We start from the raw sequence: 57,671 nt of genomic DNA, 5'->3' as shown, positions 1-57,671 counted from the left end.
TCCCGCGATGCGCCGGGCGCCCCGAGCGGTGGTGGTCAACGTGGCCGGTCCCGGCGCCGAACTGAGCGTGGTCCGCTGGGACGACCTGGAACTACGCCGGGACTACCACGGCGGCGCCGCCCTGGGGCAGGGAGGCAAACTCAACGACCTGCTCGGCGTCGCGTTCACCGACCAGCACGGCCCGGCCGGCCCCCGTTACGTGCTCATCCATCCCGGTGTCACCGCGACTGGCTTCTCCGGCACCTACGACACCGCCACGCTGCCGCACATCCGCGCGATGCAGCAGAACGCCAAGCCGGTCTCGGCCGTGCTGCCACCGATTCTCGCCGCCCTGGACGATCCGCCGGCCGATCCGCTGAGCGCCTTCGTGGAAGGCGCCCGGCTCCGCGTCGACACCGCCGGATTCGACAACCGGGCCGCGCGGCGCCTGGACGAGCTGACCCGGCAGCGGCTGGCCTCCCTGCACCTCGATCTTCACCAGGATGTGGGCGACTCCTGAACCACCGGCCAAAACCTTGCGAACTCCTGACGGTACGACCCTCCGGCTGGTCGGTGTGACCCTGAGGGCTCAAGGAGTCACACCGACCGAGCCGCCAGTTTGGAGCCCTTCGATGACCTCGGTTCAGCCCTCTCTGCGCCCCGTCTTGTCCGTGAGCCGGAAGCAGCCGGCATCGCGTGCACGGAAAGGTCAGTCGAACCAGTTGAACAGCAGGTCACCAAGTCGGCCCGGACGGTGGTAGGCGACGTCCCGGCGTTCCTCGTCGGTCAGGATCTGCAGGTACCGGTCTTCGAACGGTGCCTCCAGCTCCGCCGTGGTGGCGACCCGCAACCCCACTCGACGATAGATCTCCCCGCCGGGGACCTCGGCGAACAGCAGGGTGACCAGGTGGCGATCTGGCGGTTGGGCCGCAGCGACCACGGCGGCCGCGGAGTTGAGAAGAATGCACAACGGCCTGCCGTCACCGAGTCGCACACCGATCCGGTAGTAGTTTCGGCCGACTGTTGGTTCCTCGACCGAGGTGGTGACCGCGCCACCGGCTCCTCTGATGCTCTCGTGCACCGAGGCCAGCCACGTGGCACGCGCCGCCGAGTCACGGCACGGCATGGTCACCCCGGCTCGTAGCAGATCGATGTGGGGCACGCGGGACATTATCCGGTCATCCGGTCCGCAGTCGTCAGCGCCCACCAGGCACTCAGGCCGGCAGCTTCCCGCACGGCGTCGGTGGGAGCCGAGGCGTCCGGGTTCTCAAAGTACGTGCGCGGGGTGTAGCCGAGGTAGGCGACGCCGGTACCTGGACCAGCCGGACGGTAGGTGAGCGTTGCGCTGTCGCTGTCGTGGATATCGACGAGCAACCACGGCGTATTTCCGGCGCACGCGACCCCGACCGCGGCACCTGCCCACGATAGGTTGATCATCGTGACAGCCCTCAGCGCTCTGTGGTCCTTCGTCCTCGTCGTCGGCCTGCTCACCATGACTCCCGGGATGGACACCGCCCTCATCCTGCGCACCGCGGCCCTCGGAGAAACCCGCCGTGCCTGGGGAGTCGTTCTCGGCATCCAAACGGGAACCCTGGCCTGGGGTGCGCTCACCTCCGCTGGCGTCACCGCGTTGCTGACGGCTTCGCACCTGGCGTTCGAGGTGCTGCGGTGGGCTGGCGCCTGCTATCTGATCTGGATCGGGCTGAGCATGCTGTGGGCCACCCGCCAGCGTGGCGCAGACACATCGAGCCCACTGATGGACGAACCCGCGACGGCCGGCAACGACTTCCTCCCGGGGTGGCGTCGCGGCGCACTGACCAACCTGCTGAACCCGAAGATGGGCGTGTTCTACGTCGCGCTCCTACCGCAGTTCATCCCCTCCGGCGCTTCCCCGTTCGCCTTCGGTGTGTTCCTGACCTGCGTGCACATCCTTCTGGGTACCGCCTGGTCGGCGGTGCTGGTCGTCCTGGCCCGTCGGCTGCGCACGGTGTTGCGACGTCCCACGGCTCGCCGGTTGTTGGACCGCGTCACCGGGACGGTGATCACCGGCTTCGGGATCCGGCTCGCCACCAGCAGCCACTGACCTCGCCGACCCTGCGGCTGCGACGACTACGCTGCGAACGTGATCAAGGGACTGCTGCTGGACTTCTACGGCACGGTGGTCGAAGACGACGACGCGATCATGCAGGCGATAGCTGACCAGGTAGCCGCTGGTGCCTCGACATCCGTCTCCGGAGGCGACGTCCTGGATGCCTGGGCGCGGCAGTACGAGGCAGTCGCCGCCGGCCCGCAGTTCCGGACGCTTCGAGACTGCGCGATGCGCAGCCTGGCCACGGTGCTGACTGAGGTGGGCTGCGCCGGTGACCCGGCCGAACTGTGCCGGGCGCAGCTCACGTACTGGCGGTCGCCGCCGTTGCGTCCAGGCACCCGGGAGTTCCTCGCCCGGGTCACGGTGCCCATCTGCGTGGTGTCCGACGTCGACCGCGCCGACCTGGACGCGGCAATGGCGCACCACGGCCTGACCTTCACCGCCGTGGTGACCAGCGAGGACGTCCGCTCCTACAAACCGGACCGGAGGATGTTCGCCCGAGCGCTCGCGGCCCTGGACCTGGGTGCGGACGAGGTGCTGCACGTGGGTGACTCGCTCAGCGCCGACGTGCGCGGGGCGCACGCGGCCGGCATCCCGGCGGCGTGGATCAACCACCGCGGGCACGCCCCGCCGGACGACAGGACCGTCGAATACGAGCTGACGGACCTGACCGGCCTGATCGGAATCATCCACTAGTCACGTCCTCGGCCGATGCGTCGACGACGACGTCGGTGGCGGCGGTGCGCGCAACGTAGGTAGCGGGCCGACACAGTATGGGCAGCGGCTACCGATGTCACCACGGGCGGCGGAGACCAGGGTGGGCGTATGGCCTTTACGCCGTCGTTCGCCCTCACCCGGGCCGAAGACCAACTCGTGTTGCAGGTATCGGTCAGCAACCTGCAGCCGCAGCTTCGCCCCGGCCCACCGACCGGTTACGACCTGAAGCTGGTCGCCGGCGCCGCCCAGGGGCACCTGTGGGTGCGGTTCCCCCCGCAGCAACTCCTGGAGAACGCCGCCCGGGGCGCCAGCCCGCGGCTGGTGCAGACCAAGCCGATCTTCACACCACCCAGCGACGTGGTGCTCGTGGTGCGCCCGTCGGACGGCCCGATCGACCTGTCCGTCGCCGGTATCCTGGCCGCGATCTCCCGGCTGGAGATCGTCCCCGGTGAACAGGGCGGAACGGTCGATCCGCTCGACGCCCGGCCACCCCGGACGGCCACCTCGGCGTACCACCTGGTCGCGGACACGATGGCCAGGCACCTCGGCCGGCCCGGAGACCCGGCCCTGGCGGAGGACCGGCGCCAGGACCGCGCGGCCCGCCGGGCCGCCGTCGGCCCACCACGATCCAGCGGTACGTCCAGCGCCCGCGCAGTCGACGCCGCGGTGGTGGCCGCCCCGCCGCCGGGCTTTCCGCAGACGTCGCAGTTCCGCCTGCCCTACCTGCTCAACCTTCAGTCTCCCGGTGGCCACGTCCGGCTGCGCCACGCCGCCGCGGCCCGGGTGAACGCCGGCCGCACCGCCCTGTGGAGCACCCGGCTGGAGGTCACCTCGGTGGACTTCTCGGCCAGCGCCGAAGTGCCACTGGCGGCGCGTTTCACCCACACCCCGCAGAGCGGTGCACCGCAGCCGGGGTGGGCCGACGACGTCAACGACGCGCGGCTCAAGAACACTCTCCGGGCCGACCTGTGCGTCGAGATCTCCGAGCAGTCGCGCACCGTCGCGCCGGCCACCGTGCGGCGGCTCGCACTGAGCAGCCTCGGCGGCTGGCTCAGCGTGCGGGGTGACTGGCCCGACCCGCCGCCGGGCTCCACGCCCGAGCAGATCGCCGCCACTGTCGCGCAGTGGCGCCACGACACGTCGATGGGCCGCGACCAGGCGCAACGGATCGTCGTGGTGGGCCAGCTCTACCCGTTCGGCCACCGGGCGATCTTCACCGAGGAGACGGTTCGGCGCTTCGAGAGCGGCAACACCCGGGTGGCCGCGCTGCGCACCGCGGCGACCATCCTGGTCACCGATCCGCAGATGCCGTTCGAGTCGCCCGCCACGTCAGTGGTCGAAATGGGCGGCGATGCTCATCGACGCTGGCCGTTCACCCGCGTCGATGTCGTCACCACGGTGACCCCGCCGCTGGAGGCCGTCCAGCCGCCCGGTGGGATGACCGGCTCACGGGTGCTGCAACTGGACGCCACCACACCGTTCGCCTATCAACTGGTCGGCTACGACCACGACGGCAGCCCGGTGCCGTTCGCGCTGCCGCTGCTCTTCGTGCCCGACACCGCCTCCGATGCGCAGGCCCGGGCGTTGTGGGACACCCTCGGCGGCGGAGAACAGGTGGCCGAGAACGTCTTCCGGACCATCCAGGCCGGTGGGCAGCCGCTGGCGGTCGCCCCGATGCCGGAGCCCCCACCAGCGGCGACCCGGTCGGCGGCGGGGTCGGCGGCCGGCCTGGAGGTGCCCACCCCGGAGCAGGCCACCACGGTGCTCACCCGCAAGGTCGACCTGGCGCTGGACGCCGCCACCGGGCTGCCGGTCGCCCAACAGATCATCGGGCGCATCGCCGCGCTGGACCGCTACGCGCCGGGGGCGAAAGAGGCGGTGTTGCAGTACGCCGCGCCGTACACTCAGGCGCTCTTCGACGGGGCGAACGCCCAGGGACAGGTCTTCCTGAAGCTGGTCGGCGAATCGCCGGCGGTCGGCCTGGCGCAGCAGGCCACCGGCGGGCTGGCCGCCCTCAGCCTGAACACCTCGGCGATCTCCCGGCAGTTCGGGGCGCTGGCGGGCGCGAACCTGACCACCCTGGCCGCCGGGGCGATGGACGTGTTGTTCCTCAAGGACGCCGACAAGCTGCTGGGTCTGGCCAGGATCAAGGATCTGCTGCCCATCGACGAGGGCATCGTCCGGGAGCTGGGCAAGGCCTACAAGATGGTCAGCGACCTGGTCGACGGCGTCGCCTCGCAGGTGTTGACCTGGGACACCAAGCTCTTCGGCAACAAGCCGCAGGCCCGCTTCCACCAGGGCTTCGTGGTGTTGCGGCCACTGCGGGAGAACCCCGGTGACGCCAACCAGGCCAACCTGCGGATCACCCAGACCACCGAGGTGGACACCGCCCGGCTGGAGACCCGGTCCACAAGCGAGTGCCTAGTCCAGCAGGTGGAGTTGCAGATCCACTCCACCACCACGCCCGCCTTCGACACCGTGCCGCTGCTCAGCGTGCCGATCCGGAGCATCCGGTTCACCAGCAGGGACGCCGGCAAGCCCGACGTCGACATCAAGCTGGGCGCGCTGCGCTACGGCCAGGTGCTCGCCTTCATCGCCACCCTGGCCGAGTTGGTCGACCAGGAGGGCTTCTCCGACCCGCCGGCGCTGACCGTGACCCCGACCGGGGTGCGGTCCGGCTTCAGCTTCCCGGTGCCGTCGCTGGCGATCGGCGTCTTCGCGCTGGAGAACATCGCCATCTCCGCCGGCGCGGAACTGAACTTCACCGGCGACCCGTACCCGCTCTCCTTCGATCTCGGCTTCTCCACCCCGGACAACCCGTTCCGGCTGACCATCGCCGCGCTCGGCGGGGGTGGGCACCTCGCCATCGGCGTGGCCACCACCGGTCTGATCAAGCTGGTCGGCGCCCTGGAGTTCGGCGCCTCGCTCTCGGTCGACCTGTTCGTGGCGCGCGGGTCGGTGGAGGCGATGGGCGGTGTGCTCTTCGACATCGACGCCAGCAAGGACATCGCCCGGATCGGCGGCTACTTCCGCATCCGCGGAGAGGTCGAGGTCCTGAGCATCATCAGCGTCTCGATCACCCTGACCCTCACCCTCGACTACGACCTCAACTCCAACGAGCTGTTCGGCTACGCCGAGATCGCCGTGGAGATCAAGGTGCTGTTCTTCAGTGAGTCGGTGGTGGTGCCGATGGAGCGCCGCTTCGCCGGCCCCAGCGCCGATCCGACCTTCGCCCAGCTGATGGCGCCGACCGGGCGGCCCGGACCGCGCCCGTGGGACACCTACTGCGCCGCGTTCGCACAGGAGTAGACGATGACGTACAGCGTGCTCTGGACCGTGCTGCCGGCCGGCTTCGCCGACGGCAAGGCGCAGCTCAGCCTGGTCGCCGCCCCGCGCGGCAAGGGCATCACCACGATCGACGGTACGCCGCTGGCGGACTGGCCGGCGGTGGTCAACGCCCTCGGGCCACTCTTCCTGGCCGACACCGGTGACGGTGAGCCGCAGCCGCTGATCCGGCGCGGCGACCCGGCGTCGTCGTCGCTGTGGACGGCGCTCTTCGGCCCGGCCACCAGGGTGCGCACGCAGGCTGGCGGCCGCCGTGCGTTGGGATCCGCCCGACCAGGGCCGGCCTTCGCCGCCACCGCCACGGCCCTGGAGCAGATGTACGCCAGCGTCAACGGCACCAACCCCACCGACTCGCTGAGCGCCGACCATGTCGTGCGCCGGGCGATCGCCGCACTGGCCACCGTGGACGGTGATCCCCGGGTGGCGCGGGCGATGGGCCTGGAGGCCGGCGCCGCCCTGCTCGCCCCCGCGGCGACGTCGAGCACGGCGCTGGCCACCGCCGTGCGGCGGCTGCGCCAGGAGGGCCACGACGATCTGGCGATGGCGCTGCCGATCGCCGCCTACGCCAGGTGGCTACGCCGCGCCGGCGGCACCCGCAGGGCACCCGGCCCGGACGGGCGGGCCGCCAGTGGGCCGCTGGCCGGGGTCAACTCGGTCACCCAGGCCGACTTCCACCAGGTCTGCACCCTGCTGATGGCGCACCCCGCACTCTCCGTACCGCTGGGTCTGCGCGTTGACCTCGAGATGGCGGCGTTCGACGGCGCGCGCACCGTCCGGGTGGTGGACGCGGCCGGTCAGCCGCTGAACGGCCCGGTGCCCCGCTCCCAGCCGTTCAGCGCGGTGGTCAGCGACCTGGCCGCCCGCCGGTTCACCATGGCCACCGAGCCGGACGCCCGCGCCGAGATCGTCGGCGGGGTGCTCAACGTGCGGAACCCGGCCACCACCTACGTGCTGACAAGTGTGGACGTGGCCAGCCTGAGCGGTCAGCTGGCGGCGGCGTCGACCGCGTCGGCGCGCTCCGGCGAGCCGCTGCCGGCCCGGCTGCCGGTGCGCCGCGACGTCGGTCTGACCCTTGGCCAGCAGGCCCGCGCCGAGGCGGTGGTCAGCCACGCCACCAGCCGCACCGACGCGATCGCCTCGGCTGGCGTGCAGGCCCCGGCGGTGCTGTTCGCCGACGACGTGACCACCGGCTACCGGGTGGACGTGGCCACCGACGGCGGGGCGTTCCGGTCGCTCATGCGCCGCCGGGTGCGCTACACGGTGGGTGCCCTGACCGTCGACGCCGACGACGAGGGCCGCACCGAAGCGGTGGTCGCCGCCCAGCAGGACGACGAGTTCGGCGCGGCCCGGCTCATCGTCGGCGAGGAGATCGCCGGGTGGGACGGCTGGGGCCTGTCGGTCGGCAAACCGGGGCCGAAGGTGGGCGGCGACGGCCGCAACAGCCCGGAGGTGGAGGAGATCGACAGCGTCCTCGCGCCCGGCTATCCGCTGCGCGCGGACATCACCACCGCGCCGGGCACGCTACCGCGGCTGCGCTACGGACGCAGTTACCAGCTCCGCGCCCGGGCGGTGGACATCGCCGGCACCGCGATCGACCCGGACGTCTGCGATCCCACCCAGGTGCTGCCCGCGGTGCGTTACCTCCGCCACGAGGCGGCCGGCTCACCCACTCTGGTGCCGACCAGGCGCTTCACCGAGGGCGAGTCGCTGCTGCGGCTGGTGGTGCGCAGCGACGGCCAGGGCACCCTGCTGGGCACCTGCGAGCGGCACGTCGCCGCACCGGACGGCCCGCAGATGCTGGCCGAGCGGCACGGCATGTTCGACGCGGCCTTCGGCCCGCAGGCCGCCCCGGCGGTCCGCGAGCGGATGTTCGCCATCGCCCGTCGGGAGGAGGGTTCGTTCCTCGACCCGATGGTGCCCGGCCCGAGCGGTGCGATGGTGCCCCAACCGGGCCTGCAGCTGGTCACCAGCGACCCGACCAGGCAGGTCAAGGGCACTCTGCCGGTGCCGCGCGGTCGGGCGCTGCCCAACGGCGCCTACGTGGTGATCGACGCGCCGGCCGCCCTGCTGCCCTACCTGCCGGACCCGGCCGTCGCGGGCGTGGCCATCGGCGGCGTGCCGGGTGCGTCGCCCGTGGTGAGCACGGGGTACGGGGGCAGCTGGCCGGATCTGCCGCCGGCGAAGCTGGTGGTCCGTCCGATGGCGGCCGGCGCCAGCGCGGTGCAGGTCTCGGTGAAGCAGTCCGGTGGCCGATCGGTGCTGACCGTCGAGGTCCCGCCGGGCGTGGAGCAGACCTTCGAGCTGTCCAGCACGCTGCACCCCGACCGGCTGGATCACCTCGCCGTCGGTGCCGCCGACCCGCAGGACGTCCTGGACGGTCAGGTTCTGGGTCTGTCCTCCCGGCAACCGGTCACCGTGGTGCACGCGGTGCAGAAACCACTGGTGGCGCCGGCTCTGGTCGGACCGCCCACGGTCACCGCGACCGGCGTGACCGGGCAGGTCACCGTCACCGCGCAGGTGCAGGCGCACCGACCGACCACCGGCCGGGTGCACCTGGTGGCGTCCTGGCTCGAAGCGGTGGACGCCGGCACCGGCAGCGTCGAGCCGCAGCCGCGTACCGCCACGCTCGCCCCTGTCGACCTGGAGCTCGCCGGTGGACCGGCGGCGCTGACCGCGTCGCAGTTCTTCGGCGACACCCGGCACCGGGCGGTCACCTACCGACCGGTCGGATCCACCCGGTTCCGGGAGTACTTCCCGGCGGTGCCGGACGGTGATCAGAGCCAACTGCGCGAGGGCACCGAGATGTTGGTGCACGTGCCCAACCGGGCCGTGCCACCACCACCGGACGTGCACTCGGTGGTGCCGTCGTTCCGCTTCACCAGGGGCATGGAGTTCGGCGAGTGGACCAGTACCCGGGAGACGATGGGCGTGCGGGTGTGGCTCAACCGCCGCTGGAACCGCACCGGTGAGGGCGAGATGCTCGGCGTGGTGCTCTTCGCCGGCGCGGCCGACGGGGACGTCGAGGAGGGTCGGGCACTTTCCGGCCTGGTCACCCGCTGGGGCAGCGACCCGATCGAGGAGATCGGCCTCGGCGACCAGCAGCACTTCGTCGCCGGCGACTTCGACTCACCGGGTCAGGTCACGAGCACCGTCACCCTGCTGGACCCGGCCGCGAGCGGCCGGCAGGTCACCGTGATCGGGCACCCGGTGCACTTCGACGCCGAGCGTGACCTGTGGTTCGCCGACATCGACGTGGACGTCGACCTCGCGGTGTGGCCGTTCCTGCGGCTGGGACTGGTGCGCTTCCAGCCGCACTCACTGCCCGGCCGCGCGGTGTCCCGGGTGGTCACCACCGACCTGGTCCAACTGCCCCCGCACCGACAGATCAAGGTGAAGAAGTTCGGGACCACCGGAGTGCGGGTCAACGTCTTCGGCAAGCCCGCAGCCGCCAGCGAGTTCACGATGCGCCACGAGCGCCGGATGCCCGACCCCTTCCTGGCCAGCTCCGACATCGGCTCCGACGTTGGCGTCCGGGCGCAGGAGGGCACCACCGGCACGCCCGGTGACGGCTGGCGGGTCACCGCCCTGCCCGCCCCGGCCGGGGGCATCGCCGCGATGCGCCTGGAGTGGGTGGCCGTCGGGGCACCACCGGATCAGCTCATGCGCGAGCTGCGCGCCGGCCGGGTCGTGGTGCAGGAGCGCCAGCGCGGCTGGGCGGTCACCGGTCCGGGCGAAGCCCTCCGGACGGTCTACACCGAGATCTTCGACCGCGCGGTGATCGACCCCAACCCGCCAGCCACCACCGCCGCGACCGAGGAGAGCTGAGCACAGTGGACGTCTTCCGACTGCACATCCGTGACGAGGTTCGCATCGATCAGGCGCTCGTCGACGGTCTGCCGCAGTCGACCATCATCGGTGGTCGGCCACTGATCTTCATCGGCCGCCGGGTGGTGCTGCTCGGCGCGGTGATCCGCGGCTCTCGCGATGTCGTCATCGTCGGTGACGAGGTGGTCGGCGGCGGCCCGGCCGGTACGCCATCGCTGGCGATGGAGGTGCCCGGCACCCCGGAGCAGGGTGAGGAGGGTATGTCCGGCCGCCAGCTGGTGATCTACGCCCGCAGGCTGACGGGCGTCTCCGCCACCAGCACCGGGCAGCGGGGCGGCAAGGGTGTGACCGGCGACCCCGGCCCACCGGTCAACGACCCGAACGTCTCGCGGACCACGGCGCTCCCGCCACCGCCCCCGCCGCCGATCGGCGGGCATCCCGGTCAGCGGGGTCACCCGGGCGGCCCCGGTGGGGCCGGAGGCCCGGTGCACGTCTACTTCGTCGAGGCCTCCGGCACCAACACCTTCACCGGCGTCGGCGGCCCGGGTGGCACGGGCGGTGATGGTGGACCAGGTGGGCCAGGCATTCCGAACGAACCGGACAACCAGGGCCCGCAGGGGCCGCCGGGGGAGCCGGGGGTGCCGGGCGCCGCCCGCGCCGCCGAGGTGCTGGCCCGCACCCCGCAGCAGTACGACGAGGAGCTACGCCCACAGCTCTCCGGGCGCGGTGGCGACCGCTGGGCCGAACAGCGCGGCAAGCAGGCGTGGTACGAGTTCCGCTCCGGCAACCTGGTGGAGGCCGAACGGGAGTACGCAGCCGCCGAGTGGCTTCGCCCGGGCGCCATGACAGCACAGTTGCGCGCCCTGATGGCCGATCACCGCACCGAGATCGGTGTGGAGCGCGACCTGGAGCTGGACCTGGTGCCGGCTGTCGACTTCTACGCCGGGCAGTGGCGCACGGCGGCGGACACCCTCCGGGCCGCGCTGTTCGCGCCCGACGACGGCCCGCTGCTGCTCGCCGGCGACCACCAACGGCTGCTGCGGGCCCGGGAGGCGGTCCGCACCCAGTTGACCGCGCTGCTGGGCGACCAGGGGCCGCTGGAGGAGACCATCGGGGAGAGCGCCCGGCGTCGACGGGCAGCCGCCGAGCAGGCCCAGCAGGCCTCCGGGCAGTTGATCGGCCAGAGTGTGCTGCGCATCCAGGAACGCCTCGGCGACCTGACCACCGCCGAGGCGCTGATCTCGTACGGCTCCGGCGCTGTCCCTGGGTCCGACCTGGTCACGACGATCGCCCAGGTGCTCGGCGCACCCGACCCCACCCAGCCGCAGGGCGCCGCGGGACTGTTGTTGCCGGCGGACACCGACCTGCTGGTCGACGCCGGCACCGCGGCCGGCGGCCCCTACCTCGCCGGGCGGCCCACCACCACCCAGCTGGCCGCGGCCGGTGTCGGCCTGGCCGCGCACGGTCAGTGGGCCCAGCTCGGCACCCCCGGCTCCGGGCGGGTCGTGCACCTGCGCCGGGTCGCCGCCGACCTGCGCGCCGCCCAGGGCGACGGACCCCTGCGGGACCTGCTGATCGAGCTGACCGAGGCCTGCCACAGCTGGCGGTTGGCAACGCTGCGGCTGCGGCAGATCGCCGGCACGACGGCGGCCATCGCCGACCTCAAACGGCGCGCCCGGGAGGCGATCGGCGACCTGGACTCGGTGGACACCGACGACCGGCCGGCCAAGTCACCGGTGTCCCGACTGCTGCGCGGCCTGCTCTGCCTCTTCGACGCCCTGGACCACTGGAGCCAGCGGGCCCAGCGGGCGTTGAAGCTCTACATCCTGGACCGGGGCAACCCCGGCGGCATCTCGGGACAGACCGCGGCGCTGGCCTACCCGGACCTGGATCTGGACCTGGACGAGAAGATGCCGCCCGACTTCCCGGTGGGCACCTACGACCTGATGATGAACGCCATCTTCACCCGGGATCCGGTGGCTGAGCGCGACCGGCACCGGGCCAAGGGGCGATCACTGGCAGTCCAGGACGGCACCCAGGTGATCCACAACGCGTTCACCGTCGACGCGCACACCGCGGCGATCAACCGGTTCGTCAACGCCAAGTCGCTCTGGTTCGACCTGCCGCTGGCCAAGCTGCCACCCGGGCTGGCCGAGTTGAAGGTGGTCGGCGTCACCGTCAACCTGCGGGGGATGGCCGGCAACGACAACAGCCTGCCGATGACGATCACCCATGCCGGCTTCTCCCAACAGCGCGACCTCGATCTCGGCGTGCACGACCTGACCGGTCCACCGGCCACCCAGGAGCTGGTGCTGCGCTTCGAACCGGCCACCCAGGTGTGGACCGGCGACACGGCCGCCGTCGCCGGTCAGGAACACCTGTTCAGCCTGTACGGGCGTGGCCTCACCGGCGGCTGGACGCTGGCCTACGACTCGGTGACCGTCCCGTTCACCGGCCTGCAGCAGGTCGACGTCAACATCCAGTACGAGGCGATGGAGTCCCTCGACTCGGTGTCGCTCAAGCGGGTGGAGCACGCCCGCACCGGGCTCTTCGTCGGGGCACGGGCCACCGGCCGGGTGTTGCTCACCGGCCCGGCACCGGACGGCGGCAAGCGGGTCACCCTGCACACCAGTCGGCCCGACCTGGTCAAGGTCCCCAGTGGAGTCGACGTCGTCGCGGGTGCCTCCACGGCCGAGTTCGCGATCGACGTGCTGGCGCCCACCGGTCCGCTGCCGATCGACATCTCGGCCAGCATGGCCGGCGTCCGGCGGGAGGCGATCGTGCACGTACCGCCGCCGGTGCCGGCGGCGCCGCTGGTGACGACGGTGTCCCTGGGTGGGCCGGGCGCCGTCGCGGCGGTGGCGGTGTCCCGCGACGGCGCCGGCGGACGGGTCTTCGCCACCCATTCACCGCACGAGCGGCCTGACGAGGACGGCACCCTGAGCAGCTGGGACCTGGCACTGACCCAGTCGCGGACGGCCGCCGTGGGTCACGGGCCGCGCGCGCTCACCGTGCAGCCGCAGGGCCACCACGGATTCGTGGTCAACGGTGGCCACCACGACTTCGCCGTGCAGCGCTTCGAGGTGAACGCGGGCACGCCACAACCGGGGATCAGCAGGCCGATCGGGCTGGGTGTGGTCGACGTGGCGCTCGACGCGGCCGCCCAGCGGCTCTACGTGGTGCACCAGGGCGGTGCGCCGCCGGTGGGAGTCGACATGCACGTGCGAGTGCTCGCCCCGACCGACCTCAGCGAACTCGACGTCGTGGGTGACGAGGACGGCTTCGCCGGGATCATCGCCGCCGCGGTGGACAGCACCGCGGCACGCGTCTACGTTGCCCGGACCTACCGCGCCGGCGTACCGCAGACGGCGGCCATCTCGGTGATCACCCGGCGCGCGGACGGCCGGCACGCCGTCACCGGCACGATCGACCTGCAGGATGTGCTGCTGCAGCCGGTCGACGTGGCGGTCGACGTACCGGCCGGTTTGGTCTTCGTGTCCTGTCTCGGCGGCAGCACCACCCACCCCGCGGTCGTGGTGCTCGACCAGGGCGACTTTCCCACCGACGGCGGCACCCGGCCGGTGCCGGCCGGCGCGGTGCTGCCGGTGCCCGGCGGTGGGCGGGCGGTGGCCACCCGACCGGGGACCGGCATCGGCTACGTCGCGACCTCTGCCGGTCTGCTGATGGTGGACGGCCGCTCCCGGGCCCTGCGGGTGGCGGTCAAGCTGGGCGCCGCGCCGTGCTCGGTGGCGGTCGACCCGGTCACCGGCGTGGCCTACGTCGGTGACTTCGTCGCCGGCACCCTGAGCCGGGTGCTCACGCCGGCCGATGTGGCGCCTCGGGCGTGGCGGTAGCCGGGCCGATGCCCCGTGCGCGGGCGGCCGCCGCGGCCTCCTGCCGGGTGCGCACCCCCAGCTTGTCGAAGATCGCTGCGACGTGGTGGTCCACGGTGCGCACGGACAGCACCAGGTCGGCGGCGATCTCGGCGTTGGTCCGACCGGCGCTGAGTTGGCTGAGCACCAGCAGTTGCCGCTCGGTGAGGTGGGCCGGGTTGGCCCGGGTGCCGCGGCGTGCGCCACGCGGGACCCGGGCACCTCGATCACGCAGCCGGCCCCGGACCAGGTCGGCCGCCGCCACCGCGCCGAGCCCGTCGAGCGTCTGCAGGGCCCCGGCCACCGTGTCGGCGTCCGGGGACTCGGCCAGCTCCAGAGCCTGCTCGTACGGGTCGCCGTGGGTCGCCCATTGCGCCGCCGCGGTGGCCCAGTCACCACGGACACCTGCCGCGTACGCCTGGGTCACCACCAGCTCGGACGCCTGCGTGCCCGCCGCATCCGACGCCTGCCTGCCCGCCGCAGCGGTCACCGGGCTGCTGGCCGGGTCGACACTGACGCCCAGGCGGACCAGGTACCGCACCGCCTCGGCGCGGAACGGCGCGGCACCCGGGTGCGCGAGGCGGGGCAGCAACTCGGCCGCGACCTCCTCCGCGCGCTGACGGTCGTTGGTGAGCCAGGCCCACTCCAGGTAGGCGAGGCCGGCGTACGCCATGCCCAGCAACAGCCGGCCGCGCCGGGCCCGATCCCAGGCCTGGGCCAGCAGCGGCGCGGCGGCCGGGTCACCTCGGCGGGCGCGTAGCCGGGCGTACCAGGGGACGCTGTAGACGTACAGCATGTCCGGGTGGTCCTGGCGTTGCGCCAGCGCGCGCAGCCCCGGCTCGGCGCGGTCCCAGCCGCCGCGGCGCAGCTCGACCAGCAGGTCGTGTACCCGCATGTTGTACGCGTGCGACCAGAAGCCGTGCTCCTCGGCGAAGGCCAGTCCGGCGCGCACGCACCCGGCCGCCTCGGCCAGGGCGCCCATCCGGAAGAGCATCTCGCCGAGGTTGGTGTAGCCGCGCGCGACATACTCCAGCAAACCGTCCGCGCGGGCCGTGTCCACGCTCTGGCGCAGCATGGCCAGCCCACCCGCGTCACCCACCTCGATCCGGGCAATACCGAGATAGTTGAGGCACAGCGTGTCCAGGTCGGTGCGGCCGGCCCGGCCGGCCCGCTTGCGGGCCGACTCCAGAGCGGTGACCGCCCGCGCGAAGTCGTCGGTCAACGCCAGGATCGCGCCCTGGTAGAGGAGTGCGTGGGCCGCCGCCGCGTCGTCGGCACCGTTTTCGAGGATCCGCACGGCCTCGCCCGCGGTCCGCTCAGCGGCGTCGGTCTCGCCGGCCATGAACTGGTGCCGGGAGACGCGGATCAGGCAGCGCCCCCGGGCCGGCTCGTCGCCGAGCCCGGCGTATTCCCGGGCGGCCTGCTCGCCGGCCCGCACCGCCTCGTGGAACCGGTGGGCGTTGTAGAGCTCCCAGCCGTAGTCGTCCAACAGCGCGGCGCTTTCCGCGCCGCCCAGCCGGTCGCGGTAGGGCAGCACCGACTCGAGGAGCACCAGTGCCTGTCGGTGCGAGCCCGCTGCCGCCGCGGCTCGGGCCGCGCTCGGGCCGACCGCGACCACTGTCGCCGGATCGTCCCCGGCGACCGCGTGGTGCACCAGGCGCCCCCGGTCCGGCGACGACTCGGCCCGCAGCGCCGCCAGCACCCGGCGGTGCAGCAGCCGCCGACGCAGCTCGGGCAGGTCGGCCTCGATCGCCCGTCGGGCCAGCTCGTGTCGGAAGGCCAGGCCGTCCGGCCGAACCTCGATCACCCCGTTCTGCTCCGCCTCGGCCAGTGCGGCCAGCGCCTGCGGCCCGAGCAGGATGGCGGCCAGGTCCATCCCGACCGCCCGCGGGACCACGCAGAGTTGCGCCAGCGCCTCCCGGCAGGCGGGTGCGAGGCGGCGGCACCGGGCGCGGACCGCGTCGCGCACCGCCCCCGAGGTGGCCGAGCCGTCGGACGCCAGCGACTCACTGACGAAGAATGGGTTGCCGCCGGTCAGGGCGTGCAGCGCGGCGCCGTCGTGGCCGGTGCCGGCGGCCATCCGCGCCACCGCGGCCGCGGACAGCGCGGCCAGCGGGACGCGGACCACCGGCGCCGCGGTCAACGAGCCCAGCAGTCGGTGGACGGGGTGCGCGTCGTCCACGTCGTCGCGCATGGTCAGCAGCAGGACGGCCGGCAGCGACCCGATCCGCCGGGCGGTGTAGATCAACACGTCGATGGTCGCCTCATCCGCCCAGTGGATGTCCTCCACCACGAGGAGCGTCGCGGGGGCGCCGCGCAGCTCGGCCAGCATCGCGGGCAGCACCGCCACCAACGGGTGCGCCCCGGCCGGCGCACTCGGCGCGGTCGGCAGGTGCGGCGCGGCCAGGGCGGCCGCCAGCGGACCCCCGTGATTCGCCACCGCCTCGCGCAACGGCGCCAGAGGAGCAGGGGCGATCAGATCGTCGCAGCCGCCGGAGAGCGCCCGCACCGCCGGATCGACCTCGGCGAGCAGGTGGCGCACCACGCTGGTCTTGCCGATCCCCGCCTCACCGGTGAGCAGGGCCATCGAGCCGGCGCCGCCCAGCGCGGCGTCGACGGCGGCCCGCAACGTGGTCAGCGCGGACCGGCGCTCGAGGAGCTGGGCAGGCATTCTCCGATGGTGCCACCCGCAACGGGGGCGAGTTTGGTTGAGACGGCTTGCTGACCGTGCCAACCGAGGCCGATGCCCTCAAGTATCGTCGCCACCGAACGCCGAGGAAGTGGACGCCGGATCGGGCGCGGTGAGCCGTAGGCTGAGTCAATGCGGTCCGGACGTGCCCTCGTCGGGCTCACCACGCTCCTGACCATCGTGTTCGCCGTTCCCGAGTGGCGGATCGTCGAGCAGCACCCGCTCCCCGCCATACCCCTGCTGCTCGCCAACACCCTGCCGGTGCTGGCGATCCGATGGAACCCCGTCGCCGTCGTGCTCGTCTTCGGTGTCACGTACCCGCTCTGGCTCGAAACGCCGTTCGACGGAGCGCACGAGGGCCATTTCCTCCAGTCGTTGCCGCTGTTGGTCGCCCTCTACGCCGCCGGCGCCTGGCGCCGGCCACTCTGGCTGCGCGCCATCGCCCTCATCACCCCCCTGTGGATGATGGCCGCGGTCGTCGCCGGCCAGTGGCGGGTGAGCGTGACCGACCTGCTCTACGTCGCTGTGGTCTGCGGCGTCGTCTGGGCCCTCGGAGTTGCCATCGACGACCGGCAGCGCTACGCCGAGGACCTGGAGGTCAAGGCCGAGCAGTTGCGGGCGGCGCAGCAGGCGCTCGCCGAGCGCGCCGTCGCCGACGAACGGTCCCGGCTTGCCCGCGAACTGCACGACGTCATCGCCCACGCGATGAGTGTCATCACCGTGCAGGCCGGCGTCGGCGCTCACCTGGTCGCCGCCCGCCCGGCACAGGCCGCCGAGGCGCTCACCATCATCGAGCGGACCGGTCGGGAGGCGCTGTCGGAGATGCGCCGCATGCTGACCGTGCTGCGCGACCCGGCCCGGAGCGACCAGATCGGTCCGGCCCCAGCACCGCAGCCGGGCCTCGCCGACGTACCGTCGCTGGTGGCCGCCGCAGGCGACGCCGGGGTCGCCGTCACGGTCGCGGTCTCCGGACCGCCGATGCCGCTTCCACCCGGCCTCGACCTGGCCGTCTACCGGGTGATCCAGGAGTCGCTCACCAATGTCATCAAGCATGCTCCGGGCGTACGGACCCAGCTCACCATCAGCTACCAACCTGACCGGCTCACCGTGGAGGTCCACGACCCGGGGGCGGCCGATCCGGCGTACATTCCTGGCCAGGGCCTGCGGGGGATGGCCGAGCGGGTCGCCCTCTACGACGGTGAGCTGTCGACCGCTGGCGGACCGGACGGGTTCCGGGTGACCGCGACCTTCCCACTGGAGGCGCCGTGATCCGAGTGCTGATCGCCGATGACCAGGCGCTGCTGCGGGCCGGGTTCCGGGCGCTGCTCGACTCCGATCCGCAGATCGAGGTGGTGGCCGAGGCCGAGGACGGCGAGCGCGCGGTGGCCGCCGTCGCCGTACACCGGCCCGACGTGGTGCTGATGGACATTCGGATGCCGAAGCTGGACGGGATAGCGGCGACCCGCCAGGTGCTGGCCGCCGCCAACCCGCCGCACGTGTTGATCCTGACGACCTACGACACCGACGAGAACGTCTTCGACGCGCTGGAAGCGGGGGCGGTCGGCTTCCTCGTGAAGGACACGCCGCCGGTACAACTGCTGGAGGCGGTCAGGTCGGCGGTGCGCGGCGGCGCGGTCATCTCACCATCGACGACCCGCCGCCTGGTCGACCATCTGGTCGCCACTCGGCTGCGACAGGACCGGCCGGCGCCGACCGCGCTGGCGGCCCTCACCGAGCGGGAGCGGGAGGTGTTGGGACTCATCGCCCGCGGCTGCTCCAACCGGGAGATCGCCGGCCGGCTCCACATCGCCGAGCTGACCGCGAAGACCCACGTCTCCCGGGTCCTGACCAAGCTCGCGGTGGAGAGCCGGGTGCAGGCGGCCGTGGTCGCGTACGAGACGGGACTGGTCCAGGCCGTACCTCCATCGGAGTAGCCGCGAACGCCGCCTTTGGCGGACGTGCCCAGGCCCGGCGCTCTCGTAGCGTCACCTCATGGACGTCGTGAGGGTCGAGAATCTCCGCAAGAGCTACGGGGACGTGGTCGCCGTCGAGGACGCGTCGTTCGCCGTGCGGCGGGGCGAGATCTTCGGACTGCTCGGCCCGAACGGCGCCGGGAAGACCACGATTGTGGAGTGCCTGCAGGGTCTGCGGAGACGCGACGGTGGGCAGGTCGAGATTCTGGGCCTGGACCCGGCCCGCGAGCCGGAACCCCTGCGCCGCCGGGTCGGGTCGCAACTGCAGTCCTCCGCCCTGCCCGACCGGCTGCGGGTCGCCGAGGCGATCCGGCTCTTCACCCCGCCGGGGTCCACCGGAGACGTCGAGGCGACGCTTGCGGCCTGGGACCTGACCGCGCTGCGGCGTCGGCCGTTCGCCGCGCTCTCCGGCGGCCAACGGCAGCGGCTCTTCCTCGCCCTGGCGATGCTCGGCCAGCCGGAGGTCGTCTTCCTGGACGAGCTGACCACCGGGCTGGACCCGCAGGCGCGCCGCGTGACCTGGGACCTGGTCCGAGGCGTACGCGACCGGGGAGCCACGGTTGTCCTCGTCACCCATCTCATGGAAGAGGCGCAGGCACTCTGCGACCGGGTGGCCATCGTGGACGGCGGTCGGGTCGTCGCGCTGGACCACCCGGACACCCTCACCGCTCAGCACGGCGGTCCGATCACCATCACCTTCACCGTCGACGGTCACGACGTCGGCTTCCTCGCCGGAATACCGGGCATCAGCAAGGTCAGCACCACCGGCGGTGTGGTCACCGTCGCCGGGGTGGCCCGGGCCACGGTGCCGGTGGCGGCCGCCCTCGCCGAACGGCGGCTGTATCCCGCCGACTTTCGGACTCACCATCCGACGCTCGAGGACGTCTACCTCGCCACCACCGGACGCCGGCTTCGCGACGAGCCACCGAGAGGACCGCAATGACCACCCGCATCGTCTGGACCGAGATCAAACTGCTCGCCCGGGAACCGATCACGCTGCTGATGAGCCTGGCGTTTCCCGCTCTCCTGCTGGTCCTGCTGGCCGGCTCGTTCGGCAACGAACCCGACCCGGAGATGGGCGGCATCGGCGGCGTCGACTTCTACGTGCCCGTGTACGCCGCCGCGGCGATCGCCGTGATGGGCTTCCTCGGCGTCCCCACCCACCTGGCCGCCTATCGCGAACGGGGAGTGCTGCGACGGTTCCGCGCGGCCGGGGTCTCCGCCTGGCCGCTCGCGGGTGCGCAGATCATCGTCACGGCGCTGATGGCAGCGGTTGCCGCCGCTCTCATGATCGCTATCGGGTTCGGAGGCTACGACCTCAACGCGCCGTCCTCGACCATCGGGGTGCTGGCCGGGTTCCTGGCCGGCACGCTGGCCTTCGCGGCGCTCGGCGTCCTGCTCGGGACGCTGCTACCGACCGCGCGGGCCGCCCAGGGCGTGGGACTGCTGCTCTTCTTCGGGCTCTTCTTCATCGCCGGTGGCGGCCCCCCGCCGTACCTGCTGCCCGACACCCTCAACACCGCCGTCGACTTCACCCCGATGGGGCCACTGATGGACGCGGTCAGCGACCCGTGGCACGGCGCCGGGTTCAACCCGACCGCCGTAGCGGCCCTGCTCGGCGTAGCCGTGGTGGCCGCGCTTCTCGCCGTCCGTCGGCTCGCCCGAACCTGAACCACGGACACCCACCGGGGCGCGGTGAAAGGCTTCGGCAACCCTCGCCGCCGGCACAGCCGTGTCGGTAACGTCAGCCGCCTAGCAATTAGGTGGACTCATGAAGTTGCTGGTACTCGGCGGTACGAGGTTCGTTGGTCGGGCGGTCGTCGACGCCCTCCTCGACAGTCACGACGTGACCGTGCTGAACCGTGGAACGCAGCCCCTCTGGGACGGCCGGATCACGCAGCTCGTCGCCGACCGCGACGACACCCGCCAGATGGCCGACGCGTGGACGGTGGCGTACGACGCTGTCGTCGACGTCTCCGCTACCGTGCCCGGGCACCTGCGGCACCTGCCCCGAGCCACGGAGATCCCCCGGTACGTGTTCATCAGCTCGGCGGCGGTGTACAGCCGTGAGTCGGCGGCTCCGCCGTTCCGGGAGGACGATCGGGCCGACGGCGACGCGATCTGGGGCGGGTACGGCGAGGCCAAGGCGACCTGCGAGCGGCTCCTGCGCGAGGCGCTACCCGCACGGTCCCTCACCGTCCTGCGCCCGCCCTACGTCTACGGCCCGCACAACACCGAACAGCGCGAACAGTTCCTCTGGGCCAGGATGGCCGCCGACCAGCCGGTCTTCGTGCCAGGTGACGGACGTACCCGGATCCAGTTCTGCGCCTCGCGGACGGTGGCCGAGACGGTCGTGGCGGCGGTGGAGGGCCGGCTGCCGACGGGCACGTACAACGTCGCCGAACAGCGCGGGTACACGTTCCTGGAGTACCTCGCGGTGCTCGCGGACGTCATCGGCCTGCCCGCCGCCCGGATCGTGCCGGTCACGGACCCGTCCGTACCGGCGCGGGAGTACTTCCCGTTCCGCCAGGCCGAGCTGACGCTCGACGTCAGCCGACTCGCCGCGCTCGGCCTCGTCCCGGACGTGGACCTGGCCAGCGGCCTGGCCGCCACCCTGGCCTGGTTCCGCCGCAACGGCGGTCTGCCCGACGAACCCACCCCACGGGAGTACGCGTGGCGCGCGACGACACCCGGGGCCAGCCCGTGGAGTGGTCAGGGTGGCCGCTGACGGCGCGGTTGACGCGTGCTTCGGTTCGGGGCAGGGCTGGAAAACCGGTGCGGTTGGGTTGGTTGGTTGGGGCAGGATGTCGGCATGATCTGGGGCCGACGCGACAGTGACGTTCGCCCGCCCTCGGTGGCGGGGGAGAGTGAGTTGCTGGGCGCGGTGCGGGTCACGGCCCACGAGGCGTGCGATGGCCGGTGGGAGGCGTTGCACCGTCTGGTCGAGGTGCTGCTGAAGGTCGATGCCCTGGGCGACGAGGTGGTGGCGCGGTCGGCCTTGGCGTTGGTCGCCGGGCTGCCGGGGCTGGTGGTGCGGCTCGACGGGCACGCGCGGTCGGAGCCGTGGTACGCCCACTACCAGGAGCCTGCGACGCGCATCGCGGAACGGTTTTCGACTGTGTCGTCGGGGCCGGTGGCGATGGTATTGGCGAGCATGCATCGGGACGGGCGGATCCGTGAGCCTGCGGTCGCTGCGATGGTCAGTCGGCCGTGCCCGGAGGTGATGCCGTTTCTGGTGCTGCGTACCGCCGATTGGGTCAGGCCGGTGCGGGACCGGGCGCGCGCCGGGCTCGCGGTGCTGCTCGCCGACGACCCCGGTGTCTTCCTGCCTGCGGTGTTGCCGATGGCGCTGCGCCTGGACGCGCGCCTGCGTGCTGGCTTCGCGGTCACCCAGGCTCAGGCAGCGGTGCTGGCGGTGACGGAGCAGGTGTGGCGCGGTGTCCTCGGCGAGGGCGGCCGTCGGGAGCGGCAGTTCGTCTTCGAGCTCGTCCTGACGCAAGGCCGGCTGCGTGTGCCGGATCTCGTGACCTTTGCCGAGTCGGATCCGGATGTACGGCTGCGGGCGCGGGCGGCAGAGGCGGCGTGTCGTGAGGCGGTGTGGACCCGTCGGCTGGATGTCCTGCAGCGTCTGGCGCGGTCGGTCCGGGCCGAGGTGCGGGTGGTGGCGTTGACCGGACTGATCCGCGCCGGCAAGGACGCCGACGTCGTCGGACACCTGGATGATGACGCGCCGCTGGTACGGGCGGTGGCCCGAGACGCGGCCCGCCGCCTCGGTGTCGACGTGCGGGCGCGCTATCGGACTGGCGTCGAGGTCGGCGAGCCTGGTTCGGGGGCGATCGCCGGACTCGCCGAGACCGGCTCCGCAGCGGACGCCCCGTTGCTACAGCGACTGCTCGGCCATGAGCGGGCAAGGGTCCGTGCTCAGGCGGTACGTGGTCTGCGACTGCTGGACGCGGTGGTGCCGGGGGAGTTGGCGGCACTGGTGCGGGATCCGTCACCGGCCGTGGTGCGGGAAGTGACCGCAGCGCTGCGCCCGGTGGCCGGCGCGCTGCCGCCGGACCTACCGTGGGAACTGCTTCGGGATGGGCGAGCGGAACTACGGCGGGCCGGCTACCGTCTCCTGCGCGGTCGGGGTGTCGACGTCGAGCTGCGCGCCGCACTGCTACTGGCCGTCGACGCGCACCCGCGCCTGGCCGAGCGGGGCAGGGCCGATGCCACCCGCATCGCCCGTGACGTGGCGCGGACGACGTGGCGCCGGACCCCGCAGCCGGAACTGCAGGTCACCGGTGCGGAACACGCTGAGCTTGTCGCGTTGGCGGCAAGGGCCGCAGCGGCGCTCGGCGAGGAGACCAGTCAGCAACTCTCGGGCTGGCTCGCGAGCAACCATCCCAGCGGATGACGGCCATTCAGGAGAGCGGAGACCCTGACGGTTGTGGAAGGGGGATTCCGGCCCCAGCGGCGGCGAGTTCGGAGCGGATCACTTCGAGCAGTCGGCCGACCCAGTTGGTGGCTCGTTCGCTACCGATGGACCAGTAGGCGGAGCCGGAGTCGACGTAGACGACGTGGGCGTCGCCGCTGTCCAGCAGGGTCTGTGCCATCTGCGGGTGCTGGGTGTACTTGGCACGCAGCAGGACGGTCATGACGGCCAGCCGCGCCGCAGCCCAGTCGGCATGGCGGGGTGCCTGCTCAGCTAGCAGGCCGGCGTCGTATCCGCGCGGTGCCGCGGTGATCTGGTCGTGCCAGTGTGGGTCGGACGTCGAGAGCGCCCAGTAGGCGTGTGTGACGCTGGGGTAGCTGGTGGCGCCGACGGTGATCACTGCCGGGTAGTCGTTCTGCAGGACTTCGACGCCGGGTGGATCCGGCCAGCCGCGGGGGTAGACCACCTTGGGGATCGTCAGCGTGGGGTGCACCGGGCGTTCGGGGCCATCGGCCGGGACTCGCGCGTCCCAGGTCTCGATCGCGATCTCCCGTTCGCGGAAGTACGCGACCGCCTCGGCCCGCCTCTGCTCGGTGACGACCGGTCCGTTCGGCCGGCCGTGCAGTGGTGCACCGAGGTCGGTGATCAGGATTCGCAGTGGAACGTCTTTGCGGTCCATATCGCCGAGGGCGTAGACGCGCAGGTGTTCGGGGATGGCCAGGTAGCGCTCACGAACCGTGTGTCGGTTGTCGTCGGTGGGGTCGGTCAGGTAGGTCTGCACCGCTTGTAGGCATCGACCGGTGGAGTCGGGTCGACCGTTGAGCCGGTCGATCTCGTCGGAGACCTCGCCGAGAAGCATCTCGGCGCTGATCGCGGAGCTGGGCTCGGTGAACCGCCACGCCGCCAGGTGATGCGCCGATGCCCATGCGCCCTCCTCGAGAGCGGTGGCGACGCTGCCGCAGCGCAGTTGTTTCGCCAACCCGTCGAGGTCGGTCAGCCCGCCGGTGCCGCAGTCGATCGCGCCGTCGGCGTAGATGACCAGGTCGGCCAGGAAGTACGTGTCCATGCTGCGGGTGAAGACGGGCCGCCAGGTGCCTTCGACTCGTTGGCCGTCCACCTGGCGGTAGGTGCGGCGATATCTGGTCATCGGCGCACCGTAGTCCAACCGTGTCCGACCCACCATGCGCAACGGCCGCACGGGGAGTTGCCAACGGCGAGCGCGAGTTCGCAGGCGGTCCGCGCAGGTCGCACGCGGCGGCGCCCCGTCCTCCGGTGGACCGGTCAGCGGATGCCGTGGGCCGCCGCGGCCCGGTCCAACTCGGCGCGTATCACCTCGGGCGGCTGCATGCCCGAGAATGGCCGGCCGCCGTCGATGACGAGTGTCGGCACGCCACTCACCCGCAACTCGGCAGCGCGCCGCTGATCCGCGGTGACGGCGTCGGCATACCTGTCACCGGCCAGCACCGCACCTGCCTCCTGCGCGGGCAGATCCACCTCCTGCGCCAACTCCAGCAGGACGCGGTGGTCGGCGACATTCCGCCCCTGCGCCTGGTAGGCCTGCAGCAGCGCCTCGACCAGCGCTGCGGCCCGGTGGTGGTCGGCCGCGAAATGGGTCAGGCGGTGCGCGTCGAAGGTGTTGACGGGACGCGCCCTGTCGAGATCGATGGCCAGGCCCAGCTCCGCGGCGAGCCGCCGGATCAGGGTCAGCCGTGCGGGCAGTCGGTCCGGTGGGGTCCACGAGGCCATCGCCTCGGCGGCGGTCGGGCCGGGGCGCCGTCCCTCATTCGGCGACAGCTGGTAGCTGCGCCACCGCAGCTGAGCCTCGTCCCGGCCGGGGAAATCCGCCAGGACCCGCTGTAGCCGGTGCTTGGCGATGTAGCACCACGGGCACAGTACGTCGTAGAAGACTTCGATCAGCACGCCGCTCACCCCCGGAGCAGGACTGCGGTCTTGCCGCGGGCGTGACCGGTGTCGATCCGGCGGTGCGCGTCGGCGATCCGGTCCAGCGGGAAGGTCTCCGACACGGTCAGTGTCAGCCGGCCGGTGCGGTACAGGTCGGTGATCGCCTGTAGTCGCTGGGCTGAGCGCTGGCTGCGCAGGGCGCGTACGCCGAGATTGCCCGCCCGGGCGAAATCCACGAGGGTGCCGATCCGGTTCCGGTCGGCGACCAACTCGAGGGAGGCGTCCAGGGCCGCGCCGCCCGCGGCGTCCAAGGCGACGTCGACACCGCCCGTCGCCAAGGCTCGCACGCGGTGGGTCAGTCCGTCGCCGTAGGTGGTCGGTGTGGCGCCCAGCGAGGCAAGGTAGTCCTGGTTCGCCGGGCTGGCCGTGCCGATCACTGTCGCACCCGCGGCCAGGGCCAGCTGCACCGCGACGGTTCCGACGCCGCCGGCCGCGCCATGGATCAGCAGGGTGTCGCCGGCGTCGACCTTCAACTCTTCCAGCGCGGTGTGCGCGGTCTGCGCCGACGCCGACAGGGTGCCCGCCTGCGGCCAGGACATCCCGGCCGGCTTGGTGACGACCTGCCCGGTGGGAACGACGACGTACTCGGCGCAGCTGGCGAGCAGTGCCCAGCCGAGCACGTCGTCGCCTGTTCGGAAGTCGGTGACGCCGGCGCCGGTCTGGTCGACGACACCGGCGAAGTCGTTGCCGACGATCTGCGGGAACCGCACAATCTGACCCGGTGGAGTCCAGCCGGACCGGACCGCCGAGTCGTACGCCTGCACGCCAGCGGCCTCGACTCGGACCCGAACCTCTCCCGGCCCGGCCACGGGCGTGGCCACCTCGACAACCTGCAGCACCTCCGGACCACCGAAGGTGTGGAACGCCGCTGCCCTCATGGATCTCCTCTCATGTGGCACTCCAGCTCCGGCCGACCAGGCCGGGTCGTCCGGGCCAGCCTGCAAGCTCAAGCTCGCTTGAGGTCAAGCTCCCCATGGGGCGACCGGTTCACGGCAGGTGGGCGTGCTCGACCCGCCGGGACCGGTTGAGCAGTTCGCCGTCCTCGCGCCTCAGCGCGTCGTGAACCACACAACCGGGCGCGGCAGCGGGGTCGGCCGCCCATTACCCCTGCCCGTCGGCGAGTGTCTCGCGGAATCGGGGTCGCCGGATCGGCACCGACCGGGCATGATCCTCTACGCACCGAACCGGCGGATCTTTACCCGTGCGACGAGATGCGATACCAGTTCAGCTGGCCCAGCGAAGTCTCGGCCGCGCCGCTCAGGAGAACACCGTGCACTGTACGAAATGCGGAGCCGAACTCGGACACCCCGGCCAAGGCCACACGTGCCGGTCCTCCACACCTCCGCCCGCGCTCAGAACAACAGGTTGGAACGTCGCGACCTGGTTCGCGATCGGGTTCGCCATCCTCTTCGCCGTGGCCGCGATCGCCGCGGCCGTCCTGGGCAGCCTCCCGAGCGGCCGGGCCCGGCCGCTGCCCCCCTCCGGCACCGGCGCGGCGATCGGCGGCTCCGGCACCGCGATCGGCTTGGCCCTGGCCAACCTGATCCTGTTCGCCGCCATCATCGGCCTGGTGGTCAGCGGGCTGATCTGGGGCCGCGGCACCCGCCAGATCGCCGAGGCGCACGGCTCCTCCGGCCGCTCGTACAGCCGCCACTGGGGCACGCGCGTCTTCTCCGCCAGCATCGTCTCCAGTGCTGCCGTCGCCTGGCTGGCCACCGACCGAACCGCTCCGGCCGTCCTGTTCGGCCAGGCGACCCTGCGTATCCTGGGCGCCGCCGCGCTGATCGGGGGAATGCTGCACAGCCGGGCGCGGGTCCTGCGGCTGATCGCTGACGTCGACCGAGTCGTCGCCGGTCACTATTCGCCGGTCGCCGGGCAGGACCCGGCGTGGCCGCTGTCGCCCAGCCCGACCAGCGAGGACTGGAACGCCGGCCAATGGGACCCCGAGGTGATGCGCGACATCGAAGCCCGCCGCCGCCGCAACAGAACCTGACCTCAAGATGCGGCTGGTCTCCAGCGTGACGACAATCGAGTACGGCTAGCAGCCGGACTCGACCGAGGGCTGGGTGAGCGAGGAGACGGTGTGATAAGTCGGAGCCTGCTACTACTCTTCCTCGCCACGACGATCCCGATCGTCTGCTTCCCCGGTCCGTCTGTCGCGTTCATTCTTACCAACTCCGTACAGAAGGGCCGCGCCCTCGGCCTGGCTTGCGTGCTCGGAGTCGAGATCGGATATCTGGTACACGTTTTCGGTGCTGTCGTCGGCGTCTCCGCCGTCATAGCGGCGAGCGCCCAGTTGTTCACCATCGTCAAACTGGCCGGCGCAGCGTGGCTGCTGTGGCTCGCCTGGAAGGCGTTCCGCTCCCGCAAGGAGGGGACTCTTGCCCAAGCGGGTGAGGGTGCCCGCGGAGATCTCAGACCTCTTGCCGCATTCCGCAGCGGCCTGCTTGTCGGTGCCCTGAACCCGAAGACCGCCGTCTTCTTCCTGGCCTTCCTACCCCAGTTCGTCTCCGCCGACGCTGGACCCGTCCCCGTACAGTTGCTGATCTTTGGGCTGCTGTTTATCGCACTTGCCAGCATTCCTGACACGCTCTGGGCATTGGCCGGCGGATTCCTGCGAACGCTGACACCGAGGCTGCGACTACGTTCACTTGACCGGGCAGCCGGCGTGGTCTACTGCGTGCTCGCCGCCTTCGCGTTAACCACGACCGCGCGGGCCTGAGATTGACTCCTGAGTCAGTGGGTTCCTGAGGTGCTGCGCTGACGGGCGCGCGCCCACAGTCGACGAGGGCGGTAAGGCCGCGCGTATGGTCCGTCGCGTGACGACTGACGAAGAGCGCGACCGCCTCGCCGAGCAGCTCGCGGCGTTACCGGTGTACGAGCTCGTCGACGTGATGCGCCGAGTCTTGCCGCGTCACACCGAGGACAATCACGGCATCCGAACCGAACTGGTCCTGGCTGAGGCGACAGCCTATGAGGACGATCCCGGTCTTGAGGTGGAGCTGGTCGCCTGGCCTGACCGCGACTACTACGACGGTGGGCTTGGGCTTTACCAGGGCCTGTGGGAGAACGGTCACTGCGCGAAGTGCGACATCGAAGTGACATCGAACGCCAAACGTGCCTTCTGTCCTTTCTGCGGCTCCCGGTGCAGCCTGACGTGACCTCCAGGTATCGATCACGACGTCGAGCGGAAGGTCGTCATGCCCGAGAAGGCCGTCACGCAGAAGGCGCTCTGTTACATCGTGCGGAATGGAGGGCTGCTCGTCTTCCGGCACACGGACCACAGCTACGAGGAGGTGGGCGTCCAGGTGCCGGGTGGCACCATCCGCCCCGGTGAGGCTCCGGAGGATGCCGCGCTTCGCGAAGCCCACGAGGAGACCGGGCTCACGGACTTCAGGGTCGTCCGCAAGCTGGGGGAGGCCGAGTACGACATCAGCCCTCTTCGGTTCGAGATCCAGCGCCGGCACATCTTCCTCATGGAACTCTTGGAGCCCACGCCCCTGCGTTGGTCGAGCCAGGAGGACCACGACGGCACCCAGCCGCCGACTCCGTTCGAGTGCTTCTGGGTGCCGTTGACGGCGGGGCACATCCTGCAATCCGGTCAGGGTGCGCTCCTGGGCCGAATTTTCGACTGACGTCGCTGCCGCCAGCGGGTCGCGGTGGTGGCTGCTGTTGCGGTGCTGCTCTGGTTGCACCACGAGCCTCGACGGTGCGTCAAGCCCAACCCGCCAACCCTCAGTGATCAGCAGACTCCGGGTGACGTCCTGGTGCGGGCCTGGAGCCACTCGCGGCGGCCAGGCGCCTCGCCTCGGTGACCAGTCGGCTCGACCCGCCGCGCGCGGTGACCTCGGCCAGCCCGGGCACGTCGATCCGGACGGCTGTCGCGCCCGCCGTCTCCGCCGCCAGGGTCAGCAGGTCCGGGGTGCCGCGCGGGGGCTTCGGTGCCGCCAGCAGCGAGGGCAACGCGGCGGCGAGCAGGTGCCAGACGCTGAGCGGGGCACCGGCGGCGGCCGCGTCGCGTAGCGGCTGCAGGGCGCGGGTCAGCGTGAGGTCACCGACGGCGGCGAGGGTGCCGAGGTGAGCTCCGACCGTGGGAGCGTCCAGGTCGCCGGAGGCGGCCAGCATCAGCAGGGCGTCGACGGCCGCGACCCGGTCGGACTCGTGCCGGGCACCCAGGCCGTACGCGAGGGCGAGGTCGACGGCGGGACCGCCGTCGCCGCCGCACTCGGCGAGCAGCGGCAGGATCGCGGCACCACCCGACAGGTCCTGGTCGGCGCCGCTGGCGATGTCGGGCAGCGCGTACGCCGCGACCAGTCCCCGGTAGCCGGGCAGCACGGCCGGCCAGAGCAGAGCCGCGTCGCCGACGTAGCTGTCGACCGTTCCGGCCGGCACGGTGAGCAGGCCGAACGGGTCGTCGACGCCCTCCGGCGGGCTGAGCACCACGTGGGTCCGTTGCCGAGGCGGTTCGTCGTACCCCAGGTAGTAGCTCTGTCGGCGCTCCTGTCGGGGCAGCGTGACCACCCGCTGGTCCGGGGTCGGCAGGCCGCCGGCGCGCAGCCAGCCGGCGAGCCGGTCGCCGGCCGGTGTGCCGAGCGTCGCGGCCCTGGCCGCGAGGGGCTCGTCGACACGCGCGGGCAGCCGCAGCAGGGCCTGCGTCAGGTCCATCTCCCACGCGCCGTGCTGGCCGAGCAGGGCCAGCCGGTCGTACAGCACCTCCGGGTCGAGGGCACCGTTCGCCCTGGTCGGGGCCGCGAGCAGACCGGGGTGCTGGGGCATACCGACGCGGTCGCCGATCTCGGCCAGCCGGGCGCGCAGCAATCGGTGCGGCGGGAGTACCCGTGCATCGGGCGACGGTCCGCCCGGCGCGCGCCGCCGCACCGCCGCCAGCATCGCGGCCCATCGTCCCCGCCGTCCGCCTCCCTCGACCGGATCGGCCGCCGCGTGCAGCACCCCGCCGAGGAGACCACACAGGCAGTACGGATCCCACGGGTGTTCCTCCGCGCCGGCGCGGTGCCGTCGCAGCACCGGAATCAGGGCCTCCTTCAGCCGGTCGTCACCGGCGAGCCGGACCACCGCGTCGAGAACCCGTTCCAGGTCGGACGCTGTTTTCGGGCCGCCGAGCAGGGAGGCGACCTCCTCGGCCAGCTCGTCGGGGTCGGCGATGGCCGGGGGAGCGGGCAGCGGGCCGGCCGGTGGTGGCAGGTCGTCGCCCACCGCACCGACCACGACCCGCGGGGCGACCACGTGCCCGTGCCGGGCGGCCAGCGTGCCGGCCCGGTCGCGGATGTCCGCCGCCGGGTGGTCGACAGCTGTCGCGATCACCTCGGCGATCTCCGCCGCCCGGTCGGGGTGCCGGCGGGCGAGCTGGTCCAGCCACGCGAGCTGGGCGCGGACCAGCGCCTTGTCGGGCCGGACGAGCACAGCCCGCGACGTGTCGAGCAGCCCCTCGATCTCCACGCCGTCGCGAGCCCGCAACGTCTTCTGCGCCATCGACGCCACCGGCCCTGGGGCGTCGGCGAGCAGGCGCAGGTAGTCGCCGCGATGCCCGTCGACCTCGCTGGCGGTGGGCTCCAGCAGGGCGTGCAGGGTGACGAACGCGCGCAACGCGGCCGGCCGGTCGCCGCGCAACAGCCGGCTCATGCAACCGTCGAGCAGCACCCTCCGGTCCAGGCGGCCCTCGCCGGCCAGTCGTGCCAACGCGCGCGGCAGGGCGAACGTCTCGTCGGTCATGAACTCGTCGAAGGACATCCGCGTCCCGGCACCGTCCAGCTCGAACAGGCGCGGCACCAGGGCGTCGAGAAACACGTCCGCCCGGAGCCGGTCCACCAGCGGGATCGGTCGCTGCCCCTCCGGCGGCCACGCCATCAGGGCGAGCCACCCCTGCACGAACTGGTCACCGGTGGGTGCCGCCGCCTTCTCGGCGGTGAGCAGCTCGGCGACGAATGCCCAGCCGTCCGTCGGGTCATCGCGGCGGAGCCGGTCCGCCAGCCGGTGTGGCAGCTCGCCCAGCCAGGGCACCCCGCGCGTCCGCCCGACCTGGGCCACCAGCGCGGCGTCGACACCCCGCAGCGACACGTTCCGCCGACCGAGCAGCTCGGCCGCCGCGGCGGCGGTCGGCAGGCACCCGACGGCGGCCACCGCCAGGGCACCCGCCTGATCGTTCCACCACCAGTTGTCGCGCCGCCGGCGCACGTGGGCCACCAGCCCACCGGCGAACGACCGCCGTCCCTGCTCGTCGAGGTCGGTGACCGCGTCGACGGCGGCGCGAACGTCGCCCTGGACCAGGAAGTCGAACGGATCGCTCACGCCCCGACCTCCACCGAAGCGCCCACCATCGACGTGGCGAGCGCGTGCTTGCACGGCCCGCGCTGACCGCGGTGCCGCGCCCACCAGGGACAGGAGCAGGTGTACGAGTGGTCCGCTCGGCGGCGCACCCGGTAGACCTCGTCGCCGTGGCGTACGGTCGCCGCCTCGCCGTCCAGGGTGACCGCGCCCGCCTCGACCAGCGCCCGCGCCGCGACCAGCCGCGGATTGTCCCGCTCGGCCCGGCCGGCGTCGTACGGCAGCACCCGGTGGAAGTAGCCCGCCTCGGTCACGTCGAACCCGACCCGTCCGGCGGTGCCCAGGTGGGCCAGGGCGGCCCGGACCCGGTCCGCCGAGATCCCCGCCGAGGCGGCCAACGCGTGGACATCGATCGTCGGGTCCCAGGACAGCAGTGCGGCGACGAGCGCGGCGTCGTCGGCGACGTCGTCCGTGGCGAGCGCGGTCAGTGCGCCGCCCTCGCCGGAGAAGCCCCGGTAGGGCTCCGGCGAGAGGGTCAGCGACAGCCGCAGCGCGCCGGTGTCGAGCTGCCACACGCTCGGTAGCGGCGGCGACCCGGCCGCCGCCGGTGGCCCGTACACCCGCAGGCTCTTCGCGTATCTGAGCAGCCCCCGCAGCGTGGCGAGCCGCCCGGCGCCGGCCAGGCACACCGCGCCGGGCACGGGGCGTGCGGTCAGCCGCAGCGAGCGCCCGGTCGGCACCACCCAGAGCACCGACCGGTCGTTGCCCGCCGGCAGCCGGCGCAGGAAGGCGGACGCCTCCGCCGCGGGAATCTCCGCCCGCGGTTGCATGGCCGCGGCGATCAGATGGACCTCGGCGAACCCGCGCAGCCAACGTCCGGGCAGCGGCACCTTCTTCTCAACCACCTCTCCGTCGAGGGTGGACACCGTCAGGTCGTCCGGACCCACCGACAGGTGCAGGGGGTCGATGCCGCCCACCCGGGCCAGCGCCTCCCGCAGCGGCGCGTTCACGTCGACGTTCGTGGTGCCGTGCTCGACGATGTCGCCGTCGAACCCGGCCGGCACGACGTCCAGCCGCGCGTACACCCCGCAGCAGCCGGAGAACGACTCGAAGCGCATCCGGTCCCGGCTGCCGGTGACCACGGGATCGAGGCTCGCCGGGCTGACCGGCTGGTGGTACCGGGTCCGGGCAACTTCCGCGACCGCCAGGAGCCCGGCGGCCGCCGCCTGCGGAGTCGTCAGAAAACCGGAGAAGAACCGCGGGTTGGTCGCGGGTCCGCCGCTTGTCTGCAGCGCCAGGTCACCCCTGTGCAGTGTGGACGGTCGGAGGTAGCGGTAGGTCTGGAGGACGCTCACGACTGCAGAACGTACGACCGACCCCCGACATCCTGCGAGGGAGGTCAGTCCACCAGCCGCACGGCCGGTATGGTCGGGTCGTGTCTGCGTTGGCCGGTGTGCCCCGTCCTGTCGTGGCGCTCGTCGCGGTGCTGGGCGCTGCCGCCTGTGACGGTGCCCCGGCGCCGGTGGCGGTGCCGACCACAGGTGCGACCACGGCCAGCGCTGCCGCCAGCACGCCCACCGCCTCGGCCGGCCCGGTCTTCCGCGCCCAGGATCTGGACCTGTGCAAACGTACTGATCTTCGACCGTTGGCGGAGTTGTCCCTGACGGTTGCCCGCACCGATCCGAAGCCACCGCTGGGGCACCCGGGGGCGGCGTGTCTGTTCGAGATGCGGACCAGGACCGGCCATCAGGCGAACCTGCTGGTGGAGGCGTCCACGCTGGTCAGCGCGGAGGAGGCTGGGCGGCTCTACCGGGCGACGCAGCAGGTGACGGTCATGACTCCGGCCGGCGGCATCCCCGGTCTGGGCGAGGAGGCCGAAGCCTTCACCAGGCGCTCCGATCCGGGCTTCAAGTACGCCGAGTACATGGTCCACGCCCGCACCGGCAACCTGGTGGTGAAGGTCTGGTTCTCCGTCGGGGGTGCTTCGTACGCCGCGACCGAAACGCTCAGGTCGAAGGCGCTGACGTTCCTCCGGGCGACGCAGGCGGCCGTACCCATCGGGTGACGCACCCGTCGGTCCGCCTGCCGGCGGGCATCGGCCGGCCGACCGGCACAGGATACTGAGCGGGTGCGCGAAGACGAAGTGTTGCGGGGTATCGCCGCTCGCGTGGCAGCTCGCGACTACAGCGATGACGTGTGGATCCGCCCCGGCGAGCTGGACGCGAACGGCAACTGGGTGCTGAGTCCCGCGCCCGAGGGCACGCGGTGGCTGGTGGTACGCGGGTCGCAGGAGCATCTCGCCGCGCTGGCAGCCGACGCCGTCGACCCGTTGCCGCCGCTCGAACCGGCCTCGGTGCACGCCGTGGACGACGCGGAACGGCTGCTGGGGCATCCGCTGCCGCCGCTGCTTCGACGCATCTACCTGGAGGTCGCCAACGGCGGCTTCGGTCCGGTGCTGGGCGTTGCCGGCGGTGGCACGGACGATCTCGGTCGTACCGCGGTCGATCTGCTCAGCCCTCGCGAACCCGCCGGCTTGCTGCCGATCGGTTATTGGGGATGTGCGATCTACTCGTACGTCGACTGCCTGGGGAGGGGAGCGATGATGTGGGGCTTCGACCCGAACTCCGGCCTTGGCGAACACTCGTTCTACGCGGAGGGCATCTCGCTCGTGGACTGGCTCGACGGGTGGCTCCGCGGGAGCCTCGAACAGCCGCACCTCGAACCCGATCCGACGTGAGCGTCGTGGCCCGGGTGGGAGCTGACGCAACTCCTCTGGCAACCGGCTCGTTGGTGCAACAGGGGCGGACGGAGGCGGACGATGGCGGCGGTGCGGGGTGCCGACCTGCTGCGTCCGCCCACCAGTTCCGGCCGCGCGACGTTCCTGGAGCTGTTCTTCGATCTGGCCTTCGTCGTGGCCCTCACCCGGGTCTCCCAACGGTTCGCCGGCCTGAGCGATGACACCGGCTGGGCGCTCGTCACCGGGTTCGGACGTACCCTGCTGCTCTTTCTCGCGCTCTGGCTGATCTGGTCGCACACCGCGTGGATCACCAGTCGCTACGAACCGGAGCAGCCGATCATTCAGGCCGTCGTGGTCGGCACCATGTTCGCCGGCCTGATCATGGCGGTGACGCTGTCCCGCGCCATGGAGGAGCGAGCGCTGGCGTTCGCGGCCGCGTACCTGATGGTGATGGTGGTGCGGCCGCTGCTGGTCGCCGCCGCGCTGCGGGGTCACCCGCGACGGCTCGTCCCGTTCCGGCTTGCCGTGTGGGCATCGGCGACCACGCCGCTGTGGCTGGCCGGCGCGTTGGGTCCGGACCGACTGCTACTGCCGCTGTGGGCTGCCGCACTCGCGATCGACTACCTTGCCTGGGCGCTGGGCTGGCCGCTGCCGTGGCTCGGGGCGTCGAAGGTGGGTCGCTGGCGGATCGCGGGAACCCACCTCGCCGACCGCTACCAGCAGGTGTTTCTCATCGCACTCGGTGAGTCGATCCTGGTCATCGGCGTGGTTTTCGGCGGCACGGACTATTCCTACGGGCGGGCCGCCGCCTTCACGGTCACGTTCGCCACCAGCGCGCTGCTCTGGCGGATCTACTTCCACCGCGCCGGCCTGCTGCTGACCGACGCGTTGGAGCGGGCGGACATGCCCGGCCGGCTGGGCACGTTGTTGGAACGGACGCATCTGCTGATCGTGTTCAGCGTGCTCGTCACGGCAGTCGGCTACGAGTTGGTGATCGATCATCCGTTCGGTCAGCCGCGGCCCGGTTGGCTCCTGTTCGTGGTTGGCGGCCCGATGCTCTTCCTCGTCGCCCGCATGCGGCTGGAGTACGAGATCTTCGGCCGGGTCTCCCGCTCCCGCGCCATCGGATTCGTGGCCCTGCTGCTGTTCACGCCGGCGCTGGTCCGCTGGGCGCCGATGGTCGGGCTGAGCGTGGTGGCCGGAGTGCTGGCCCTGGTCGCGCTGCTCGACGCGCGGCGAAGCTGGGGACAGCCGCTGGAGGTGCCCGCTCCGCCGATCGGGCGGGAGTCAACCGACGTTCGCGACTCCGAGGCGTGACCGCTCGGCCGCACGCAGGGCGAGGTGAGCGCCGGCCCGGTCGCGATGGTCTGGTCGATCGCATGTCGCCGGTGACCATCGCGACCTGGCCGTCGAGGCGCGGAGGTGTCCAGGACCGTCGCTACAGGCCCAGGCTGCGCAGGGTCGGTACGGTCTGGCCCACCCAGGCGAGGGCGGCGTCTTCGCGGGCGCCCTGGGTACGTTGTGTGCCGGCCAGGAACCACAGGAAGTAGGTGGTGTAGCCGGGTGCGCTGACCACGGTGTGGTAGCCCTCGGGCATCATCTGCATCACGTGGTCGCGGATGGTGACGTTCTCCTCGTACCCCTCGTCGGTGTAGACCCGGCTGATACCGAATCCGTCCGCCGGGTTGACGCGGTAGTAGTACATCTCCTCGTGTGCGGCCTCGGCGGGCAGGTCGTCGACCTTGTGCCGGTGTGGCGGGTAGGTGCTCCAGTTGCCCGAGGGCGTGTAGGTCTCGCCGACGATGAGCCGGCGGGCGGGCAGCTCCGGTTGGGCGATCTCGGTGAGGATCTGGTGATAGGTGCGGCCGAAGTTGGCCGCTCCCCAACGGCCGGTCGCGACCTGCTCCGGCGCGATGACATAGGGCTCGGTGGCCAGGTCGCTGGGGGCGCTGGGCAGGGCGATCTCCACGTCGGTGACGGCCTCGACGGTGATCGAGGAGCCGGCCGGGAGGTAGACCGAGTGCGGCTTGCCGGAGAAAACGTCCGGACGACTGCCGACCTGGGGGAAGTGGTGGCCCGCGACGGTGAAGGTGGCGGTGCCACCGAGGATGACCGCCAGGATCTCCCGGTCACCGGACTCGCCGGTCCAGGACTCCCCGGCCGACAGCCGCAGCAGGGTGAAGTCCAGCAGCTGACAGGGATTGACGGGCAGCGTGTTCCGGCCCTCGGCGGCGGGAATGGTGCAGTGGTAGCGGTAGTTCATGGTCACCTTTCGGGATGCGGGGCGGTGCGGGTCGGTCGCGGTGGTCACCAGGGGCTGGCCCAGCCGGGGATGGTGGCGCGGGTGAGGGCTTCCAGGTAGAAGTAGTCGCCCCAAAGGGTTCCCTCGTCGACGCCGACGTCCTTGGGCTTGTCGTAGACGCCGTGCAGGAGCAGCGCGTTCGAGCCCGGCTGGCCGCCGGTGGAGTAGTGGTCGATGAGTGAGCGCAGGATCTCGGCGGCGGCCGCCCGGTACCGGCCGGCGCTGGCCGGGTCGGTGAGGTTGTCGGCGAGTTCGAGCAGGCCGCAGACGGCGATGGCCGCTGCCGAGCTGTCCCGCTCCTGGCCGCTGCCGTCGCCGAACTCCAGGTCCCAGTACGCGACGCGGTCGTCGGGCAGGTGCGCGAGGAAACGGTCGGCGCAGGTCATCGCGGCGGCGAGCAGCGCGGGATCGCCGAGGTGCCGGTGGTTGAGGCTGAACCCGTAGATGCCCCAGGCCTGCCCGCGAGCCCAGCAGGAGTGGTCGGCGTGGCCCTGTTCGGTCTCGCCGCGCAGCGGGGCGCCGCTGTCGGTGTCCCAGTAGAAGGTGTGGAAGGTGGTGCCGTCCGGACGCAGGATGTGCTGGCGCAGCTGCGTGGTGTGCCGGCGGGCCGCGTCGGCGTAGCGGTCGTCGCCGGTGGTCTGGCTGGCCCAGAAGAGCAGCGGTGTGTTCATCAGGCTGTCGATGATGGTGCGGCCCCGTTGGCGGGGGTCGTTCAGGTCGCCCCAGGCCTGGATGATTCCGGCGGGTTCGAGGACGCGCGTCATCAGGTGGTCGGCGGCGGCGAGAGCCGCGCCGCGGGCACGCGGATCGTTGGTACGGCGGGCCGGGGTGACGCAGGAGAGGGTGTAGAGGAACCCGAGGTCGTGGGTGTCCAGGTCGATGCCGCGGTTCACCCGATCCGCGAAACTGTCCACGTGCGACAGCGCGGCCCGCAGGTGGCGGTCGTCACCGGTCAGGTCGTGTGCCAGCCAGAGCTGCCCGGGCCAGAAGCTGGTGGTCCAGCCGACGTTGGCGCCCTCGGGTTGGCCGGCGCTCGCCGGCCGCAGCGGGTAGCGGTTGGCGTCGGTGGTGTCCGCGGGGTACCGGTCGCCGAAGGTGGCGATGTTCGCGTCGACGGTGCGGATCGCGGCGGCCACCGCGGCCGCCGTGGCCTCTGCGTCGGAGCTGGGACGGACGTCGGTCGCCGTCATGGATGCTGTTCTCCCTCGTGGATCCGGTCCGGTGCCGGGCAGGTGTGCCAGCGGCGTCCCGGCCCGGTGGCAGGAACGTGGTGGTCAGATGCGTTGGGGTTCGACGGTCGGTGGGTCGAGGGCGGCGCGCAGCGTGAAGCGGCTGTTGGCCCAGACGACGTAGAGCAGCGGCGCGGCGGCGAGGCCGAGCGCGATCGCGGGGCGGGCCGCCAGAAGCTGGGCGAGCAGCACGAGCACGAGCAGAGACACGGCGGTGAGGTACCACCGACGCACCGCCAGGTACACGGAGGTACGGGCTACCTCGCGTAACCGCGCGGTGGGTCGGTCGGCGAGGGTCACCAACCCGAGCAGCGCGGTCGCGACGGTGAGGACGATCAGGGTCGCCAGCACCGGCAGGGCAAGCGCTCCGACCCGGTGGCCCCACGCGGCGCGGGCGTCGACGGCGAGCACCACCAGGGCGGTCATGGCCGCCGCCGTCCAGAGCATCGCCGGTCGGGCGGTGGCTCGCCAGGCGCGGCCGTAGGTGCGCAGCACCCCGCCGGTGTCGCCGGCCGAGTAGGCGGACATGACCGCGAAGGCCGCACAGAGCCCGGGCGCGCAGAGCGGAGCGGTCAGCGCATACAGCGGCCAGGACCGCGCCGCGTCGGTGGTGAACGCGAGCGTCACCAGTGGCAGGCAACCGAGCACCAGCAGCACGTTGGTGGTGAGCGCGGCGTAGATCCCGTCGAAGACGGCGGTCATGGTGTGGTGGCGCGAACGCATGGGCCTCAACCCTTCAGTCCGGTCGAGGCGACGCCCTCGATGAAGTAGCGCTGGCCGAGCAGGAAGATGACAGCGACGGGCAGCACGGACAGCACCGAGCCCGTCATGATCAGCGCATACTCGGCGTTGTACTGGGAGATGAAGGTGTTCAGCCCCAACTGGATGGTGCGCAGCTCCGGGCTGCGCAGGTAGACGAGCGGGCCGAGGTAGTCGTTCCAGGTGGTCGTGAACATCAGCAGGGCCAGGCTGGCCAGCGCCGGCCGGGACAACGGCAGAATGATCCGTCGGTAGATGCCGTACTCGCTGAGTCCGTCGACCCGCGCCGCCTCGCTGAGTTCCTCGGGGATCGTCTCGTAGAACTGCTTCATCAGGAACACGCCGATCGCGCCGAACGCCTGGATCGCGACGATCGACCACAGCGTGTTCGACAGGTGCAGCTTCGACATGAGGATGAACTGCGGGATCATGTACGACTGCCAGGGCACCGCGATCGTCCCGACGTACGCCAGGAAGAGCAGGTTGCGGCCGGGGAAGCGGACCCGGGCGAAGCCGTAGGCCGCGAAGCTGCCGGTGAACACCTGCAGGAAGGTGACGATCACCGACAGCAGCAGGGTGTTCCACAGCCACGTCGTCATGTCCGAGCGCTGCCAGATGTCGACGTAGTTGCGCCACACCACCGGATCGGGAAGCCAGGTGATCGGGATGGTGAAGACGTCGTTGTTGGTCTTCAACGACGCCACCACCATCCAGAAGAACGGCAGCAGCAGCCCGGCCGCCGCGAGCGCGAGGGCGGCGTACCCGAGGATCCGCCCGCCCAGGGACCGGACCGGTCGACGGGGCGCGCGATTGCCGGGCGCGGCGACGGCCGGGGTGGGCAGGGAGAGGTCGGTCGCGGTCATCAGCTGTTCCTCCGCTTGTTGACCATGAACTGGATGACCGTGATGCCGAAGCAGATGGCGAACAGGACGATGGAGACCGCCGAGGCGTAGCCGAACTGGTTCTCCTCGAAGCCCTTCTGGTAGATGTACTGCGAGAGCACGAGTGTCGACTGGCCCGGTCCGCCGCCGGTCATCACGAGGATGAGGTCGAAGACCTTGAAGCTCTCGATGGTGAGCAGCACCGTGACGAAGAAGGTCGTGGTCCGTAACCCGGGGAGGGTCACGTGCACGAACCGCTGCCACGGTGAGGCGCCGTCGGTCTCGGCCGCCTCGTAGAGCTGGGCCGGGATGGTCTGCAGGCCGGCCAGGAACAGCAGCATGTAGTAGCCCATGTACCGCCAGGTGCCGACGATGATGACCGCCGGCATCGACCAGGTCGCCGACGCGGTCCAGCCCGGCGGATCGTCCACCCCGACGGCACCGAGGAGAGCGTTGATCGGGCCGTACTCCGGGCTGAACAGCTGGTTCCAGACGACCGCGATCGCCACGATCGAGGTGATGTAGGGGAAGAAGGCGATGGTGCGGAAGAACCCCACGCCGCGCAGTTTGCGGTTGAGCAGCAGCGCCAGCCCGAGTGCTGCCCCGAGGGTCAGCGGGATGTGGAAGACGGCGTAGTAGACGGTGTTGCGCAGTGCGGTCCAGAAGCTCGTGTCGTCCCACATCCGCCGGAAGTTGGCGGTGCCGGTCCACTCGGCCACCCCGAAGACGTTCCAGTTGGTGAAGGCCACGTAGAACAGCACGACGACGGGTAGCAGGGTGAGCGCGGCGAAGCCGAGGAAGTTGGGAAGGATGAACGACCAGCCGGCGACCGTGTTGCGCGACACCAGCCGCCGGTTCCTGGGTCTTGTGGACGGCAATGTTGCCATAGGGAGTCTCCGGAAGCGTTCGGCCTGGGGGCGGGACCGGCGTGCGGCGTAGGCGCGCCGGACCCGCCATCAGCTCACTGGTTGAGGACTTCGTTCTTGGCGCGGTCCTGCGCCTTGCTCAGTTCCGCGTCGACGCCCTTGCTGTCGGAGAGGATCGCCGAGTGCGTCTCGTTGAGGAGGTTCTGCAGGCCGGCGGTGTGCTTCGACACCGGGTTCTCCGGCTTGATGGTGTGCTTGGCGTAGGCGAACTTCGACAGCTCGTCCTGCGGCACGCCGTCCAGCCCGAACAGCGTCGCGGTGACCGCGTCGGTGACCTGGGCCGGGGTGATGCCGATCCCGGTCAGCGCCTTGCCGGCGTCCGGGCCGGCCGCGTACTTGAGGAAGTCCTTGGCCGCGGCGGTCTTGGACTTGCTGATCTTCGGGTTGATCCCCAGGCCGGTCGGATCACCGAAGGTGACGGGCGTGGCGGAGGTGCCGGTGGTGGACTTGTCGAACTGCGGCGCCGGCGCCATGCCCCACTCGAACTTGTCGGCGTCACCGCTCTTGCGCTGGTTGAGCAGCGTGGCCACGTACCAGGTGCCCATCAGCAGCATCGCCGACTGCTGCTTGCCGAACTGCGCCTGGTAGGTGAGCTTGTTGGTCTTCGCGGTGCCGAAGGTCGGCTGCGCGCCGGACGCCTGCAGGTCCAGTGACTTCTCGTAGTACGGCTTCAGGAAGCCGAAGTTTCCGGAGAGCAGGTCCGCGTTGGGGGTCTGCGCGAGCGCGAATCCCTGCACCGTCGACTGGAAGGTGTGCTGGTACGCGCCCGTCGCGTTCGAGCCGGCCCCCTTCAGCCCGGTGTGCAGTCGCTTCGCCGCGTCGGTGTAGTCGTCCCAGGTCCAACTGCCGTCCGGGGGCGTCACCTTCGCCTTCGCGAACAGGTCCTTGTTGTAGAACAACACCCACGAGTCCTGCCGGTACGGCACCGCGTACGCCTTGCCGTCCACCTGGTACGACGCGAGTCCCGGGATCGAGCCGAGACCGGAGGCGGCGTCGGAGACGTCGAGCAGCTGACCACCGCTCTGGTACGTGTAGAAGTTCTTGAGGTTCTTCATGACGTAGACGTCCGGGGCGGTGCCGGCGGCCAGGTCCGTGATCATCTGGGTGTCGTAGTCGTTGCCCGGGGCGTACTCCTTGAGCTCCACCGTCACGTTCGGGTGGGTCGCCTTGAAGCCGTCGGCGAGCGTCTTGAACTCGGGCGTGGACGCCAGGCTCCAGCCGGCCAGGGTGATCGTCACAGGGGCGTTGGGGTCGACTGGCTCGTCCCCGCCTCCGCAACCGGTGAGTACGAGCGTCAGGGCCGTCGCAGCGCTGATGACGGCCGGTATCGCACGCTTCATCCCTTTCTCCTTCAGGTCAAGGGCCCGGACGGGCCCGCACTGCTACCAGGCCGCTTGGGTGGGCCTGGGATGTTCCGTGTCCAGACGGGTTGACGTGCTGACCCCGTCGGGCCAGTCGACCGCCAGGTGGAGGCCGTGGCCGTCCTCGTCGACCACGGCCTGGCATGCCTGCCCGGCCGTGGCCACCGGCACCCTGGACAACTCGGTGAAGGTGGCGACCCAGGTGCCCGGCCGGACGGGGTGGTCCAGCCAGGGCACGACCAGCCCGCCGGCCAGGGGTCCGCCCTGCGGGACGGCGGTGGCGCCGGCCGTCCCTCCGCCGTGCACGCTCTCGAGCAAGCTGGTCAGGCCGGCGCCGGTCACGACCGCCGCCCGGTCGCTGACGGTCGCCGTGGCGTCCCCGGGAACGGCCCAGCCACCGATCCGCAGCCACAGCGCGGCCGCCTCGACGCCGTCGGCCAGGCCGTCGACGCGGGTCAGGCGCAGCTCCCAGGGGCCTCGGACCAGCGAGTACACCGTGAGGTGCCCGGCCGGTCGGTAACGGCCCACGCGGCCGCCGCCGTGATCGCGCTGACCCGGATCCGGGTCGACCCAGTGGGCGAGGGCACGTGACCCGGCCACCCCCACCCCGTCGGCGTCGACGTGGACGGTCAGCAGGCGCATGCCGGCGCGGTGGGTGACCCGACCCGCGTCGTCGACGAGAGTGACGGACTGGTCGAGCGGGCTGGCCCAGCCGCTGTCGTCGAGGACGGGAGTGGTGGCGGTGGAGTAGCCCAGTCGGGCGTAGAGGGGGGAGTCCGAGACGGTGGCATCCTCGACGGCGTGGTCGGTGCCGTGGTTGACGACGCGGACGATGCCGTCGGCGCGGGTGCTGGAGACCAGCCAACCGGGCGCGTGTATCGCTCGTACCGCGTCGCGCTCCTGCACCGGCAGCGGCTCCTCGGGCGCCGTCCACACCGGATGGTCCGCGGGTAGCGCGATGCCGAGCAGGCCCTTGCTGGCCCAGTACGGCGAGCCCGGCCCGGAGTACGACTGCGCCAGTCGCGGCCACGGCCCGTGCCAGCCGAGGGTGAGCAGGCCGCGTTCGTCCAGGGCGTCGTTGGCGACGAAGTGGCGCACGATGCGGGTGGCCGCGCCGCGCAACCGGCCGAGGCTGACCGAGGGCACGCCGGCGATGGCGCCGACCCAGAACGGCGCCGCCGCGGCGAAGCGGTAGATCAGGCTTCGCCCCTGGATCAACGGGGACCCGTCGGCGCCCACGAGCGCGACCGCGTCGCTCAGGAAGCGGTCGAGGCCGGCCAGGTCCCGTTCGCGGCGCTGCTCGGCCAGGTCGGCGGCGCCGGCCATCCGAGACCACAGCGTCGGGTAGAGGTGCAGGGCCCAGCCCACGTAGTGGTCGTAGGCGCGGTCCGGCCCGTCGGACATCCAGCCGTCGCCGCGGACGAAGCCGTCGTGCGTGGTCAGGTCCTCGTTCATCTCGTCGAGCGAGTGCGGCCCGCCCACCGACCGCAGGAACGTCTGGACGACCAGCCGGAACCAGACCCAGTTGATCCGGGGGTACGTGTCGTCGCCGACCGCCGGGCGCAGATAGTCCACCACCCGCTCCCGCACCGCCGACGGCAGCCGGTCCCAGATCCACGGGCGGGTCAGGTCCAGGACCAGCGCGATGGAGGCCGCCTCCACCTTGGCCTGGGGGTGCTCGTCCAGGCGTACCCAGCGGTCCGGAGAGCGCGGGTCGGTGCCGGCGGTGATGCCGGCCGTGTACCGGTCCACGAGGTCGTCCACGCCCACTCCCTGGGCGCCGGCGATGCGGAAGCCGGCCAGCAGGAAGGTGCGGGCGAAGCCCTCCAGGCCGTCGACGGCCCGTCCGTAACCGCCCTCCGGCCCGGGAAACGTGACGAGGGCGTGCCCGGGCGACGCGAACGGACGGGCGGCGGCCAGCATCCGGTCGGCGAGGGCCAACCAGTCATCCCGGCTCCAGGTCGCGGCGAGCGCGGCACCCGAGTGCGTCCCCGGTGCCGGCTGGCCGGTCGTCCCGAACGTCATCCGAGGTCCTGTCGCATCGATCCGTCTCCGTGAAGGTGGCGAGCGGGGCGTGCCGCTAATGTGACGCGCAGGCATCCGCAGGGTTTCCGAAGTAAAACGCTCACAACAGAGCAAGTCAATGCTTCTCTTCGACCGATGTGAACACACCTGATCAAAAGGATGCACGTTGCGGCGTCAACCTGGTGTCCCTGTGGGCACTCGACTGCCATAAGTGCTCTGATACGATCAAAATCGTTCAGACTCGCTCTACCAGTCCGAGGGGCCATGACCGTCGCAGAGCGCTTCGCGGGCCCTCTGGCTGCGGCCTGGCCGGGCAACCGCACGGACCTGCTGGCACGGGCACTCGCGCCACCGGACGGATCGTTGCCGGTGCCGCCGGCGCGCGAGCGTGCCGTGTGGGCGCACCCGCACGCCCCCACGATGCGACAGCTGCGCACCCGGGCCGAGGACGACCTCGCCACCCCCTGGCCACTCCCACTGGCGCACCAGTACGCCCGGTACTTCCGCGACGGCGAACGCGACACGTACGAGCAGGTGGTCTTCGCCCGGCAGCGGCGCCTGACCCGGGCCGCCGTGCTCGCCGCGGTCACCCTCGACCCGACCTGGCTGGACGAGGTGGTCGACGGCGTGACCCTGCTGTGCGAGCAGAGCAGCTGGTGCTGGCCGGCGCACGACGACACCCGCGCCGTGCACGGCGCGGTGCTGCCGACCGTGACCGATCCGTATGTCGACCTCGGGGCGGGAGAGGTCGCCGCCCAACTGGCCTGGGTCGACCACCTGCTCGGCGAGCCGCTCGACGCACACGCCCCCGGCCTGCGGGCCCGGATCCGGCACGAGGTCGACAGGCGCGTGCTCACACCGTTCGCCCAGCGCCGCGACTGGCACTGGCTCGGCCTCGACGGCGACGTGCACAACTGGAGCCCGTGGATCCACGGCAACGTGCTCGTCGCCGTACTGCGACTGGTGGACGACCCACCCCGGCGCGCCGGGCTTGTCGACCTGGTGGTCGAGGGGCTCGACCGGTACGTGGCGTCGCTGCCCGCCGACGGGGCCATCGACGAGGGCTACGGCTACTGGTGGAACGGCGCGTGTCGGGCCCACGAGGCACTGGACCTGCTCGCCCACGCCACCGGTGGCGCGTTCGACGGCGTGCCGGCCGATGCCCTGCGGCACACCGTCGCCTTCCCACACCGGATGCACCTGGGCGGCGACTGGTACCTCAACCACGCCGACGGGCCGGCCCGGCCCTCCGGGGGCCAGCCCTGGCACGCCCTGCACCGGGCCGCCCGCCGGGTCGGGGACACCGACGCGCTGGCGTACGCCGCGGCGCACCGCCGTCCCGACGCGCCCGTCGCGGACGAGGGACACGGCCTGGGCCGGCTGCTGCTGGCAGTGACCGACCCGGCGTGGATCTCCGCCACCCCAGAGCCGGCACCGCTGACGCGCGACGTGTGGCTGCCCTCCGTCCAGGTGCTGCTCGCCCGCCCGGCGGCCGGCAGTCCCGGCGGGCTGACCCTGGCGGTCAAGGGCGGGCACAACGGCGAACACCACAACCACAACGACGTCGGCAGCATCGTGGTGGCCCTCAACGGGGTGCCGGTGGTCGTCGACGCCGGGCGGCCCACCTACACGGCGCAGACCTTCGGACCCGGTCGGTACGACATCTGGACCATGCGCAGCGACTGGCACAACGTCCCGCACATTCGCGGCACCGAGCAGGCGCCCGGTCACACTTTCGCCGCCCGGCACGTCACCGCCACCACCGACGACGCCGACGCCGAGCTGCGGCTGGACGTCGCCGGGGCGTACCCGCGCGCGGATGTCCGGCACTGGTGGCGCAGCTCGCGGCTGGAACGCCACAGTGGACGCGTCGTCATCGTCGACGCCTGGCAGCTCGACCCCTGGGCGCCCGACCGGGACCAGGCAGTCCCGCCGACCCACGTCCACCTGCTCGTCGCCGGCCAGGTACGGCTCGGCGACGGCCGCGCCGAGGTCACCGCGCTGGACGGCGTCGGCCGACTCGGGCTCAGCTGGCAGCCGGCATCGGCGCCCTGCGCCGCGATGATCCGGCAGATTACGGATCCCCTGCTCCTCGACGTGTGGGGAGACCAGCTGACCCGGCTCGCGATCGACGTCACCGCGTTCGGCCCGGCCGGCGAGCTCGTCGTCGTCATGCAAGAGCTCTCGCCGCACGAAGCGTTCCTCGGAGGTCCCTCATGACCAAGGACAGTCCCGTCGTCACCACGGCGGAGTCCTCCCGCGGGCCGCTTCAGGTCGTCCGCCGCCAGCAACTGTTGGCCGCCCTGCAACGCGACGGCTCGATGCGGGTCTCCGACCTGTCCCAGGTGCTGGGCGCCGCACCGGTCACCATCCGGCGCGACATCGCGGAGCTGGCCGCCGAGGGGTTGGTCCGCCGCGTCCACGGCGGGGTGGCCCTGATCCTGCCGGACGACGCCCCGGCGGCAGACGAGGCGCCGGTCGCCGGTCTGACCCCGCTGGGCGGGCGCGCCCTCGGCATGCTCGTGCCCTCGTTGGACTACTACTGGCCGGACGTGGCCCGCGGGGTCGAGGGCGCCGCCCGCGAGCTCGACATGCGTGTGGTTCTGCGGGGCTCCTCCTACGACACGGAGGATGACCAGCCGCAACTGGTCCGCCTGGTGGAGCGGATGGGCGTCGACGCGCTCATCGTCGCGCCGAGCATGGACGCGCCGAGCGCCGAGCGCACCATCGAGTGGCTCGACCAGGTCGGTGTCCCGGTCGTCCTGTTGGAACGCACCGCCACGGTGGGCAGCCACCACGCGGTCATGGAGTCGGTGGTCACCGACCACGCGCTCGGCGCGGCCATGGCGGTACGCCACCTCACCTCACTCGGGCACCGCAAGGTCGGCCTGGTGCTCGACGCCAACAGCCCCACCAGCCAGCACGTCCGGCGCGGCTGGCTCGACGCCACGACCGAGTACGGCCTCGATCCGGACGCGACGGTGGTGGCCACGGTGCCCGACGCCCGGTCGCCGGAGCGGGACAGCGTGCTCCACGACGTCCTCGACAGGTGCCGGGCGACCGGGACGACGGCGCTGCTGGTGCACGCCGACGCCGAGGCCATCGCGCTGGTGCAGCACTGCGAGGAGCGGCACCTCTCCGTTCCCGGCGACCTCTCCATCGTGGCGTACGACGACGAGGTCGCCGGGCTCTTCAGCCCGCCGTTGACCGCGGTCCGACCACCACGACGCTCGATCGGGCGGGCCGCCGTGCGTCTCGTCGCCGACCGGCTCGTCGACCCCGACCTCCCCACCCACCGGATCGTCATCAGCCCGTCCCTGCGAATCCGGGGGTCGACCGCGCCGCCACCCGCGTAGGTGGTGCCCTCGACCTCAACCCATTGCCGAACGTCCTCGGTCACCGGCGATGGACATGGCACGATGGCCGTGTCCTGCGCCGCCGGTGGCCGGGCACGACACTGATGGAGTCGGGATGTCAGAGCTGGCCGGCGCACCGGTGCCGGGGTTGGCGAAACTGTGGACGCACGACCCGCTCACCGCCGGCCCGTACCGGCTGGTCGGCCGGCTGGGCGCGGGTGGGCAGGGGGTCGTCTATCTCGGTGAGGACGACGCCGGTGACCGGGTCGCGGTCAAGATGGTGAACGTCGATCTGAGTGATCCACGGGCACGGTCGCAGTTCGTGAAGGAGATCACGGCCGCACGGCGGGTCGCTCCGTTCTGCACCGCGCAGGTCCTCTTCGCCGAGGTGGACGGCGAACGGCCCTACGTGGTCAGCGAGTTCATCGAGGGCCTGACCCTGCACCGGCACGTCCGCGAGCGCGGTCCGGTGACCGGCAACGCCCTGCACCGGCTCGCGGTCGGCACCGTGACCGCGCTCGCCGCGATCCACAGTGCCGGCGTGGTGCACTGCGATCTGAAGCCGGACAACGTGGTGCTGGGCGAGGACGGTCCTCGGGTGATCGACTTCGGCATCGCCCGCGCGTTGGGCGTCACCGACACGGCGACCAGCCGGGTCATGGGGACCACCGCGTACATGGCGCCCGAACGGTTCCGCAACGACGCGGTCGGCCCGCCCTGCGACGTCTTCGCCTGGGCGGCCACGATCGCCTTCGCCGCCGGTGGTCGGCCGCCGTTCGGCAACGACTCGCTCTTCGCCGTGATGCACCGGGTGCTCAACGACCCGCCCGACCTGCCGGCGCTGCCTCCCGTCCTGGACGAGCTGATCCGGGAGTGCCTGTCCAAGGACCCGGCGGACCGGCCGGCCGCGGAGCGTGTGCTGGTGCGGCTGCTCCGGCAGGATGGCCGGGTCACCGATCCGCTGCGTCGGGACCACCTGCTCGAGGTCGGTAACAAGACCGCGGGCGCGCCCACACCGAACCACCAGCTGCCACCGGTCACGCCCACGGCACCGCAGCCGCGCCCGACGCGACCGCAGATACCGACCCAGGCCCAGGCGACCCAGCCGGCGCACCCGCCGGTGCCGACCCACCCGGCGCACCCACCGGCACCGACCCACCCGGCCCCCGTGCCGGTGACGCAGCCGGCGCACGTGTCGGTGACGGAGTCCGGCGTCGGCGCTGGTGATGGCGGCGCGTTGCGGCGGCTACGGACGGAGGCCCCGGACGCCTGGGGCATCTCGACCGCGCTCTTCCTGGGTGCCGTCGGCGTCGCCGCCGGTTACGTCGCGTCGAGCGCGGTCGGCCCGGCCGCCGCCGTCGGGGCGATCGCCTTCGTCGTGGTCTACCTGGTGCGACTGCTGGTCTCGACGGCGATCGGGGGGCGACCCGACCGGGGGTGAGACGCGCGCTGGGGTCGCGATCGCCGGCTGGCGTCGCATCGATAGGTTGACTGCCACCAGCCGCCCGCCGAGGAGGACGTCCCGATGCCCCCAACCGCCACGCGTACGCGGCAGTGGTTGCCGTACACCGCCGCCGTCACCGCCGGGCTGGTGGTCATCGCCGGGGCGTTCGTGGTCGTCCGGCAGCGCGAAGCCGACTGCACCACCACCCTCGAGGTCAACTCCTCCACGGAGAAGGCGGCCCTGCTCGTCGACCTGGCCGAGCGCTACAACCGCGACGACCGGTCGATCGATGGCGGCGGCTGCGCCCAGGTGCACGTCACCGCGCTGAACTCGGGCCAGGCCACCGAGGCGCTGGCCGCCGGCTGGACCAACACCGGCCTGCCGCAGCCACAGGTCTGGTTGCCGACGTCGAGCCTCTGGACCGGCCAGCTCCGGCTGCTCGACCAGGCCGCCGGGCGGGAGCCGCAGACTCCGGCCCAGTACCCGTCGATCGCGAACAGCCCGCTGGTGATCGCGATGCCGCAGCCCAAGGCCGAGCTGGTGCGTCAGCGCGGGGCGCTGGGCTGGGGGGAGATCCTGGGCCTCTCCGGGCGGGACGGGTGGGCGGGCTTCGGCAAGCCGGAGTGGGGCCGCTTCACCTTCGGCAAGGACAACCCGAACCTGTCCACCTCCGGGCTGGCGGCAACCATCGCCACCTACTACGCGGCGGCGCAACTGTCCAGCGACCTGAAGCGGTCCGACCTGGCCAACCCCACGGTCACCCAGTTCGTCAGGCGGATCGAGGCCAACGTGGCGCACTACAGCGACGACTCGGTGGACCTGCTGCGCAGTCTCGCCGAGGCGGACCTGGCCGGTGGCGCGGACCGCCCGGACGACATGAGTGCCATCGTCCTGCAGGAGGAACTGGTCAACCTCTACAACACGGGGGCGCTGAGCCCCCGGCAGGACGGGCAGGAGCGGGGGCGCCGGCCGAACGTCCCGCTGGTCGCCGTCCATCCCAAGGAGGGCACGTTCAACCTGGACCACCCGTTCGTGGTGCTGCCCTCCGCCGACGCGCGGCAGAGCGCGGCGGCCGCCGACTTCCAGAGGTTCCTGACCGAGGACGACCAGCAGCAGAGCTTCACCCGCCTCGGCTTCCGGGATCACCAGGGCCGTGCCTCGGTGGATCTGCTCGCCAGCGTCGGTGCCGAACCCACCGCCGGACTCACCTACTTCGAGCCCCCGGATCCGCAGGTGGTCGCCGCGATGCTGGACGGCTGGCACACGCTCCGCAAGAAGGCCAACATCCTGATCGCCCTGGACACCTCGGGGTCGATGGACGTGCAGGTCGGCACCGCAGGTAGCCGTTTCCAGGTCGCCTCCGCGGCGGCGGACAAGGGCCTCGCGCTGCTCAACACCGAAGACCGGGTGGGGCTCTGGTCGTTCTCCTCCGAGACGCCGCCGAAGCGCCCCTACCGGGAGGAGGTCCCGCTCGGCGAGTTCGACCAGAAGCGGATCAACAGCAAGATCGCCGGCCTTCAGGTCGCCGGCGGCACCGCCCTCTACGCGACGATCCGGGCCGCGCACCGGGAACTGCGCGACCGGTACGACCCGCAGCGGATCAACGCGATCGTCGTGCTGACCGACGGCAAGAACGAGTACAACCCGGACAACGACCTGGACCGGTTGCTCGCCGAGGTGACCCTGGACCCGGATCGTCCGGTGAAGGTGTTCTGCATCGCCTTCGACCGCGATTCGGACTTCGCCACCCTGGACCGGATCGCCAAGGCGTCGTCGGGCAAGGCCTTCGACGCCACCGATCCCGCCACCATCGACGAGGCGTTCGTGAAATTGGTCAGCAGCTTCTGACGTACCTGCCGGCCCGCTGTGGGCCGGGGAGAGTCGTCGCGGCCGTCACCGGACCTCGGGAGACCCCTGATGCCGGCAGCGCGCGCGACCTCCGGAGCGGGTGACAACGGGCGGTAGGGTGAGTTACCGATCAACACGAACGGTGGTGCCGGTGAGTCTCATCCAGGCGGGTGTCACCGCGATGACGACGATGCTGGCGGTCCTGATCGGTGGGTGGCTCACCGTTCGAGCCCAGGATCGGCTGTGGCGGCGCGACCAGGATCGACAGTGGCGGGAATTTCCCTGTGGGAGGCCGAGCGCCGATTCATCGAGGTGGCCCGGGCCGAACTCGGCCTGCCCTCCGCGTTCACGCGCTGACCAGCCCGTGCCGTCGTCCCAGTCACGCCAGACGCGTCATCGGCCCTCGCCGAAGGACCGCACGGCATGCGGGGGTCGGCCCAGACGAGTCCTAACTCAAGCTGGGGATGGCGTGCAGGGCGCCGGCCGTCCGCTGTACTGCCCGCCAGGTCGATGTGCTGGTGAGCGATATACCGCAGAGGTATGAATATGACTCTGCGGTATATCGCTCACTACCGCATCCGCTCCCACGGAGGTTACCGACGGTCACCGCCGGCCGCCGGCTGCGCCCACGCTGGCGTCGCCGCCCGGTCCAGCCCGAGTCGGGCCGGCCGAGGGGTGAGATACGTTGGCGATCATCGATGCGTTGCCGCATCGTCGAGTTGTGCCAGGCGTCTGTCGCCGTGACCGTCGAGGGAGCTGATCTGGCTCGACCCGTCCCCTTCTGCGAAGGAGTCTCGTGGACACCTCCTCGGCCACACCCCACCACCGCACCAGGGCCCTGATCGGGGCGGTCACGGCCGGCATCCTCGCCGTCTGCGCCACGCTCGGCGGCGCGCCCGCGCCCGCCTCCGCCGCGAACACGCTCACTATGCGGGGGGCCGACGTCTCCTCGTTGCAGCGCAGCCTGGATCTGGGCGCCAGGTACTACGACGCCGGCGGCGTCGCCCGCGACCCACTGGACATCCTGAAGTCCGTCGGCGTCAACTACGTCCGACTGCGTGTCTGGAACAACCCGGCCAGCGGCTACAACAACAAGAGCAGGGTGTTGGCGCAGGCGAGGGCGGCCCGGGCGAAGGGCCTCAAAGTGCTCATCGACTTCCACTACTCCGACACCTGGGCCGACCCCGGCAAGCAGTACAAGCCGGCCGCCTGGGCCGGCCACAGCCTGAGCCAACTGCGTACCGACGTGTACACCTTCACCTACGACATCTGCTCCAGCCTCAGCCGGCAGGGCACCCCACCGGACAGTGTGCAGATCGGCAACGAGATCAACGTCGGGATGCTGTGGAACGAGGGCAAGGTGGTCAACAACGACTTCGCCCCGCTGGCCGGCCTGCTGAAGCAGGGCTACCACGCGACGAAGGCGTGCGGCGGAGGCATCCCGGTGATGATCCACACCGCCAACGCCGACAGCAACGCCAACGCCCGCTGGTTCTACGACGGCATCCGCGCCCAGGGTGTGCAGTGGGACATCACGGCCCTGTCGTACTACTGCGTGTGGCACGGCACCCTGGCGAACCTCTACAACAACATCGTCGACCTGCGTGGCCGCTACGGCAGGCCGGTGGTGATCGCGGAGACCGCGTACCCCTTCACCCGCGACAACGCCGACAGCGAGCCGAACGTCATCGGCGACGCGACCTGTGACGGCATCAGCTTGACCTGGTCCGGGCAGGCCCAGGAGTTCGACTGGGTCCAGAACACGGCCCGCAACGCGGGGGCCATCGGCGTCTTCTACTGGGAACCGACCTGGTACGCGATCCGCGGCAACGGCTGGGACCCGGCCAACATCAACGGCACCGGAAACGGGTGGGACAACATGACCATCTTCGACTGGTCCGGGCGGGTGAACCCGGGCGTGCGCTGGACGCCCTGATCCCTCGCCGCACGCGCCGGGACGACCCGTTGGTCACCGCCGCCCGGCGGTGACCTGGGTACGGCCACCGCCGGTCCGGCCCGGCGTCAGAGCCGGGAGGTGAAGGTGGCCAGGAAACGGTGTGGGGTGACCACGCCAGCGTTGTCGAAGCAGATCACGTCGACGTCGGCGTTCGTGGTGTAGGGCCAGGGTTGGGTGAGGTGGCAGTAGTTGCTGCCGGTGCCCTGCGCCACCACCTGGGCGTGCGTCTCCTTGAGGCCCACCTGCGGGAAGGTCGCCAGGTAGCGGCCGGCGGGCGCCAGCGGCGCCACCGTGTTCGCGCCGACACCGAGTACCGAGTTGTCGTTCGTCGGACCGCCGACGGCGGTACCGAGGTAACCGAAGTGCGACGGTGGGGCGAGGGAGCCGATCACCGGCCGCCGACGGTGGTACGAGAGGACGAAGTCGGTGTTGACGAACGCGCCGGCCTGGTCGTAGCAGAAGACGTACACCTGCACACCGGTGCCGACCGCGTTCCAGGAGTAGACCTTGCAGCGGCGGGGACCGGCGTTCGGCTGCACGGCGGTGACCTGCACGTTGCCGGCGAGCACCCCGGCCAGTCCCACCCCGGGCAGCCGCACCAGGTACTGCCCGACGCCCACCGGCCCGGCCGTGTTCACGACGCCCGTGGAGTTGTAGGACTGCGCCACCAGGCCGCTGCTCCACTGCACGTACGCGTGGGAGGTGCCGGCCGGCAGAACGCCCGAGCTGGTCGTCCAGAGCACGGTGAACGGAGTGTCCTCGCGGGTGCCGCCCGGCCTGTGGCACTGCACGTCGACGATCTCGTCGACGCCGGACTGGAACCAGCGAACCACCTCGCAGTAGTGCCCGGTCCGGTTCACCGGGGTCACGTGCGGCACGCCCCGCGCGCCGGCGCCCACCTGTGGGAATCGCACCTGGAACCGGCCGGGCGCGAGCTTGATGCCGGAGGCCCAGGCGGCCGGGAACGCGGTCTTCCAACTACCCCACTGCCGGCTGGTGTCCAGCACGGTCCAGACCGCGACGGTGGGGTCCTTGACGTACGCGAAGCCCCAGCGGTCGGCGGTGGCCGCGGCGGCCGGTGCTGCCGGGGCGAGCGCGCCGGCGGCCAGGACGGCGGCCAGGGCCGCGGTGACGAACGATCGGAGACGCATCTGTTCCTCCAATTCGACGGGAGCATGTCGGGGAGGAGTGTGCGCGTGGTGATCTCATGGTCACAGTCAGCTAGCGGGTGCGGCGGTGTCGGTTGTCCGCTACTCGTGTCCGCGCTGGTGGCCGGCGTCAGGTCACCTGGCCGGCGGCCATCTCGTCGAGATGGCACCATGCTGGCCCTGCGGTAACCACAAGGTCGAGCGCCGACGACGCGACGCCGCGCTCGGCGGGGGATTTCCCCCGAAACGATGCCTACGGCCGACGTCGGACGCCCTGCCGGTGTCGATGCGTCAGTCTCAGGGCATCGGGGTGCGGCTGGTTCGAGACCTCGACGAACTGGGGGTCCGAGTCGGATGGCGCTGCTGTGGATGCCGCGCTGGCGCAGACGACCGACCCGCGCCGCGCGACCCCCCGACCACGAGCTCTTCGTGGAGTGGCACGGTTCGGCCGCGGTGATCTCCCATCTGGGCGATCCACCGTCGCTGCTGTGGCAGATGCTACGGACCGCCGTCGCGGCGTCCGACGACGTGCTGGTCATGACCTCCGAGCGTGCCGTCCGCAGCGCCGCCTGCGGTGGCGTGCTGCGCGGGGTGGTCGAGGGCGCCGCCGGGGAGTGGGGTGTCGGCCGGGTCTGGGTGGCCGCGAGCGGCCTCGGCCGGCCGGACGAGGCGTACGCCTCCTGGCTGACCCGGCTGGCGGCCCGCACCGGCGTCGAACTGCTCGCCCCGGACGGTCCCGTGCACGCCACACCGGACGGCACCCTCTACGCGGCGGGCGGCACCGGGGCCTGGGGCTGGCGGTCCTTCCGACCCGGCGCGGGCAGCCCGGTGGTCGGCAACCGTTACCCGGTCCCGTCCTGGGAGAGTGCGTTGGCGGACCGTCCGGTGGTCCTGTCCGGGCTCGTCGCCGACCCCGTTCCCGCCGGTGTACTGCTGCGTGCCTCGGCCGCCGCGCCCGCGACGGCGGGCGACCCGGCCTACGACGTGCCGGTGGACCGGCACCGGCCGGCGCTGCTCCTGCGGCAGGTCGGCGAACCACCGCCGGATCCCCGGTCGCTCGCCGGAATCTTCGCGGGGCTGCCAGCGAGGACGATCGTTCGGATCGAGACCGCACTACTCGACCCGACGGCGCCGCCGCCGCGCGCCGCATGGGTGGACGCCCTCGCCGCGGCCCTCGACGAAGCGTCCGCTGTCGCCGACCCGATCGTGCTGCCCGAGCCGGGCGACAGTCGACGGACGCCCGGTCGACCACCACCGCTGCTGAGCGACGGTTGGGTGCGCGCCAGCAGCCGTCTCTACCGCCACGCGATCGAGCCGGACCTGCTCGCCGAGGTGGTCCCATCCGGCGTCCTGCTGCGGACGGCTGGAGCCGGTCGGCCCGACGGCATGGCCTTCGTCGACCCCGCCGAGTGGGTGCTGGCCGTCGACGTCCGCGACTCCGACCGACTTGTCGACCAACTGTGTCGGATGCTCGCCGTGGCCGGCGGAGCGCCGGGCCTCACCCTGGCGGGGCAGGCCGGCGAGGCGACGATGGTACGGCTGGAAGTGGCGCTCCACGGCGGGACGGCTTCCCTTGTGGAGTTGCCGGCGGACGTCAGGGCGACCTGGGCGGCCGGGACCGGCACTCCTGCGGCCGAAATCACGCAGCGTTCCGTCGAACCAGCGACATCAGCCGTCCCTGCGCAGCGTTTCGTCGAACCGGCGACATCAGCCGTCCCTGCGCAGCGTTCCGTCGAACCGGCGACGTCAGCCGTCCCTGCGCAGCGTCGGGTGGAACCCGACCGGGTCAAACGGCGGCCGGCAGCCGCTGCCGAGCCGCCGCCGACCGTCAGCCAACCGCTCTCGGCGGAGGTGGTCGACGCGCCCACGCCACCGCGTCGACAGCCCGCCGGTGCGCCGCCGGTGATCACCAGCTCCGGGCCGTACCTGGGCGAGCTGGAACGCCCGGTCGTCGCCAGCGCGCCCACGCCCGCGGGCGATGGAGCGCGCACGCCCTCGCATCCGGGTGCTGCCGTCGCGTACCCCGTGGGGCGCGTGGTGAACCGTTACTCGCCCGCGGTGGCCGACCCCGTCGAGGACCGGGCCAGCACCGCGACGGAACAGCGGGACCTCGCTGCCAGCCTCGGCCCCGCCTTCACCGACTCGATCACCACAGTCAACGCGGCCCTGGCCGCGTGGCCCGCGCTGCGCCAGGGCATCTCCGCGTCGGCGAAGACGGACTTCGTCGCCGTGCACGTCTTCTTTGGCCGGTCGGACGCGGGGGCGGCCCGGCTCAACGCGGGACTGCGTGCCGGGCGGGCACCGGACCTGCCCGGCTACCTGCCGTGCCTGGTGTCCGGGCTGCGTCGCCTGCCGCCCTACCGCCGGGCGATGCTCTGCCAGGGGCGACTGGCGGACCAGGCGCGACACCTCTACCCCGAGGGTGGCCTGCTGGTGGAGCCCGGATTCCGCAGTGTCAGCGGCGCCACCGACCTCGCCGTGGAGGGCGCCGACGTCGACTACCTGGTCTGGTCGCGTACGGCGCGGCAGGCCGGCGCATTGGCCGAGCGGCAGGATCTGGACGAGGCGGTGTTCCTGGCCGGGGCCCGGTTCAAGGTGCTCGCCGTCCGTGAGGGAGCAGCACCGCCGGCAGACCGGGCCGGCATCCCGACGACCGCCGTACTGTTGCGGGAGGTGTTGCCCGACGAGCAGTCCGCGTCCGGTCTGGACGACGCCGACCGGACAGCGCTCAGCCGCCTGGAACGGGCGCTGACCCGTCGGAGGGCAGCCTCGCCCCGCCTGCTCACCGACGCACACACCATCGACCGGCTGGTCGGCCCGCCGCTCGGTTACCTGGAGGCAGCCCAGGCATCAGTCGGTGCGGGCACCGACTGATGCCTCCGGTCCTGAGGGATTACCCCCAACTCCGGCCACAGGGCCGCGAAAACGGCCGGGTCGACGGTCGCCGTCGCATGCTCGTCCGGTGCGGGTGTGACAGGGGGGTGGAGCAGGGATGCGAGCGCTGTCACTGCGATGGGTCGGCGACCTGACGGTGGGCAGCGGGGTAGGCGCCGATGCCTCGGTGCAGGGCAGCGCGCCGTCGTCGACCACCCGATAGCGGGAGCGGCCCGGCATGGACACTCCGATTCCCGACTGGTTGAACCACATCCTGAACTTCTTCGTCGGGGCGACGTGGCCAACGGGTAGTGAGGGCGGGATGCGGGCGCATTCCGAGCAGTGGGAGAACCTTCGGGATGTCCTGGATGCCGCCCAGGAGACGCTTGTGGATCAGCGTTCCCGGGTGCCGGACGTATTGACCGGAAGGTTCGCCGACGGTGTCACGGAGTCGTTGGACAGTCTCATCAAGTATCTCGGTAGTTTGCGGACGACCGCGGAGAGCATGCGCAAGGACCTGAAGAACGGCGCGGCCGAGCTTCAGGAAAAAAAGATCATGCTGGTGGTGCAGTTGGCGCTGCTGGCCATCCAGTTGGCCTGGCTCATTGCGTCGCTGTTCGGGGCGTTGGCGATTCCGCTTGTGGTTGGTGGGTTCCGCGCCATCATCACCGCGCTTCTTCGCAACCTCTTCGTCGAGGTCGGGCAGGAGATCGCGCAGGAGCCGCTGCTGATGATCGTCATTCAGGCCGCGCAGGACGCCGACGGGGTTCGGGAGGGCATCGACTGGGATGCGATCAAGAAGGCCCTCATTCAGACGGTGATCGCCGCCGGTGTCGCCGGTGTCACCAATTTCGCCGCGGACAATGTCGTCGACTGGGCGGCGAGGAGGATCGCCAAGGTCGACCGGGTCGGCGTGGACGGCACCCTCTACATCACCGATGGCGCTTTCCGTGCGGGTGCGCTCTTCACCAAGGGCGGGGCGCAGGCGGCTGTGGCGATGCCGGCCGAGGCGGCCGGGCAGGTTGCGGTGGGAGCGCCGATCGAGTGGAAGTGGGGGACGGCGACCAGCGCGTTCGTCGGTGGTCTGTACGAGGGCAACGCCGCTACTCCGGGGCAGTTACTCAATGGTCTCAACCTGCCAAGCCTCGACGGGTCTGACGAGAAGGCGTACACCCTGTCGCCGGAGGGCGACGGGCGACACGGCAGTGGAAATTCTGGCGTCGAGGGCAAGCACGAAACGCCGTACATCGATGACAAGGCCCCGGACGGGCACCGCGGGGTCGGCGCGGACGACGCCCAGGTGACCTCGACGGCCAACAGCGTGATCGGCACCGAGAAGATCGCCGACTGGGACACCGAAACTCTGGTCGGCGACGAGAAGGGCGTCGTGGGGACAGGAAACGCGCCGGCCCAGGCCGGTGAGTCCGGTGCCGCCCGGCAGTCCCTCCCGGGGGACACCGGCATCGGCACCGGCCGGGCCGCTGGGCTGGGGTCCGGCGGGCTGGGCACAGCGAACGCGGAGGCGTCATCGAACGCAGGGGCTGCCAGCGCCTCGGCGGGCACCACGGCAGGCTCCGGCGTCCACGCCACAAGCGGCGAAGCCGCCGGTCATGGGGCCGGGACCGCCAGCGCCTCGGCGAACGCTGGTGTGGCCGCTGGTGGCGCGGCGAACGG

General features: G+C 71.8%; 41 protein-coding genes and 1 pseudogene (1 of these 42 running past the window's edge). 26 read left to right on the top strand and 16 right to left on the bottom strand.

Translation table 11 applies throughout. From position 1 onward, the window contains the following. A protein-coding gene (locus AB0O48_RS16680) for an SDR family NAD(P)-dependent oxidoreductase (RefSeq protein WP_365066421.1) crosses the window boundary here: on the top strand, nucleotides 1-499 show its 3' portion. The gene continues 362 nt to the left of window position 1, outside the view; only the last 499 of its 861 coding nucleotides appear in the window; its start codon lies beyond the left edge, outside the window; its stop codon occupies nucleotides 497-499. A gap of 189 nt (nucleotides 500-688) precedes the next feature. On the opposite strand, the gene AB0O48_RS16675 is transcribed toward AB0O48_RS16680, so the two are convergent. After that, nucleotides 689-1,141 carry a hypothetical protein gene (locus AB0O48_RS16675; RefSeq protein ID WP_365066419.1) on the bottom strand — a complete coding sequence of 151 codons (453 nt, stop codon included), beginning with the start codon at nucleotides 1,139-1,141 and terminating at the stop codon, nucleotides 689-691. Nucleotides 1,142-1,149: 8 nt separating this feature from the next. Then, nucleotides 1,150-1,416 (bottom strand): hypothetical protein, encoded by a 267-nt coding sequence (locus AB0O48_RS16670; protein ID WP_365066416.1) that lies wholly within the window; start codon nucleotides 1,414-1,416, stop codon nucleotides 1,150-1,152. A gap of 1 nt (nucleotide 1,417) precedes the next feature. Here AB0O48_RS16670 and AB0O48_RS16665 point away from each other — a divergent pair, with 1 nt between their 5' ends. The 5 genes from AB0O48_RS16665 to AB0O48_RS16645 all read left to right on the top strand — a co-directional run bounded on the left by AB0O48_RS16665 (nucleotide 1,418) and on the right by AB0O48_RS16645 (nucleotide 13,809). After that, the gene (locus AB0O48_RS16665) at nucleotides 1,418-2,062 is read left to right on the top strand and encodes a LysE family translocator (protein WP_365066413.1); all 645 of its coding nucleotides are present in this window, start codon (nucleotides 1,418-1,420) and stop codon (nucleotides 2,060-2,062) included. Nucleotides 2,063-2,101: 39 nt separating this feature from the next. After that, entirely contained in the window at nucleotides 2,102-2,764 is a 663-nt protein-coding gene (locus AB0O48_RS16660) for an HAD family hydrolase (protein ID WP_365066410.1), read from the top strand. A 129-nt stretch (nucleotides 2,765-2,893) separates the two neighbouring features. Beyond that, complete coding sequence (locus AB0O48_RS16655; RefSeq protein WP_365066407.1) at nucleotides 2,894-6,094, top strand: hypothetical protein; 3,201 nt, start codon at nucleotides 2,894-2,896, stop codon at nucleotides 6,092-6,094. A gap of 3 nt (nucleotides 6,095-6,097) precedes the next feature. Continuing rightward, entirely contained in the window at nucleotides 6,098-9,955 is a 3,858-nt protein-coding gene (locus AB0O48_RS16650) for a hypothetical protein (protein WP_365066404.1), read from the top strand. A gap of 5 nt (nucleotides 9,956-9,960) precedes the next feature. Then, on the top strand, nucleotides 9,961-13,809 hold the full coding sequence (locus AB0O48_RS16645) for a hypothetical protein (protein ID WP_365066401.1): 3,849 nt from the start codon (nucleotides 9,961-9,963) through the stop codon (nucleotides 13,807-13,809). On the opposite strand, the gene AB0O48_RS16640 is transcribed toward AB0O48_RS16645, so the two are convergent. Next, the gene (locus AB0O48_RS16640) at nucleotides 13,772-16,498 is read right to left on the bottom strand and encodes an AAA family ATPase (protein WP_365066398.1); all 2,727 of its coding nucleotides are present in this window, start codon (nucleotides 16,496-16,498) and stop codon (nucleotides 13,772-13,774) included. The two genes, AB0O48_RS16645 and AB0O48_RS16640, sit on opposite strands and share 38 nt — an antisense overlap. Nucleotides 16,499-16,648: 150 nt before the next feature. Here AB0O48_RS16640 and AB0O48_RS16635 point away from each other — a divergent pair, with 150 nt between their 5' ends. The 6 genes from AB0O48_RS16635 to AB0O48_RS16610 all read left to right on the top strand — a co-directional run bounded on the left by AB0O48_RS16635 (nucleotide 16,649) and on the right by AB0O48_RS16610 (nucleotide 22,888). Further along, entirely contained in the window at nucleotides 16,649-17,785 is a 1,137-nt protein-coding gene (locus tag AB0O48_RS16635) for a histidine kinase (protein WP_357240189.1), read from the top strand. Further along, nucleotides 17,782-18,450 (top strand): response regulator transcription factor, encoded by a 669-nt coding sequence (locus AB0O48_RS16630; RefSeq protein ID WP_357240186.1) that lies wholly within the window; start codon nucleotides 17,782-17,784, stop codon nucleotides 18,448-18,450. The genes AB0O48_RS16635 and AB0O48_RS16630 overlap by 4 nt, the downstream gene beginning before the upstream one ends. A gap of 58 nt (nucleotides 18,451-18,508) precedes the next feature. Beyond that, nucleotides 18,509-19,432 (top strand): ABC transporter ATP-binding protein, encoded by a 924-nt coding sequence (locus tag AB0O48_RS16625; protein ID WP_357570415.1) that lies wholly within the window; start codon nucleotides 18,509-18,511, stop codon nucleotides 19,430-19,432. Then, entirely contained in the window at nucleotides 19,429-20,160 is a 732-nt protein-coding gene (locus AB0O48_RS16620; RefSeq protein WP_357570414.1) for an ABC transporter permease, read from the top strand. The genes AB0O48_RS16625 and AB0O48_RS16620 overlap by 4 nt, the downstream gene beginning before the upstream one ends. Before the next feature lie 100 nt (nucleotides 20,161-20,260). Further along, complete coding sequence (locus tag AB0O48_RS16615; protein WP_365066392.1) at nucleotides 20,261-21,217, top strand: NAD-dependent epimerase/dehydratase family protein; 957 nt, start codon at nucleotides 20,261-20,263, stop codon at nucleotides 21,215-21,217. An 84-nt stretch (nucleotides 21,218-21,301) separates the two neighbouring features. Continuing rightward, nucleotides 21,302-22,888: a hypothetical protein gene (locus AB0O48_RS16610; RefSeq protein WP_357570412.1), complete on the top strand. Its 1,587-nt coding sequence runs from the start codon at nucleotides 21,302-21,304 to the stop codon at nucleotides 22,886-22,888. 7 nt (nucleotides 22,889-22,895) lie between these two features. Here AB0O48_RS16610 and AB0O48_RS16605 read toward each other — a convergent pair whose 3' ends face one another. The 3 genes from AB0O48_RS16605 to AB0O48_RS16595 form a co-directional block, all read right to left on the bottom strand. Beyond that, nucleotides 22,896-24,053: an NADAR family protein gene (locus tag AB0O48_RS16605; protein ID WP_365066389.1), complete on the bottom strand. Its 1,158-nt coding sequence runs from the start codon at nucleotides 24,051-24,053 to the stop codon at nucleotides 22,896-22,898. Between the two features lie 134 nt (nucleotides 24,054-24,187). After that, nucleotides 24,188-24,826 (bottom strand): DsbA family oxidoreductase, encoded by a 639-nt coding sequence (locus AB0O48_RS16600; protein WP_365066386.1) that lies wholly within the window; start codon nucleotides 24,824-24,826, stop codon nucleotides 24,188-24,190. A gap of 5 nt (nucleotides 24,827-24,831) precedes the next feature. Then, complete coding sequence (locus AB0O48_RS16595; RefSeq protein WP_365066384.1) at nucleotides 24,832-25,746, bottom strand: NADP-dependent oxidoreductase; 915 nt, start codon at nucleotides 25,744-25,746, stop codon at nucleotides 24,832-24,834. 536 nt (nucleotides 25,747-26,282) lie between these two features. On the opposite strand from AB0O48_RS16595, the gene AB0O48_RS16590 reads away from it, so the two are divergent. The 4 genes from AB0O48_RS16590 (at nucleotide 26,283) to AB0O48_RS16575 (ending at nucleotide 28,503) form a co-directional block, all read left to right on the top strand. After that, the gene (locus tag AB0O48_RS16590) at nucleotides 26,283-26,861 is read left to right on the top strand and encodes a hypothetical protein (RefSeq protein WP_365066381.1); all 579 of its coding nucleotides are present in this window, start codon (nucleotides 26,283-26,285) and stop codon (nucleotides 26,859-26,861) included. 90 nt (nucleotides 26,862-26,951) lie between these two features. Beyond that, nucleotides 26,952-27,590, top strand: a complete 639-nt coding sequence (locus AB0O48_RS16585) for a LysE family translocator (protein ID WP_365066379.1) — start codon at nucleotides 26,952-26,954, stop codon at nucleotides 27,588-27,590. Between the two features lie 97 nt (nucleotides 27,591-27,687). Further along, on the top strand, nucleotides 27,688-28,029 hold the full coding sequence (locus AB0O48_RS16580) for a hypothetical protein (protein WP_357240157.1): 342 nt from the start codon (nucleotides 27,688-27,690) through the stop codon (nucleotides 28,027-28,029). 39 nt (nucleotides 28,030-28,068) lie between these two features. Continuing rightward, a complete protein-coding gene (locus AB0O48_RS16575) occupies nucleotides 28,069-28,503 on the top strand; it encodes an NUDIX domain-containing protein (RefSeq protein WP_365066375.1) in 435 nt (144 codons plus the stop codon). 100 nt (nucleotides 28,504-28,603) lie between these two features. On the opposite strand, the gene AB0O48_RS16570 is transcribed toward AB0O48_RS16575, so the two are convergent. Next, complete coding sequence (locus AB0O48_RS16570) at nucleotides 28,604-31,174, bottom strand: DUF6493 family protein (protein ID WP_365066373.1); 2,571 nt, start codon at nucleotides 31,172-31,174, stop codon at nucleotides 28,604-28,606. Continuing rightward, nucleotides 31,171-32,505 (bottom strand): SWIM zinc finger family protein, encoded by a 1,335-nt coding sequence (locus tag AB0O48_RS16565; protein ID WP_357570406.1) that lies wholly within the window; start codon nucleotides 32,503-32,505, stop codon nucleotides 31,171-31,173. Before AB0O48_RS16565 ends, AB0O48_RS16570 begins: the two co-directional genes overlap by 4 nt. Before the next feature lie 80 nt (nucleotides 32,506-32,585). Here AB0O48_RS16565 and AB0O48_RS16560 point away from each other — a divergent pair, with 80 nt between their 5' ends. The 3 genes from AB0O48_RS16560 to AB0O48_RS16550 all read left to right on the top strand — a co-directional run bounded on the left by AB0O48_RS16560 (nucleotide 32,586) and on the right by AB0O48_RS16550 (nucleotide 35,204). Beyond that, complete coding sequence (locus AB0O48_RS16560; protein WP_357570405.1) at nucleotides 32,586-33,215, top strand: hypothetical protein; 630 nt, start codon at nucleotides 32,586-32,588, stop codon at nucleotides 33,213-33,215. A gap of 63 nt (nucleotides 33,216-33,278) precedes the next feature. Beyond that, on the top strand, nucleotides 33,279-33,887 hold the full coding sequence (locus AB0O48_RS16555) for a hypothetical protein (protein ID WP_365066368.1): 609 nt from the start codon (nucleotides 33,279-33,281) through the stop codon (nucleotides 33,885-33,887). Between the two features lie 81 nt (nucleotides 33,888-33,968). Next, nucleotides 33,969-35,204: a low temperature requirement protein A gene (locus tag AB0O48_RS16550; RefSeq protein ID WP_365066365.1), complete on the top strand. Its 1,236-nt coding sequence runs from the start codon at nucleotides 33,969-33,971 to the stop codon at nucleotides 35,202-35,204. Nucleotides 35,205-35,325: 121 nt separating this feature from the next. Here AB0O48_RS16550 and iolB read toward each other — a convergent pair whose 3' ends face one another. The 7 genes from iolB to AB0O48_RS16515 all read right to left on the bottom strand — a co-directional run bounded on the left by iolB (nucleotide 35,326) and on the right by AB0O48_RS16515 (nucleotide 43,370). Beyond that, the gene (iolB, locus tag AB0O48_RS16545) at nucleotides 35,326-36,198 is read right to left on the bottom strand and encodes a 5-deoxy-glucuronate isomerase (protein WP_357570402.1); all 873 of its coding nucleotides are present in this window, start codon (nucleotides 36,196-36,198) and stop codon (nucleotides 35,326-35,328) included. Then, the gene (locus AB0O48_RS16540) at nucleotides 36,195-37,379 is read right to left on the bottom strand and encodes a glycoside hydrolase family 88 protein (RefSeq protein ID WP_357240132.1); all 1,185 of its coding nucleotides are present in this window, start codon (nucleotides 37,377-37,379) and stop codon (nucleotides 36,195-36,197) included. Before AB0O48_RS16540 ends, iolB begins: the two co-directional genes overlap by 4 nt. 84 nt (nucleotides 37,380-37,463) lie before the next feature. Next, nucleotides 37,464-38,141 (bottom strand): hypothetical protein, encoded by a 678-nt coding sequence (locus AB0O48_RS16535; protein ID WP_357240130.1) that lies wholly within the window; start codon nucleotides 38,139-38,141, stop codon nucleotides 37,464-37,466. A 5-nt stretch (nucleotides 38,142-38,146) separates the two neighbouring features. Next, nucleotides 38,147-39,040, bottom strand: a complete 894-nt coding sequence (locus tag AB0O48_RS16530) for a carbohydrate ABC transporter permease (RefSeq protein ID WP_357240127.1) — start codon at nucleotides 39,038-39,040, stop codon at nucleotides 38,147-38,149. Beyond that, entirely contained in the window at nucleotides 39,040-39,903 is an 864-nt protein-coding gene (locus AB0O48_RS16525; RefSeq protein WP_357570400.1) for a sugar ABC transporter permease, read from the bottom strand. The genes AB0O48_RS16530 and AB0O48_RS16525 overlap by 1 nt, the downstream gene beginning before the upstream one ends. A gap of 116 nt (nucleotides 39,904-40,019) precedes the next feature. After that, the gene (locus AB0O48_RS16520; RefSeq protein ID WP_357240118.1) at nucleotides 40,020-41,324 is read right to left on the bottom strand and encodes an extracellular solute-binding protein; all 1,305 of its coding nucleotides are present in this window, start codon (nucleotides 41,322-41,324) and stop codon (nucleotides 40,020-40,022) included. Between the two features lie 42 nt (nucleotides 41,325-41,366). Then, nucleotides 41,367-43,370 (bottom strand): DUF2264 domain-containing protein, encoded by a 2,004-nt coding sequence (locus AB0O48_RS16515; protein WP_357240114.1) that lies wholly within the window; start codon nucleotides 43,368-43,370, stop codon nucleotides 41,367-41,369. Between the two features lie 264 nt (nucleotides 43,371-43,634). On the opposite strand from AB0O48_RS16515, the gene AB0O48_RS16510 reads away from it, so the two are divergent. From AB0O48_RS16510 to AB0O48_RS16490, 5 genes are all read left to right on the top strand, one after another. Further along, complete coding sequence (locus AB0O48_RS16510; RefSeq protein ID WP_357240111.1) at nucleotides 43,635-45,590, top strand: heparinase II/III family protein; 1,956 nt, start codon at nucleotides 43,635-43,637, stop codon at nucleotides 45,588-45,590. Beyond that, on the top strand, nucleotides 45,587-46,726 hold the full coding sequence (locus tag AB0O48_RS16505; protein ID WP_357240108.1) for a substrate-binding domain-containing protein: 1,140 nt from the start codon (nucleotides 45,587-45,589) through the stop codon (nucleotides 46,724-46,726). The genes AB0O48_RS16510 and AB0O48_RS16505 overlap by 4 nt, the downstream gene beginning before the upstream one ends. Before the next feature lie 115 nt (nucleotides 46,727-46,841). Then, the gene (locus tag AB0O48_RS16500; RefSeq protein ID WP_365066356.1) at nucleotides 46,842-48,167 is read left to right on the top strand and encodes a serine/threonine-protein kinase; all 1,326 of its coding nucleotides are present in this window, start codon (nucleotides 46,842-46,844) and stop codon (nucleotides 48,165-48,167) included. An 84-nt stretch (nucleotides 48,168-48,251) separates the two neighbouring features. Further along, nucleotides 48,252-50,018 carry an extracellular solute-binding protein gene (locus AB0O48_RS16495; RefSeq protein WP_365066353.1) on the top strand — a complete coding sequence of 589 codons (1,767 nt, stop codon included), beginning with the start codon at nucleotides 48,252-48,254 and terminating at the stop codon, nucleotides 50,016-50,018. Between the two features lie 796 nt (nucleotides 50,019-50,814). Then, nucleotides 50,815-51,954, top strand: coding sequence for a glycosyl hydrolase 53 family protein (locus tag AB0O48_RS16490; protein ID WP_365066350.1), 1,140 nt, complete (start codon nucleotides 50,815-50,817; stop codon nucleotides 51,952-51,954). Between the two features lie 86 nt (nucleotides 51,955-52,040). Here the strand turns inward: AB0O48_RS16490 and AB0O48_RS16485 are convergent, their stop codons facing one another. Next, on the bottom strand, nucleotides 52,041-53,126 hold the full coding sequence (locus tag AB0O48_RS16485; RefSeq protein ID WP_357371381.1) for a hypothetical protein: 1,086 nt from the start codon (nucleotides 53,124-53,126) through the stop codon (nucleotides 52,041-52,043). Nucleotides 53,127-53,477: 351 nt separating this feature from the next. On the opposite strand from AB0O48_RS16485, the gene AB0O48_RS16480 reads away from it, so the two are divergent. Then, nucleotides 53,478-55,997 (top strand): hypothetical protein, encoded by a 2,520-nt coding sequence (locus AB0O48_RS16480; RefSeq protein ID WP_365066346.1) that lies wholly within the window; start codon nucleotides 53,478-53,480, stop codon nucleotides 55,995-55,997. A 505-nt stretch (nucleotides 55,998-56,502) separates the two neighbouring features. Continuing rightward, nucleotides 56,503-57,671, top strand: a pseudogene (locus tag AB0O48_RS16475) (hypothetical protein); the annotation flags it as partial.

It is taken from the genome of Micromonospora sp. NPDC085948, assembly GCF_040686315.1.
Lineage (GTDB): Bacteria > Actinomycetota > Actinomycetes > Mycobacteriales > Micromonosporaceae > Micromonospora.
Note: the sequence above shows the minus strand (reverse complement) of the source record. Positions and strands in the feature narration are given on the sequence as shown.

Bases quoted from the DNA above. Each gene is read 5' to 3' on its own strand.
- AB0O48_RS16670 (WP_365066416.1), bottom strand. From the start codon at position 1,416: ATGATCAACCTATCGTGGGCAGGTGCCGCGGTCGGGGTCGCGTGCGCC.
- AB0O48_RS16655 (WP_365066407.1), top strand. From the start codon at position 2,894: ATGGCCTTTACGCCGTCGTTCGCCCTCACCCGGGCCGAAGACCAACTC.
- AB0O48_RS16650 (WP_365066404.1), top strand. From the start codon at position 6,098: ATGACGTACAGCGTGCTCTGGACCGTGCTGCCGGCCGGCTTCGCCGAC.
- AB0O48_RS16640 (WP_365066398.1), bottom strand. From the start codon at position 16,498: ATGCCTGCCCAGCTCCTCGAGCGCCGGTCCGCGCTGACCACGTTGCGG.
- AB0O48_RS16635 (WP_357240189.1), top strand. From the start codon at position 16,649: ATGCGGTCCGGACGTGCCCTCGTCGGGCTCACCACGCTCCTGACCATC.
- AB0O48_RS16625 (WP_357570415.1), top strand. From the start codon at position 18,509: ATGGACGTCGTGAGGGTCGAGAATCTCCGCAAGAGCTACGGGGACGTG.
- AB0O48_RS16620 (WP_357570414.1), top strand. From the start codon at position 19,429: ATGACCACCCGCATCGTCTGGACCGAGATCAAACTGCTCGCCCGGGAA.
- AB0O48_RS16615 (WP_365066392.1), top strand. From the start codon at position 20,261: ATGAAGTTGCTGGTACTCGGCGGTACGAGGTTCGTTGGTCGGGCGGTC.
- AB0O48_RS16610 (WP_357570412.1), top strand. From the start codon at position 21,302: ATGATCTGGGGCCGACGCGACAGTGACGTTCGCCCGCCCTCGGTGGCG.
- AB0O48_RS16605 (WP_365066389.1), bottom strand. From the start codon at position 24,053: ATGACCAGATATCGCCGCACCTACCGCCAGGTGGACGGCCAACGAGTC.
- AB0O48_RS16595 (WP_365066384.1), bottom strand. From the start codon at position 25,746: ATGAGGGCAGCGGCGTTCCACACCTTCGGTGGTCCGGAGGTGCTGCAG.
- AB0O48_RS16575 (WP_365066375.1), top strand. From the start codon at position 28,069: ATGCCCGAGAAGGCCGTCACGCAGAAGGCGCTCTGTTACATCGTGCGG.
- AB0O48_RS16550 (WP_365066365.1), top strand. From the start codon at position 33,969: ATGGCGGCGGTGCGGGGTGCCGACCTGCTGCGTCCGCCCACCAGTTCC.
- AB0O48_RS16540 (WP_357240132.1), bottom strand. From the start codon at position 37,379: ATGACGGCGACCGACGTCCGTCCCAGCTCCGACGCAGAGGCCACGGCG.
- AB0O48_RS16535 (WP_357240130.1), bottom strand. From the start codon at position 38,141: ATGCGTTCGCGCCACCACACCATGACCGCCGTCTTCGACGGGATCTAC.
- AB0O48_RS16530 (WP_357240127.1), bottom strand. From the start codon at position 39,040: ATGACCGCGACCGACCTCTCCCTGCCCACCCCGGCCGTCGCCGCGCCC.
- AB0O48_RS16520 (WP_357240118.1), bottom strand. From the start codon at position 41,324: ATGAAGCGTGCGATACCGGCCGTCATCAGCGCTGCGACGGCCCTGACG.
- AB0O48_RS16515 (WP_357240114.1), bottom strand. From the start codon at position 43,370: ATGACGTTCGGGACGACCGGCCAGCCGGCACCGGGGACGCACTCGGGT.
- AB0O48_RS16510 (WP_357240111.1), top strand. From the start codon at position 43,635: ATGACCGTCGCAGAGCGCTTCGCGGGCCCTCTGGCTGCGGCCTGGCCG.
- AB0O48_RS16505 (WP_357240108.1), top strand. From the start codon at position 45,587: ATGACCAAGGACAGTCCCGTCGTCACCACGGCGGAGTCCTCCCGCGGG.
- AB0O48_RS16500 (WP_365066356.1), top strand. From the start codon at position 46,842: ATGTCAGAGCTGGCCGGCGCACCGGTGCCGGGGTTGGCGAAACTGTGG.
- AB0O48_RS16495 (WP_365066353.1), top strand. From the start codon at position 48,252: ATGCCCCCAACCGCCACGCGTACGCGGCAGTGGTTGCCGTACACCGCC.
- AB0O48_RS16485 (WP_357371381.1), bottom strand. From the start codon at position 53,126: ATGCGTCTCCGATCGTTCGTCACCGCGGCCCTGGCCGCCGTCCTGGCC.
- AB0O48_RS16480 (WP_365066346.1), top strand. From the start codon at position 53,478: ATGGCGCTGCTGTGGATGCCGCGCTGGCGCAGACGACCGACCCGCGCC.